Raw genomic sequence first — 57,162 nt, 5'->3', positions numbered from 1 at the left:
ACGAGGCGGCCTTTCTCGATCACCAGGAAGCGGTCGGCGATGTCGAGGGTGAAGGACAGCACCTGCTCGGACACCACGATGGTCAGGTCCCGCATACTGCGGATCTCCTTCAGGGTGCGGGCGATGTCCTTGATGATCGAGGGCTGGATACCCTCGGTCGGTTCGTCCAGCAGCAGCACCTTGGGGTTGGTGGCCAGGGCGCGGGCGATGGCCAGCTGTTGCTGCTGGCCACCGGAGAGGTTGCCGCCCTTGCGCTGGCGCATCTCGTGCAGCACCGGGAACAGTGCATAGAGGTCGTCTGGCACCCTGCCCTTCGCCGAGGCCGGCAGCCCGGTCTGGATATTCTCCAGCACCGTCATGTGGGAAAAGATCATCCGCCCCTGGGGCACGTAGGCGATGCCGCGCTCGACCCGCTGGTGGGTTTCCAGCCGGGAGACGTCCTGGCCGTCGACCGCCACGCTGCCACTCCAGCTCGGCAGGATGCCCATCAGGCTGCGGAAGAAGGTGCTCTTGCCCATGCCGTTACGGCCCATGACGGCGACGATTTCCTGTTTCGCCACGTCCAGGCTGAGTTCGTGGAGGATGCGGCTCTGGCCATAGCCGGAGACGAGGTTCTGGATGGTGAACATGGCCGGGATCTCCCGTGATCGGCTGGGTGAATGGTGATGGTCGGGGGCTCAAAACCTGTTCACGATCTTGCGAGCTAGAGACAAACAAGGCCTAGGTGGCCCCGCGAAAATACCTGAAAAAGCGGATCGGACTCGCGCTCGAGTTTACGACTGGTAAATGAGCATTCCGACGGGGCTGGCCTTCCAGGGCATTTTCAACGCCGTTTGGCCGACGCGCAGCAGATCGTGGACAGGTTTTCAGTGCCCCAGGTACACCTCGATAACCTTCGGATCGCGCTGCACCGCGTCCATGCTGCCCTCGGCGAGCACCTTGCCCTGGTGCAGCACCGTGACCTTGTGGGCGATGCTCTTGACGAACTCCATGTCGTGCTCGATGACCAGCACCGAGCGGCCCTGGCTGATGCGGTTGAGCAGCTCGGCGGTCTGGGCCCGCTCGGACACGCTCATGCCCGCCACCGGCTCGTCGAGCATCAGCAGTTCCGGGTCCTGCATCAGCAGCATGCCGATCTCCAGCCACTGCTTCTGGCCGTGGGAAAGCAGGTCCGCCTGCTGGTGCAGCAGCTCGGCGAGAAAGATCTGCTCGGCCACCTCCGCCACCCGGGCGACCACCGCCGCGCTGCGCTTGAAGAACAGCGCGCCGAACACCTTGCGGCCCTCGGGATAGGACATCTCCAGGTTCTCGAACACCGTGAGGTTTTCGTAGATGGACGGATTCTGGAACTTGCGGCCGACGCCGGCGCGGACGATGTCGAACTCCTTCATCCTGGTCAGCTCGCGACCGTTGAATTCGATGCTGCCGGCGGTGGCGCGGGTCTTGCCGCAGATCAGGTCGAGCACCGTGGTCTTGCCGGCGCCGTTGGGGCCGATCACCACGTGCACCTCGTTGCGGTCGACATAGAGATTGAGGTCATTCACCGCCTTGAAGCCATCGAAGGAGACGGTCAGGCCTTCGATGGCCAGCACCGGCTTGGCCAGCTGGAAACCGACGGGGCTGGTGTTCATCGGGTGGTCTCCAGAGCAGCGGGCTTGGTGGCGGTAGGCTGGGTCGGCGCGGCGACGGGGCGACTTGGCTGGCGACGTCTCAGCCGCGCCAGCAGCGGCAGGCCATGGCTCTTCCACAGGCCGGCGAGGCCATTGGGGAAATAGAGGACCACCACGATGAACAGCCCGCCCATCAGGTACAGCCAGAGTTCGGGGAAGGACTCGGAGAAGTAGGTCTTGCCGAAATTCACCAGCAGGGTCCCGTAGACCGCGCCGAGCAGCGACAGGCGCCCGCCCACGGCGGCGAAGATGACCATCTCGATGGAGGGCACGATGCCGACGAAGGACGGCGACATGAAGCCCACCTGCAGGGCGAACATGGCCCCGCCCACCGCCGAGAAGGCCGCGGCGACGCAGAACACGAAGATCTTGAAGCTGGCCACGTCGTAGCCGGAGAAGCGGACCCGCTCTTCCTTGTCGCGCATGGCCACCAGCAGCCGGCCGAGCTTGGAGGCCAGCACGAAGCGGGCGAGCAGGATGCAGGCGAACAGCAGGCCGGCGTTGATGAAATAGAGGGTGACCTTGGCACTGTCCGGGCGGATGTCCCAGCCCAGGACCGTCTTCAGGTCGGTGATGCCGTTGACCCCACCGGTCAGGCCCTGCTGACCGATGATGAGGATGCTCAGGATGGCGGCGATGGCCTGGGTGACGATGGAGAAATACACATCCCCGACCCGTCGCTTGAACATCGCCATGCCGATGATGAGGGCCAGCAGCGCCGGCACCGCGACCACCGCCACCAGGGTGAAGCCGAAACTGTGGAACGGCTGCCAGAGCCAGGGCAGTTCGGTGAGCTGGTTCCAGTCCATGAAGTCGGGAATGCCGGGGGTGGACTGGATCTTGGTGCTCAACGGGTCCGAGGCCTCCAGCTTGAGGAACATCGCCATGCAGTAGCCGCCGAGGCCGAAGAAGATCCCCTGGCCGAGGCTGAGGATGCCGCCATAGCCCCAGCACAGCACCAGGCCGACGGCGACGAAGGCGTAGGTCAGGTATTTGCCGACCAGGTTCAGGCGGAAGGTGTCCAGCGCCAGCGGAAAGACCACCAGGATCAGCGCGGCCAGCACCAGCAGGCCGAGGGCGCCCTGGCGACCGCCGAGCAGGTTGTGGATTGCCTTGTTCATCTCGCGCTCCCTACTTGCGGACTTTTGCCGAGAACAGCCCCTGGGGCCGCAGCATCAGGATGAGGATCACCGCCGACAGGGTCAGCACCTTGGCCATGGAGCCGGAGAGGAAGAACTCCAGCAGCGATTGCGCCTGGGCGATGCCGAAGGCCGAGGCGAGGGTACCGAGCAGGCTGGCCGCGCCGCCGAACACCACCACCAGGAAGGTATCGACGATGTACAGCGATCCGGCGGTGGGACCGATGGAGCCGATGGTGGTGAAGGCCGCGCCGGCCACCCCGGCCACGCCGCAGCCCAGGGCGAAGGTCATGCGGTCCACGCGGCGGGTGTTGATGCCCACGGCGCGGGCCATCAGCCGGTTCTGCATGGTGGCGCGGACCTGTAGGCCCCAGCGCGAGCGGTACAGCATGAGGAACAGGGTGATGGTCAGCAGCACCGTCACGGCCATGACGAAGAGGCCGTTCTTGGGGATGTCGATGCTGGCGGTCGGACTCCAGGAGCCCATCAGCCATTCCGGCATCTCGGCGCTCACCTCGCGGGCGCCGAACACCGAGCGAAACAGCTGCTGCAGGATCAGCGACAGGCCCCAGGTGGCCAGCAGGGTGTCCAGCGGCCGCTGATACAGCCGGCTGATCATCGCCCACTCCACCAGCCAGCCGATGGCGCCGGCGACGAAGAAGGCCAGCACGATGGCGAAGAAGAAGTAATAGGGCTGCAGGCCGGGGACATGATGCTGGATCAGCGTCGACACGACATAGGTGGTGTAGGCGCCGACGGCGAGGAATTCGCCATGGGCCATGTTGATCACCCCCATCTGCCCGAAGATGATCGCCAGGCCCAGCGCCATCAGCAGCAGCACGCAGAACACCGACAGGCCGTTGAAGCCCTGCATCACGGCGATCGCGCCTAAGTCCGATAAGCTTTCCATGAGACTCTCCCGCGGAGGTGGGCGGGACCGCCCTGTAGGCGGCCCCGGTCAGACACGGCTTGGAGCGGTTGGCAAACCGTAGCGAGCGGTTGTCAGGCGGGTGCAGGCGGCGCGCAGGAACCGCAGTGTACGAGCGGTACATGAGGATTCCGAGCACTGCACGCGCCCGCCTGGCGGACGCGCAGTAGGTTTGTCAGTCGCTCTACTGATAGCCCTTGGGGAAGGGGTTGGGCTCGATCAGCTCGGGCGACTCGTAGACCACCTTGAAGGTGCCGTCTGGCTGGATCTGGGCGATGCGCGAGCGGCTCCAGAGGTGATGGTTGTCATGCACCTTCACGTAGCCTTCCGGCGCGGTCTTGAGCTCCAGGCCGGGCGACGCCGCGACCACCTTGTCGACGTCGAAGCTGCCGGCCTTCTCCACCGCCATCTTCCACAGCCAGGGGCCGAGGTAGGCGGCCTGGGTCACGTCGCCGATGACCGCGTCCTTGCCGTACTTGGCCTTGAAGGCCTCGACGAAGGTCTTGTTGTTGGGGTTGTCCAGGGTCTGGAAGTACTTCATCGAGGAGTAGAAACCGGCCATGTTCTCGCCGCCGATGCCGAGCATCTCGTCCTCGGTCACCGAGAGGGTCAGCAGGTTCTGCTTGGCGGAGGTGATGCCGGCGGCCTTGAGCTGCTTGTAGAAGGCCACGTTGGAACCGCCCACCACCGCAGCGAAGACCACGTCGGGTTTCTTCAGCTTGATCTTGTTGGTCAGGGAGCCGAACTGGGTGCCGCCCAGCGGGTAGTACTCCTCCCCCACCACCTCACCGTGCAGCACGTTCTCGATGTGCTTGCGGGCGATCTTCATCGAGGTGCGCGGCCAGATGTAGTCCGAGCCCACCAGGTAGAAGGTCTTGGCGCCCTTCTCCTTGGCCAGCCAGTCCAGCGCCGAGAGGATCTGCTGGGTAGCCTCCTGGCCGGTGTAGAAGACGTTCTTCGACTGCTCCAGGCCTTCATAGAAGGTCGGGTAGTAGAGCAGGCCGTTGTCCTTCTCGAAGATCGGCAGCACCGCCTTGCGCGAAGCCGAGGTCCAGCAGCCGAACACCGCGGCGACCTTGTCGGCCTCCAGCAGCTTCTTGGCCTTCTCGGCGAAGGTCGGCCAGTCGGAGGCGCCGTCTTCCTGGACGATCTTGACCTGGCGGCCGAGCACCCCGCCCTGGGCGTTGATCTGCTCGATGGCCAGGCGCTCGGCCTGGATGGCGCCGGTCTCGGAGATGGCCATGGTGCCGGTGGCGGAGTGCAACTGGCCGACGGTGACCGTGCTATCGGTGACGGCGAGGCCGGTGGTGTTGGCGGCGTCCGCCAGGACGCCCTGGCTGAACACGCTGGCCGCCAGCAGGGACAAGGCCGCGGCGCCCAGCGCCAGGCGCCGGGGAAGGCTGGATTTCACGCCCGATGATCTGTGCATCTTCTCGCTCCTCTAGGTGATTGCCGTTCGTCCCTGGGGGCCAGGACTGCGGGTCTTCGCTGCGGAGCAAGGATGGGGCGCCGGTGGCGCCCGGGAACATACGCAGGATGACGTAAGGGCCTACGTCATCTGACGTACAGCCCGCTGCAACGCCCTGGGGCATGCTCTGTCTCGCGCGCGCCCGCGCGGAGCAGCATGGCCCGGGCGCGCCACGCCGAAGGGTGAGCCCCGGGCCCCCGGAGCGGGGCACGGAACTTGCCTCCCGAGCCTGTTCACCCGCGCGCGAGCCAGTGCCAGACCAGGCGTTTTCAACGCGGTCCGGTCGACGCGCCGCAGACGACGAACAGGCTCTGAGCCCATCGCCGAACCACCAGGAGCCGTGCCGTGCAGCAGACCGGGACGCAACGCATCGCCAAGATCCGCCGGGACTACAACAGCTGGGTCGCCGACGAGACGCTGGAGGACTACGCCCTGCGCTACACGCCCCGGTCGTTCCGCAAATGGTCGGAATTCCGGATCGCCAATACCGCCCTGGGCGCCCTCTCCTTCCTCGCCCTGGAAGCCATCGGCGGCGCCCTGGCGATCAGCTACGGCTTCACCAACACGCTCTGGGCGGTGCTGGCGGTGAGCCTGGTGATCTTCCTCACCGGCCTGCCGATCAGCTACTACGCGGCCCGCTACGGGGTCGACATGGACCTGCTGACCCGCGGCGCCGGCTTCGGCTACATCGGCTCTACCATCACCTCGCTGATCTACGCCAGCTTCACCTTCCTGTTCTTCGCCCTGGAAGCGGCGATCATGGCGCTGGCCCTGGAGCTGTACTTCCATATCCCGCTGGCGCTGGCGTACGTGATCTGCTCGATCATCGTCATCCCCCTGGTCACCTATGGCATCACCCTGATCAATCGCCTGCAGCTGTGGAGCCAACCGCTCTGGCTGGTCCTGCTGGCGTTGCCCTATGCCTTCGTCATCGCCAAGAACCCCGGCGCCCTGGCGGACTGGACCACCTTCGCCGGCCGCGAGGGCGAAGCCGGTGCCTTCAACCTGCTGTCCTTCGGCGCCGCCTGTACCGTCGGCCTGGCGCTGGTGACCCAGATTGGCGAGCAGGTCGATTACCTGCGCTTCCTGCCTGAGAAGACCGCCGCCAACCGCCGCCGCTGGTGGGCGGCGCTGCTGCTGGCCGGCCCCGGCTGGATCCTGCCCGGGGCACTGAAGATGCTCGCCGGCGCCTTCCTGGCCTTTCTCGCCCTGCAACATGAAATTCCCCTGGAGCGCGCCGCCGAGCCGACCCAGATGTACCTGGTGGCCTTCGGCTACGTCTTCTCTTCACCGGGCTGGGCCATGGGCGCCATGGTGCTGTTCGTCATCGTCAGCCAGATCAAGATCAACCTGACCAACGCCTATGCCGGCTCCCTGGCCTGGTCCAATTTCTTCGCTCGGGTCACCCATAGTCATCCCGGCCGCGTGGTCTGGCTGGTGTTCAACGTGCTGATCGCGCTGATGCTGATGGAGCTGGGGGTGTTCCAGGCCATCGAGGAGGTGCTCGGGCTCTATGCCAACATCGCCATCGCCTGGATCGGCGCGGTGGTCGCCGACCTGGTGATCAACAAGCCCCTGGGGCTGTCGCCCCGGCACATCGAATTCAAGCGGGCGCACCTCTACGACATCAACCCGGTGGGTGTCGGCGCCATGTTGCTGGCCTCGCTGCTCTCCGGCCTGGCCCACGCCGGCCTGTTCGGCGCCCTGGCCCAGGCCATCTCGCCGGCGGTGTCCCTGCTCGCCGCGCTGGTCTGCGCCCCGCTGCTGGCCTGGGTCACCCGGGGCCGCTACTACATCGCGCGCACCAGCGTGCTGAAGCTGATCCATCCCGCCCAGGTCCACCTGGAATGCGTGCTCTGCACCAATGCCTTCGAGCGCGAGGACATCGCCTTCTGCCCGGCGTACGGCGCGCCCATCTGCTCACTGTGCTGCGCCCTGGACGCGCGCTGCGGCGACCTGTGCAAGCCCGAGGCACGGCTGTCGGCGCAGTTCGATACCCTGCTGCGCTGGCTGCTGCCCAACACCTCGGTACCGCGCCTGCATACCCGCCTGGCGCATTACCTGGGCGTCCTGATCGTCATGGTCGGGCTGATGTTCTGCGCCCTGGCGCTGATCTACAGCCAGGTCTCCCAGGGCCTCCAGGGCGACGAGCGCCACCTGCTCTACCAGGGCTTCTTCAAGGCCTTCATGGTGCTCACCCTGTTCGCCGGGGCGCTGGCCTGGTGGGTGGTGCTGACCCGCGAGAGTCGCCACGTGGCGCTGGAGGAATCAACCCGGCAGACCGCCCTGCTGATGCAGGAAATCCAGGCCCACCGCAAGACCGACGAGGCCCTGCAGCGCGCCAAGGAAGCCTCGGAGGCCGCCAACGCCGCCAAGAGTCGCTACGTCACCGGCCTGTCCCACGAATTGCGCACGCCGCTGAACAGCATCCTCGGCTATACCCAGATCCTGCAGCGCGACCCGGCGAGCAGCAGTCGCCAGCAGGACGCCCTGGGCACCATCTTCCGCAGCGGCTCGCACCTGCTGTCCTTGATCGATGGCCTGCTCGACGTGGCCAAGATCGAGGCGGGCAAGCTCAACCTGGAGCCCTCGGAGATCCCTTTCCCGGAATTCATCGAGCAGCTGCAGCAGATGTTCGCCCCCCAGGCCCAGGACAAGGGCCTAAGCTTCCGCCTCGACGCCCAGGGACGCCTGCCGGCGGTGGTCCGCGGCGACGAGAAGCGGGTCCGCCAGATCCTCATCAACCTGCTCGGCAACGCCGTGCGCTACACCGACCGCGGCGGCGTGGTACTGGGGGTCACCTACGCCCGGGAAACCGCCACCTTCGAGATCAGCGACAGCGGCCTGGGGATCGCCCCGGAGCAGCTGGAGCGGCTGTTCCAGCCCTTCGAGCGTGGTGACCCGCTGCGCCAGGACAACGGCCTCGGCCTGGGCCTGACCATCACCCGCATGCTGGTGACCCTCATGGGCGGCGCCCTGGATGTCCAGAGTACGCCGGGCCAAGGCACCCGCTTCATCGTGCGGCTGTTCCTTTCCGAGGTACGGGTCCCCCAGGCGCTGGTCCACGTCGAGCACACCATCACCGGTTACCAGGGCCCGCACCGGCGGGTGCTGCTGGTGGATGACCACCTCGACCACCGCCGGGTGCTGGCCGGCATGCTCGAACCCCTGGGTTTCAAACTGGCCGAGGCCAGCAATGGCCAGGACGCCATCCGCCAGGTGGCCCTGTGGCAGCCCGACCTGATCCTCATGGACCTCGCCATGCCACTGTTGGACGGCCTGGAGACCAGCACCCTGATCCGCCGCAATGGCCTCTCCCGGGCGCCCATCATCGTCATCTCCGCCAATGCCTTCGCCGACGACCGCCAACGCAGCGCCGCCGCGGCCTGCGACGACTACCTGGCCAAGCCGGTGCACACGCCGCAGCTGCTGGAGAAGATCAAGAGGCACCTGGAACTGGAATGGCTGGAGCGCCCCGAGGAGCCGCCCCAGGCGCCGCCGCTGCCCCTGCAGGCGCCAAGTGCCGCCAGTCTGGCCGAACTGCAGGAGCTGGGCGCCCTGGGCTATGTCAAGGGTATCCTCGAATGCCTGGAGCGCATCGAGCGCGACGAGCCGCTCAGCGCCGCCTACGTCGCCACCCTGCGCGGGCTGGTCAAGCGCTTCCAGCTCAACGACTTCAACCGCCGCCTCAAGGACGCCCTGCAGCCGGCCGACCTGCCCCTGGAAGGAGAACACCCATGAATGCCGCCCTACAGCCCGCTCCCGCCGGCGTCGTGCTGATCGTCGATGACACCCCCGACAACCTCGCGCTGCTCTCCGATGCCCTGGACGCCACCGGCTACATGGTGCTGGTGGCCATGGACGGCGCCAGCGCCCTGGAACGCATGCAGCGCCGGCGTCCTGACGTCGTGCTACTCGATGCGGTGATGCCCGGCCTGGACGGCTTCGAGACCTGCCGGCGGATCAAGGCCCAGGCCGAACTGGCCGACATCCCGGTGCTGTTCATGACCGCCTTGACCGAGAGCGAGCACGTGGTGGAGGCCTTCGCCGCGGGCGGTATCGACTACGTCACCAAGCCCCTCAAGACCGACGAGGTACTGGCGCGGGTGGCCGCCCACCTGCGCACCGCCCGCGAACTCCAGGCGGCCAGGAGCCTACCGGCAAGCCGTCCGCAAACCAGGACCGCGCTTGACCTCGCCCCCCTCAGCAGCCGCTACCAGCTGACCGGCCGCGAAGTCGAGGTGCTGCACTGGGTGGCCTGCGGCAAGACCAACCGCGACATCGGCGACATCCTCGGCCTCTCGCCGCGCACGGTGAACAAGCACCTCGAGCACGTCTACGTGAAACTCGGCGTGGAGACCCGCACCGCGGCGGCCACATTGGCCATTGCGGCATGTCGCTAGCGCAGGCCCGCGCCGGCGCTAGGCACGCTGGTCCTTGGCGGTATCCATGACGATGTAGCTGACCACCGAGTTCACGTACGGCAGCACGCCCAAGACCTGGGTATGGAAGGCGCGATAGGCCTGCATGTCCGCCACTTCCACCCGCAGCAGGTATTCCACAGCCCCGGTGACGGTATGGCATTCCACCACGTCCGCCGACTCACTGATGGCTGCTTCGAAGGCGTTCAGTGCCTCGCGGCCGTGGCTGGCCATGCCGACGGCCACGTAGACGACGAACCCTATGCCTACCAAGGCACGGTCCACCACCGCCCGATAGCCCTTGATGACGCCGGAGCGCTCCAGCTCCTGAACCCGCCGCAGGCAGGCCGAGGGCGACAGGCCGACCCGCTCGGCCAGCTTGACGTTGGTCTGGCGCGCGTCTCTTTCCAGCTCACGCAATATCCGGCGGTCGAGGCGATCTAGTTCGATCATTCGTTGCGCTCCATCTTTCAAACTTCCCATTTATGCAATCTTATGCGGCTAGATGCACAATAAAATAGGCTTTCATCAGCCTGAACACGCAACCGCCTTGCCCATGACCGATCTCGCCGTCCTCCTGCCCTTCCTCCTCTTCGGCTTCATCATGACGGCTACACCCGGCCCCAATAACGCGTTGGTGCTGGCCAGCGGCGCCCACGTCGGAGTGCGCCGGACCGTGCCGCTGATTCTCGGCATCGCCACGGGCGTCGGGCTGCAATTGGCGGTTCTTGGGCTAGGGCTGGGAGCGATCTTCACTGCCGTGCCGAGCCTGCACCTGCTGCTGAGCGCCCTCGGACTGGCCTATTTGCTGCTGCTGGCCTGGCGTATCGCCCGCGGCGGTCCGCTCCGTCTCGACGCCGAGCCCGTACCGTCCATGGGATGGCTGGGTGGTGTTGCCTTCCAGTGGATCAATCCCAAGGCCTGGACGGTGTCGATCAGTGCGGCAGCGGCCTATATCCCGGTCGAGCAGCACGGGCTGAACGTGCTGCTGGCCGCGTTGTTGCTGGCCCTGCTGAGTATTCCCAGCGTCGGCCTCTGGGCCCTCGCCGGGAGCGCGCTGCGGGGTTGGCTCACCCATGAGCGCCGCGCCCGCTGCTTCAACCTGACCATGGCCATCCTGCTGCTGGCAGCGACCTTGCCACCCCTCTATCAGCTATTCACCGCCTGACTCCTCAGCCCCGTCAGCCAGGAATTCGCCACGTGTCCAACCGTGCCAAGATCGCGCTCGTCTGCGAAGCTCACCAAGGACTCGGCGCGCTCATCGCCGCGGCGCTGGCCCGGGAGGGCGTCCGGGTGATCCGGGCAGCCGCGGATCCCGCCCACGCCACCCAGCGCGATACCGTGCAGCTGGATTTCCTGGTGCCGGCCTCGGTGATCCGCTGTGCCGAGCACCTCCAGGCAACCGACCGCGAGCCGGATATCTTGGTGCTCAATGGCCCGCCCCTGGCGGACGGCTACAGCGCCGCGCTGGACGACATCGCCTGGGCCGACGCCTGCCAGCTGCTGTGGACCGGCCCCCTGGCGCTGGTGGGCCGGCTGCTGCCGGGCATGGTGCAACGAGGCAACGGTCGGCTGATCTGGCTGACTTCCGCCGCGGCGCATCGCTTCGTCGCGGGCCGGGCCATTGCCACCTCGCTGCAGAGCGGTATCCACGGGTTGGTGCGGACCCTGGCCGCCGAATACGGCGCCCAGGGCATCACGGTCAATGCGCTCATACCTAGTGTCAGGTCGCCACGTGCAGTACCGGCTGGCCAGTCCGCCGCGTCCCTTGCCTTTGCCCGCTACGCGGCCTTTCTCGCCTCCGATGCGGCTGGCTATGTCTCCGGCCAGCTGCTGGTCGCCGAGGTGGATGCCGTGCCGTGACGCCTCAGCCCCACTGTGCCTCTTCCGACCCAACGGCCGGACGGCTAAGGTGTGCCCCTTGCGTTCTCCAACCGTAGCCCCGTCCCGGAGCCTCAAGCCATGCTCAGCCAGGAGCTCAAGGCGTTCCACATGGTCGCGCGCCTGGGCAGCATCACCCAGGCCGCCAAGAAGCTCGGCCTGAGCCAGCCCACGGTGACCACCCAGATCCGCAACCTGGAGGCCCATTACGGCGTCGAGCTGTTCCATCGCGGTGGTCGGCGGCTGCTGCTCAGCGAGGTGGGGGTCCAGTTGTTGCCCAAGGTGCAAGAGCTCCTGCAACGCGAAGCCGACATCGACTTCCTGCTGCGCAACAGCGGCCAGCTCCAGGGCCGGCTGCGTCTCGCGGCCACGGCGCCCTACTACATGTTGGACCTGCTGCGCGATTTCCGCCTGCGCCATCCGCACATCGAGGTGACCCTGACCATCGGCAACTCCCAGCAGGTGGTGGAGGCCCTGGAAGACTATCGCGTCGATCTGGCCGCCTCTTCGCAATTGGAACAGGACCCGCGCTTCACGCGCCTGGTGCTGGGCGAGGACCCCTTGGTGCTGACCGTGCACCGCAGCCACCCCCTGGCCGGTCGCCAGCGCCTGCCACGTACCGCCCTGGCTGGCCAGTGCCTGTTGTGCAGGGAGGCAGGCTCGATCACCCGCCAGCTGACCGAGTACTGGCTGGCGGAGGCCGGCGTCCAGCTGGGCAGCCTGCTGGAGATTGGCAGCCGCGAGTCGATTCGCGAGGCGGTGCTGCGCGGCCTCGGCGTGGCCGTGATCGCACGGCACGAGGTGCCGGACCATCCTGCGTTGCGCGTAATCGAGTTGGAAGAGGCGCCGACCATCGTCGAGTACCTCTACTGCCTTAAGGAGCGGCGCCAGGCGCGACTGCCGGCCGCCTTCCTCGCTGTGGCGCGGAAAACCAGCTCGGGCTGATCACCCCTACGCAAATCTGCCGATACCACTATCGGTAGATTTGGCCCAACTGCCATCAAGACGTCGCGCCCGGCGCCCAGCATTGACTTCGTCCCCCCGAACGAGATCACTGCCATGGCTACCGTCCCTCTGCGTCTGAGCGGATTGCACAAGGGCTTCGAAGGCTTCGCGGCACTGGACGGCATCTCGCTGGACGTCGCCGCTGGCGAACTGGTCTGCCTGCTCGGCCCGTCCGGCTGCGGCAAGACCACCCTGCTGCGCTGCATCGCCGGCCTGGAGCGCCAGGACGCCGGACGCATCGAATTCGGCGATCGCGACGTGTCCCGGCTGCCGCCCCAGGCGCGTGATTACGGCATGCTGTTCCAGTCCTATGCGCTGTTCCCTCACCTCGACGTGGCCGCCAACGTCGCCTATGGGCTGCGCGGCTGGTCGCGAGCGGAGATGCGCGTCCGGGTGGCCGAGCTGCTGGCACTGGTCGGCCTGAGCGGTAGCGCGCGCAAGTATCCCGGCCAGTTGTCCGGCGGCCAGCAGCAACGTGTCGCCCTGGCCCGCGCCCTGGCGCCCCGCCCTTCGCTATTGCTGCTGGACGAGCCGCTGTCGGCGCTGGACGCCCAGGTTCGCGAGCGCCTGTGCGGCGAGTTGCGCGCACTGCAGCGCCAACTCGGCATCACCACCCTGATGGTCACCCATGACCAGGACGAAGCCCTGCTGATGGCCGACCGCGTCGCGGTGCTCAACCGGGGGCGGATCGAGCAATACGCCCCCCCGGAAATCCTCTATCGCCAGCCAGCGAGCCCCTTCGTCGCCGCCTTCATCGGCCAGGGCAACTGGCTGCCCTTCGAAGGACGCGCGGGCGTCGCCTGGATCGGCGACCGAGCGCTCAGTGTGTCGATGCGCCTGCCCACGGGACCCGGGCGGCTGTTCTGCCGCCCGGAGGCCATCCAGGTGAATCCGCCGACGCCACAGCCCAACCAGCTACCGGGTCGGGTCCGCGAGCGGGTGTTCCTCGGCAATCGCTGCCGCCTGGGCTTCGAATTGGAAGGCTTGCCCGGCGTGCCGCTGGTCGCCGAACTGGCACCCGAGGCCGCCACCCTCCCGCCCGGCGGCGCCCTGAGCGTCGTCCTGCCCCCGCATGCCCTGCAGGTGTTCGCCCCATGATCCTCGCCCAGCGTCTTTCCCTACCCCGTTTCGCGCGCCGCACCACTTGCGATCTCGCCGACCGGGTCTTCATCCTGGGTGGCCAGGGCCTGCTGCTGGTCCTGCTGCTACTCGCCGTGGTGCTGCCGCTGTTGGCCATCTTCTGGCGCGGCTTGGCCGGTGACCCGAGCCAGGGTGGGGGCCTGGCCAGCGCGCTGGACTTCTTCGCCAGCACGCATTTTCGCTGGTTGCTGGGCAACAGCCTGGCCACCGCCGGCACGGTGGTCGTCCTGGTGGTGCCGGTGGCCTATCTGTTCGCCTATGCCCTGCAGCGTGCCCGTCTGCCGGCCAAGGGACTCTGGCGGGGCCTGTCGCTGTTGCCGCTGCTGGCGCCGTCCATGCTGCCCGGCATCGCCCTGATCTATCTGTTCGGTAACCAGGGGCTGCTGCGCGGAGTGGTAGCCGACAACATCTATGGCTTCTGGGGCATCGTCCTGGGCCAGGCGCTTTACACCTTTCCCCACGCCCTCATGGTCTTGCTGGGTAGCCTGGCGCTGGCCGATGCGCGGCTGTTCGATGCCGCCGCCAGCCTCGGTGCCTCGCCCTGGCGGGCCTTCCGTACCCTGGTCTGGCCGGCGACCCGCCAGGGCGTCTTTGCCGCCAGTTGCCTGGTGCTGAGCCTCTGCATCACCGATTTCGGCGTACCGGTGGTGGTGGGCGGCAACTACCAGACCCTGGCGCTGGAAGCCTACAAGGTGGTCATGGGCCAGCAGCAATTCGGTCGCGGCGCCCTGATCGGCCTCTGCCTGTTACTGCCGGCGCTGCTCAGCTTCGCCGTGGATCTCTGGCTACGCCGCCAGCGCGGCGCCCTGGACGGCCGCGTACAGGTCTACCGTCCTCGCCCGGCGCCACTGCGCGACGGCAGCCTGCTCCTGCTGGTGGTGCTGGTCTGCGCCCTGCTGGTCGGCGTCTTCGGCACTGCGGTCTATTCATCGTTGGTGCGCTTCTGGCCCTACGACCTGTCCCTGTCGCTGCACAACTACGCCTTCTCCGACCTGCCCGGCGGTTGGCAGGCCTATGGCAACAGCCTGCTGATGGCCAGCGGCAGCGCCCTCGTGGGCGGACTGCTGATCTTCACCGGCACCTACCTGCTGGAAAAGACACCCCAGACCGCCCTGACCCGGCTGCTGCGCCTGCTCTGCTTCATCCCCATGGCGGTGCCCGGACTGGTGCTGGGGCTGGGGTACGTCTTCTTCTACAACCTGCCGGCCAATCCACTGCACGGCCTCTACGGCGGCCTGCCGCTACTGGCGGTCTGTACCGTGGCGCACTTCCTCACCACCGCCCAGCTCACCGCTGCCACCGCCCAGCGCCAGCTGGATGACGAATTCGAAGCCGCCGCCCGCTCGCTCAAGGTGCCCCTGGCCCTGCACTTCCTGCGGGTGACCCTGCCACTGTGCCTGCCGGCGCTGCTGGACAGCATCCGCTACCTGTTCGTCTCGGCCATGACCACGGTGTCGGCCGCCATCTTCCTCTATAGCCCCGACAGCCTGCTGGCCGCCATCGCCGTGCTCAACCTGGACGACGCCGGCAACGTCGGCGGCGCCGCGGCCATGGCCACCCTGATCCTGCTCACCAGCGCCGGCATCTCGCTGCTGCTCGCCGGGCTCTCCCGCGGACTGCTGCGCCGCACCCAGGCCTGGCGCAATCCCACCGCCTCCTGACCCAAGGACCTCGCCCCATGGACTATCAAGCCCCCACTCGCCTGCAGGCCGCCATCCTCGACTGGGCCGGCACCGTGATCGACTTCGGCTCCTTCGCCCCCACCCATATCTTCGTCGAGGCCTTCGCCGAATTCGACGTCGAACTCAGCCTCGCCGAGGCCCGGGTGCCCATGGGCCTGGGCAAGTGGGATCACATTCGCGCCCTCTGCGACCAGCCCGCCGTGGCCGAGCGCTTCGCCCGTCGCTTCGGCCGGCTGCCCAGCGATGCCGACGTGACGGCGATCTACCAGCGCTTCATGCCGCTGCAGATCGCCCGGGTCGCCGAGCATTCGGCGCTGATTCCGGGCGCCCTGGAAGCCATCGCCGCCCTGCGCGCCCGTGGGCTGAAGATCGGCAGTTGCTCCGGCTATCCGCGCACGGTGATGAACCGGGTCGGCGAACTGGCCGCCGCGGCGGGCTATCGACCCGATCATGTGGTGGCCGCCGACGAGGTGCCCAAGGCCCGTCCCGGACCGGCCCAGGCGCTGGCCAACGTCATCGCCCTGGGCATCGAGGACGTCGCCGCCTGCGTCAAGGTCGACGACACCGCGCCCGGCCTGCTCGAAGGCCGGCGCGCCGGCATGTGGACGGTCGCCCTGCGCTGCTCCGGCAACCACCTGGGCCTGTCCTGGGATGACTACCAGGCCCTGCCCGCCGAGCGCCTGGCCGCGGAACGCGCGCGGATCGACGCCCTGCTCGCCCCCAGCCGTCCGCACTACCGGATCGACACCCTTGCCGACCTGCCGGCGGTGGTGACCGACATCGACGCCCGCCTGGCCCGGGGCGACAGCCCCCAGGCGAGCTGATCAGCCCTTCCCGAGGAGACCCGCCCATGTTCCTGCGTACTCTGTTCCTGCGTACCCTGTTCCTGCGTACCGCCCTGGCCAGCACCCTGGCCCTGGCCTGGCTGCTGCCCGTCCAGGCCGCCACCGAAGTCACCGTCTATACCGCCCTGGAAGTGGAGCAACTCAAGGCCTACCAGGACGCCTTCGAAGCCCAAAATCCCGACATCCACCTCAAGTGGGTGCGGGATTCCACCGGCATCGTCACCGCCAAGCTGCTGGCCGAAAAGGACCGGCCCCAGGCCGACGTCATCTGGGGCCTGGCCGCTTCCAGTCTGGCGATCCTCGACAAGCAGGGCATGTTGCTGCCCTATGCGCCGCAGAACCTGGCGCAGATCGGTACGCGCTATCGCGACGCGGCCACTCTGCCGGCCTGGGTGGGCATGGATGTCTGGGCAGCGACCCTCTGCGTGAATCGCGTCGAGGCCGAGCGCCAGGGCCTGCCGCTGCCCAAGACCTGGGAAGACCTGACCCGTCCCGAGTACCAGGGCAAGATCGTGATGCCCAACCCGGCCTCCTCCGGTACCGGCTACCTGGACGTCAGCGCCTGGCTGCAGTTGTTCGGCGAGGCCAAGGGCTGGGATTACATGGACCGCCTGCACCGCAACATCGGCCAGTACACCCACTCCGGCTCCAAGCCCTGCAAGCTGGCGGCAGCCGGCGAGTTTCCCATCGGCATCTCCTTCGAGTACCCCGCGGTGCAACTCAAGCGCAAGGGCGCCCCGCTGGAGATCGTGCTGCCCGCCGAGGGCCTGGGTTGGGAGATCGAGGCGACCGCCATCGTCAAGGGCACCGAGCATCTGGAAGCGGCGCGCAAGCTGGCCGATTTCTCCGCCAGCCCCGCGGCCATGAATCTCTACAAGGCCAATTTCGCCGTGCTGGCGCAACCCGGTATCGCCACGCCCATGGCGGAGCTGCCCGCCGACTACGAACAGCACCTGGCACCCAACGACTTCGCCTGGGCGGCGACCCATCGCGACCGCATCCTCGCCGAATGGCGCCAGCGCTACGACGGCAAATCCGAACCGCGCATGCCCTGAGTCGGCCGTGCATTCTAGGAGAGACATCATGAGTCGACACTCTTGCGACCTGCTGGTGGTGGGCGCCGGCATCCTCGGCCTGGCCCATGCCTGGGCCGGCGTCCGCCGCGGCCTCAAGGTCCGCGTCTGCGAACGCAGCCATACCCCGCTCGGCGCCTCCATCCGCAACTTCGGCCAGGCCCTGGTCACCGGCCAGGCACCCGGCCCCATGCTGGAGTTGGCCCAGCGCTCACGGAAGCTCTGGGCGGAATTGGCCGGGGCGGCTGGGCTGTCCTTGCGCCAGCGCGGTTCCCTGCTGTTCGCCCGGACCCCGGCGGAAGAAGCCCTGCTCGACGCCTTCTGCGCCGGTCGGGCGCAGGAGTTGGGCTATCGCGTCGAGCTACTGCGCGGTGCAGCGCTCGACGGCCTCTACGCCGGCCGCTTCGCCCATCACCGCGCCGCTTTGCATGGCCTGGACGACCAGCAACTCTATTCGCGCGAGGCGCTGCCGCAGATCGTCGAGCATCTGCGCGGACTGGGGGTGGAGTTTCATTTCTCCACCCTGGTGCGCGACGTGACTCCGGGCGCCGCCCTCACCACGGCCGGCCGTTTCACGGCCGAGCAGATCCTGGTGTGCTCGGGGCACGACTACCAGACGCTGCTGGCCGAACCTCTGGCCGCGCTCAACCCCCAGGTCTGCCGCCTGCAGATGCTGCGGGCCCGCCCCGCTCGCCCGCTGGACCTGCAACACGCGCTGCTGACCGGCCTGAGTTGCGTCCACTATGGTGCCTTCGCCGACCTGCCCGAGGCCGCGGCGATCCGCGCCGAGATTCGCCAGCAGCAACCGCAGCTGGAAGCCCTGGGCATCCACCTGCTGATCAGCCCGACGCCCTCCGGCGAGCTCATCATCGGCGACTCCCACGACTACGGCAGCGACGCCTCGCCCTTCAATGCCGAGCACGTCGACCAGTTGCTGCTGGAGTTGGCGGAGCACACCCTGGGCGACCGTCTGCACGTCGTCGAGCGCTGGCAAGGCGTCTATGGCGCGCGCGGACCCGGGCCCTACAGCGTGCTGCAGGTCGATCCGCAGATCACCGCGGTGCTGATGCACACTGGCCTGGGCATGAGCATCGGCCTGGCGTTGGGGGAGCGGACCATCGCCAGGCTGTTCTAGCGGCGTTGGCCTGCGACACCTCTGGTGTGGCAGGCCTGCCGTCCAGCGAGCGGCCGGTCGCGACGGGTTGTGGGAAGATGCCTGTCTCGCTAGCCCCCACCGAGATCCCCGTGCCCTATACCGACCGCTACGGTCTGCCGCTGTCGACCTCTTCCGCCCAGGCCGCCGACGCCTACCAGGTGGGTGTGGACCTGCTGCTCTCGCTCTGGCCCGGTGCGCTGGAAGCCCTGGAGCGGGCCATCGCGCTGGACCCCGACTTCGCCCTCGCCCATGCCGCCCGGGCGCGGCTGCAGCTGATCGACAACCAGGCCGGCGCGGCGCGGGAGACCATCGTGCGGGCGCAGCGGCTGGTCGAGCGGCGTGGTACGGAGCGCGAGCGCAGCCATGTCGAGGTCGTGCGGCGGCTGATCGCCGGGGAAGCCGCCCAGGCGCTGCAGGGCGCTCTTGACCATGCCGAGCGCTGGCCGCGCGATATCCTCATCCTCGGCCTGCCGCTGGGTGCCTTTGGACTGCTGGCGTTTTCCGGGCGGGCCGATCACGACCAGGCGCGGGTCGATCTCTGCGAGCGCCATGCCCGCCATTTCGCGGCGGATGACTGGTGGTTCCTCACCTACCGCGGCTGGTCCCACGGCGAGAACGGCGACGTGGTCCGTGGCCGAGCGCTTGCCGAGCGTGCGCTCGACTTGCGTAGGCAAAACGTCAATGCGGCCCATGCCCTGACCCATGTCCTGCACGAATCCGGCGACAGCCCGGCGGCCGAGGCCCTGATCGCGGGCTGGCTACCCGAATATCCCCGCCACGGCACCCTGCATGGCCATATCGCCTGGCACGGCGCCCTGGTGGCCCTGGAACAGGGCGACAGCCAGGGTGCGCTGGGCTTCTACCACCGCTATGTGGCGCCTGCCACCTCCACGGCGGGCCCGCTCAATCGAGTCAGCGACAATGCTTCCTTGCTCTGGCGTCTGTCGCTCTACGGCCACGAGGTACCGCCAGGACTCTGGCAGGCCACGGCCGCCAGCGTCACCGGGCTGTTCGAGCAGCCGGGCCTGGCCTTCGTCGATGTGCATATGGCGCTGATCGCGGCAGCGACCGGGGACCGTGCCGCCATGGCGGCACGCGTGGCGGGCCTCGAAGCCCTCGTCCACGCCGGCAGGCTGGCGGCCGGAGCGGTCGTCGCCACCCTCTGCCGCGCCCTGCTGGCCTTCGCCGATGAGGATTACCTGGGCTGCGCGCGCCTGCTGGAGCCGGTGCGTACGGACGTCGCTCGCATCGGCGGCAGCGGTGCCCAGCGCGAGGTCATCGAAGACACCCTGCTCGTGGCCCTGCTGCGCGGGGGTGAACACGCCAAGGCCGCGGCGCTGCTGGACGAGCGACTGCACCGGCGGCCCTCGACCCGGGATCGGCGTTGGCAGGCCAGCCTGGCGCCCTGAAGCGCGAGGTCAGGCATGCACCAGATACCACCGCCAATCCTGCTCCCCCACCTCGGCCATGAATTGCCGGTATTCCGCGCGCTTGATCGCCAGGTACACCTCGACGAAGCGCTCGCCCAGTGCTTCCCGGATCCAGCTGGAGTCTTCCAGCGCCTGTAGCGCGGTGAGCCAGTCGGTGGGCAGGAAGTCGGTGGCCTGTTCGTAGCCATTGCCGACGATGGCGGGCCCGGGATCGCGCTGGTCGCGGATGCCTTCATGGATAGCGGCGAGGATGGCGGCAGCCGCCAGGTAGGGGTTGGCATCGGCGCCGCAGATACGATGCTCGATGTGCCGACTGCTGGCCGGTCCTCCGGGTACGCGCAGGGACACGCTGCGGTTATTGACCCCCCAGCTCTTGGCCAGGGGCGCATAGCTGTTGGCCTGGAAGCGCCGGTAGGAATTGGCATTGGGGCAGAAGATCGCCAGGGCATCCAGCATCCGGTGCTGCATACCGCCGATGGCGTGGCGCAGCAGCGGCGTGCCCTGCGGGTCCTCGCTGGCGAAGAGGTTGTTGCCCGCGGCGTCGGCGAGGCTGACATGCAGGTGCAGGCCGCTGCCGGCCTGGTCGCCGAAGGGCTTGGCCATGAAGCAGGCCTGCAGGCCATGACGGTTGGCCACGCCCTTGACCAGGCGCTTGTAGCGCACCCCTTCGTCGATAGCCTGCAAGGCATCGAGGCGATGCAACAGGGTCAATTCGAGCTGGCCGGGGGCGTATTCGGAGATGGCCGTGCGCACCGGCAAGCCTTGCACCTCGCAGGCGGCATAGAGGTCGTCAAGAAAGGGCTGCAGCTGTTCCAGCTCCTGGACGCCATAGACCTGGGGCGCGCCGGGGCGGGCGCCATTCATCTGCCGCGCGGGTTGCGGGCGGCCCTGGGCGTCGCGCTCCCGGTCGAGCAGGTAGAATTCCAGCTCCACCGCCATCACCGGCTGGTAGCCGTCGGCCTGCAGGCGCTCGATCACCCGCACCAGCGCGTGGCGCGGATCGGCGGGCGTCGCCGGCAGGCCCTGGGTCGGGTGCATGCTGACCTGCACCTGGCCGGTGGGGGTGCTGCGCCAGGGTTGCAGGGTCAGGCTGCCGGGCAGCGGATAGGTCCAGCAGTCGACATCCGCCACCTCCCAGACCAGGCCGGTGGCTTCCACGTCCTCGCCCTGCAGGGTCAGCGCCAGGATGGAGCTGGGCAGCGGCCGGCCCTGCTCGTAGATCGCCAGCAGCTCCTCGCGATGCAGCAGCTTGCCACGGGGTACGCCGTTGGCGTCGATCAGCAGCAATTCGATGCTGCGTACCTCGGGATGCGCGGCGAGGAAATCCCGGGCTTCCTGGGCATCGGCGAACCTCATGGCCGGTGCTCCCGGGCGCCCGGCAACGCCAGGAGCGCGCTGAGCGCCTCGTCGAGGGTGGCCAGCAAGCGGTCGACATCCGCCGGCTGGATGTCCGGGCAGCACAGGGTCATGTTGTGGAAGGGGGTGATGAGGATGCCGCGGTTGATCAGATAGAGGTGCAGCGCCTGTTGCAGGCTGTCATGAAAGGCCGCCTCCGCCTCGGCGCCGGTGGTGGGCGGCGTGGCACAGAACTGGAATTCGCAGCGGGCACCCAATTCGGTCACCGACCAGGCCAGCTCGTGGCGGGCGATCACCGTGCGCAGGCCGGCGGCCAGGCGCGCCGCCATCGCCAGCATCCGCTCGTAGGCGGCCGGCGTCGCCACTTCTTCCAGGTTGACCCTCAGGCAGCGCATGGCCAGGGCATTGGCCGAGAGCGTGGTGCCCATGCCGCTGTGCCCGTGGCCATGGCTGGTCTCGCTGGCGTGCTGCTGCGCCAGGCGCATCGCCTGGGCCATTTCCTGGGTGCAGCCATAGGCCGAACAGGGCACGCCACCGGCGATAGGCTTGCCGAAGGTGAGGAAGTCCGGTTGCAGGTTCCAGGCGCGGGTGCAGCCGCCCGGGCCGGTGGACAGGGTATGGGTTTCGTCGATGATCAGCAGGCTGCCGTACCGGCGACTCAGCGCCCGCACCTGCTCCAGGAAGCCGGGCGCCGGGAGCACCATGCCGATGTTGGTCATGGCCGGTTCGCAGAGGATGGCGGCGACGTCGCCCTGGGCCAGCGCCGCTTCCAGGGCCGCGACATCATTGAAGGGAATGGCCCGGCAGGTCTCGGCGAGGTTGCGCGGCTCGCCGATCAGGCCGCCCCGGTGCACGGTGCGCCCGTCCTGGTGGCGTACCATCACCTCGTCGACGGTGCCGTGGTAGCAGCCATCGAACACCAGCAGCATCTTGCGATTGGTGATGGCGCGAGCCCAGCGGATGACGGAGCGGTTGGCATCGGTGGCGGTGTTCGCCACCTGCCAGAACGGCAGGCCGAAGCGCTCGGCGAGCAATTCGCCAGCGACCACCGCGTCCTCGCCCGGCAGCATGGTGGTGAGACCCCGGACGCTCTGTTCGACCAGCGCCCAGGCGATCGGCGCCGGTGAATGACCGAACATGCTGCCGGTATCGCCCAGGCAGAAATCAACGTAGGCGTGCCCGTCGACATCCTGGAAGCGCGCGCCCTGGGCCTGGCTGACGAAGAGTGCGCTGGGCATCGACCAGTCGTTCATCCAGTGCATCGGCACGCCACCGAACAGCGACTGCCGGGCGCGCTCGGCCAGGGCGAGGGACTGGGGATTACGCGCCAGGAAGCGCGCGCGTTCGCGGGCGACGAACTGCTGCACGGCCGCTTCGCTGATGCCACTGGGGGTCATGTCGGAATCCTCTTGGGTGGTGGGCGGATCGCCGGGGCTCAGTGGCCGGCCGATACACCGCAATCGATGGCCAGGTCGGCCCCGGTGATGGAACGGGCAGCAGGCTGGCACAGGAACAGGGCCAGTTCGGCGACCTCTTCGGGCTGGATGAAGCGCGCCTGCGCACCCTGCGGGTATTTCCCCAGCAACTCCTGCAGGTAGCCGTCCGGATCGCCGTTGCCGTAGCGCTCGGCCTGGAAGCTCAGCATGGGTGTCGCCACGTCACCGGGCGAGATGCTGTTGCAGCGCACCCCACTGGGCGCCAGATCCAGCGCCAGAGCCTTGGTCATGAGAGTGACCGCGCCCTTGCTGGCGCAGTAGACGGCGGCGTTGCGATTGCCCTGGCGGCCGGCGTCGCTGCTCAGGTTGACGATGGCGCCGCGGGTTTCGCGCAAGGCCGGGATGGCCGCGGCGCAGAGAAAGAAGCTGGCCTTGAGATTGACGTCCAGCACCAGGTCGAAATCTTCCTCGCTGAAGCTCTCCGCCGGACCTTCGCGCCAGACGCCGGCGCAGTTGATCAGGGCGTCGAGCCGGCCGAGGCGATTCAGGGCGCTGGCGACCACCTCCCGGCTGGCACTCGCCTGGCGCAGGTCTGCCGCGTGGTGGCCGGCGAGCCCACCTGCGGCCTGCAGCGCCGCCAGGGCCGGGCCGTCGAGATCGCTACCGAAGACCCGCCAGCCCGCTTGCAGAAATTGCTTGCGGACGGCCTGGCCAATGCCACCCAGTACCCCGCTGATCAATACGACGGGCTGCATGTCAGGCTCCCTTGTTTTCGATGCGGCTGTTGCCGCCATCCACCACCAGGCATTCACCGGTGATGTAGCTCGCCTCGGGCGAGGCCAGGAAGGCCACCGCCGCGGCGACCTCGGCTGGCCGCCCGGCCCGCCCCACGGGAACCCGGGTCGCGGCCTGCAATTCTTCCGGCAGGCTGGAGGCGGTCTCGATCCAGCCAGGCGCCACCGCGTTGACCGTGATGCCCTGCCCAGCCACCTCCAGCGCCAGACTCAGGTTCATGCCAACCATCGCGGCCTTGGCCGCGCTGTAGGCCGCCGCCCCTGGATGCCGGCGCGGGTCCCCGTGGCGGAGCTGACATGGACGATGCGGCCATAGCCGCGTGCCTGCATGCCGGGTAGCAGGGCACGGGTGAGCAGGAAGGCGGTGGTCAGGTTGCGGGCCAGGGACAGGTTCCATTCGGCCAGGCTCAGGCGGGCCAGTTCGGCCAGGGGCTCGGGGCTGCCCTGCATCGTCATGCCGGCGTTGTTGACCAGGATATCGATCCGTCCCCAGCGCGCCTCGGCCCACTGGGCGAAGGCGCCGACCGCGGCCTCCTCGGTGAGATCGAGGACGCGGCCGTCGGCGTCGACACCGGCTTCGCGCAACTCCTCCACCCGCTCCAGGAGGCGGGCGCTGCTGGCGGTGACGATCACCCGCGCCCCCGCGTTACCCAGGCGCCGCGCGATGGCCATGCCGATGCCGGCCTCGCTCCCCGCGCCGCTTACCACCGCCACCTGCCCCGCCAGCGTCTCGCCCATTTCCCTGCCCGCCCTGGTGGTTTGGCTGGACTCTAGGCCTAACGCACTGATACAAGAAGACGATCGTTATCAGCAAAAGTGACAACCATGGCCTTCAGCAGCGAAACACTCAGGGTCTTCCTCGCGGTGATCGACGAAGGCTCCTTTTCCGCCGCGGCGCGGGCCCTGGGGCGCGTGCCCTCCGCCGTCAACATGACCATCTCCCAGCTGGAGGCCGAGCTGGACCTGGTGCTGTTCGACCGCGCCACCCGCAAGGCCCTGCCGACCGCGGCGGCCCGTGCCCTCGAACCCCAGGCCCGCCAGGTCGCCAGCCAGCTCAATCTGCTCGATGCCCACGCCCTGCAGTTGCATGCGGGATTGGAGCGGCGCTTCGTGCTGGTCATGGCGCCGGAGCTGCAGACCGGTGCCTGGAGCCGGCCGCTGGCTACCCTCGCCAAGGAATTTCCAGCACTGGAAATCGAGATCCGTTCGGCGGCGCGGGCCGAGGCGATCCGCCTGCTGCACGAGGGCAGCGTCGACATGGCGCTGATCTTCGAACGGCCGGGGATCGACGAACACGAGGGGTTCGCCGAAGCCGGGAGCCAGCTGCTGACCGCGGTAGCCGCCCCTGGTTATCCCTTCAGCCATGACGGTCGGCCGCTGGGCGAGACCCTGATGGCCGATACCCGCCAGATCGTCGCGGCGGGCGGCGATCGCAATGCCTCGGATCCGCAGATCGTGCTCTCGCAACGGATCTGGCTGACCGACAGCTACCTGGCCACCCTCGACCTGGTGCAGGCCGGCCTGGGCTGGGCCTATCTGCCCCATCCCCTGGTCCGCCCGCTGATCGCCGCAGGTCTCCTGGAACAGGTGCAATTCGACAACATGGCCAGCCAGATCCGCCGCTGGATCGACGTCATCTGGATCAAGAACCGCCCCCAGGGGCTGGGCGCCCGGCGCTATCTGCAACTGCTTCGCGAGCAGATCGGGAGCAAGCCGGAGTAAGACCGTCAGTGACCCGGCGTCAAGAGCTCCAGCAAGTGCGCCCGTCGCTCACGGTCCGCCGCCTCCTTGGCCAGCGCCCCGGGCAGCAACTGGCTGGCCAGCGCCGGCGGCAGAATGAACAGGCCATCGTCGTCCCCCAGGGCCAGGTCACCCGGGCGTATCCTGGTGCCGCCCAGCAGCAGCTCGACGTTCAGCTCACCCCGGACTTCCCCGCCACGCGTGGTCAGGGCGCTGATACCGCGATGAAAGACCGGCAGGCCGAGCTGGCGAATCGCCTGGACGTCGGTGATGGCGCCATTCACCACGACCCCCGCCAGGCCCTTGACCAGGGCCGCCAGGGTGCGCAATTCGCCCCAGCAGGCACAGTGGGGATCCCCTACCGCGTCGATCACCAGGACATCGCCCGGCTGGCTGCCGATCAACGCCTCGCGCAACAAGGCCCCCTGCGGCAGGAGGATGCGGGCGGTCACCACGCGGCCGAGCAGCCGACTGCCGGCGACGGCAGCCTTGAGGTCAGGCAGGTAACCCGTCGCGGTGAGATGTCCCAGGGTGGAGGCGGCGATCGTGTCGTAGCCAGCCAGCAGCTCGGCCGGCAAATGGGCGGGCGTGGCCAAGGTCATGAGGCCTCCCGCGGTCTAACCAGCGGGCAGTTCGAGCAGTATTCCGCCGGCGCCGTGGCCTGGTAGTAGAAGCAGCAGGTGCGACGGAAGCGGATGTCGCGGCCGGCGGCGTTGCGGGTTGCGGACCGCCGGAACTGGGCCAGCGGATTGGTCTCCAGCCCTAGCTCAGCCGGCGTGGCGGCCAGCAGCCAGGCGAAGTCCTCGGCACAACGCGTACGGACCACAGGATCGGCGAGCTCGACCAGGCGCCGGTCATACAGCGAATACAGCCGCACCGCGGCATTTTCCCAAAGGATGCGCGGGGAGACGCGGCCGGCCCGGGCCAGGGTTTCCCACAGTGGTCGCAGCAGGTCACCGAACAGGCTGCGGGCCGCCAGGGCCCGGATGGTAGCGTGATCCTCGACGCCGGACAGCGGCCGGGTATCGGTCAACGGCAACGCCGATTGCCAGCGGCCCTGGGCATGACCATCCTCGATCCAGACATTGCCAGGGCTCAGGTCCAGCCGCAGGCCATAGGCCGACAGGGCGTGAAAGGCTACCCCGGTGGTGAGGAAGCCCAGGCGTTTGGTCAGCAGCGAAGCCGCGACGCGTCGAGAAGGCGCGCCCAGCCGGGCGGCCAGGTCGTCGAGCCGCTCGGCGCACTGGGCGGCATCCAGCCAGGCGGTGACCGGCTGGCTATGACAGGGGTCGCGCTCGCTGGCCTCGCGCAGTCCGAAGGTGTCACGCAGGACGCCCACCTGGTCGCAGGCCAGGCTCGGCCTCAGGCACATGGCGGTACCTCGCGGCCGAAGGGAATGCATAACGGCGTGCCGAAATAGGGATCGGCGATGATTCGGCATTCCAGGGCGAACACCTCGCGCACCAGGGCCTCGGTCAACACCTCGGCGGGCGCGCCCTGCGCGTAGGCGGTGCGCTGGTGGACCGCCACCAGGTGATCGGCGTAGCGGCAGGCGAGGTTCAGGTCGTGCAGCACCATGACCACCGTCTTGCCCTCCTCCCGGTTCAGCGCCCGCAGCAGGTCCAGCACCTCGATCTGGTGCGCGAGGTCGAGATAGGTGGTGGGCTCGTCCAGCAGCAGGCAGTCGGTGTCCTGGGCCAGGGTCAGGGCGATCCAGGCGCGCTGCCGCTGGCCGCCGGAGAGATCGTCCACCGGTCGCTCCGCGAGCTCCAGCAGATCGGTGAGGCGCAGCGCCTTGTCGACCGCCGCCGCATCCTCCGCCGACCATTGGCGCATCCAGTTCTGGTACGGATAGCGGCCCAGGCTGACCAGCTGCCGCACGCTGATGCCCTCGGGCGCTACCGGGGTCTGCGGCAGTACCGCCAGCTGGCGCGCCAGGGCGGCGGTGGACTGCCGATGGATGTCCTGGCCGTCGAGCAGTACCTGGCCATGGCGAGGTTCGAGCAGACGGGCACAGGCCCTGAGCAAGGTACTCTTGCCGGAGCCATTGCTGCCGATCAGCACCGAGACCTGGCCCGGCGGTAGGTCGAGGTCGAGCGCCGCGATGATGGTCTGGGTGCCATAGCCGAGCGTCAGGCCGCGGCTGGCCAGGGTTGCCATGAAGACTCCTTCAGGAAGGCTGCCGGATCAGCAGGTAGAGAAAGAACGGTGCGCCCAGGGCCGCGACGAAGATGCCCGCCGGCAGGTCCAGAGGCAAAAACAGGGTACGCCCGATGAGGTCGGCGAGCATCAACAGCATGGCCCCCACCAGCGCCGCCATCCACGCCTGGCCGGCGAAACCTCCCGCGACCAGCCGCCGGGCGAGATGGGGCGCGATGAGGCCGACGAAGGCGATGGCGCCCCCCCATGCGATGGCCACCCCCGCCAGGGCGACGGCCAGCGTCAGCAAGGCCGCGCGCTGCACCTGCAGGCGGACGCCGAGGCCAAGCGCCAGGTCGTCGTCGAGCGACTGCATGACGGCGTGGCGCGCCAGGGCCGCCAGCGGCAGCAGCAGCGCCAGCCACCAGAGCGCCAGGGCCCGTACCTCCGGCCAACTGGCGCCATAGACGCTCCCGGTTAGCCAGACGTAGGCCGAGAGCGTGGTGGTCAGGGGGCTGAATACCAGCAGGAAGGTGGTGGCCGCGGCGAGCATGGTCGAGACCCCGACCCCCACCAGCACCAACCGCAACGGCGAAGCGCCCTGGTTCCAGGCCAGGCCATAGACCAGCAGCGCCGCCAGGCCCGCGCCGAGCATGGCGGCCAGCGGCAAGCCGCCAGGCCCCAGGCTTCCCGCCAGCAGCGCGAGATAGGCCACCGCGCCGGCACTGGCCCCGCTGGTGATGCCCAGCAGGTCCGGCGAGGCCAGCGGATTGCGTACCTGCCCTTGCAGCAACAGGCCGGAGACCGCCAGGGCGGCACCGACCAGGCCCGCCAGTAGCGCCCTTGGCAGGCGCAGTTGGGTGACGATGAAGTCCAGGCCTGGCTCCTGCCGCCCGACCAGGGTGCCGACCACCTGCGCGGGGGTCAGCCAGACCTTGCCGAGGCACAGGCAGCCCAGGAGTACCGCCAGGGCCACCAGCGCTACCCCGGCCACTAGAGCCAGGGCGGCCGGCGCCAGCCGCCGGGAAAAGCGGCCGAGCCGCCAGGCGATTTCAGCGGCCATGACGACCTCCGCGGCGGGCCAGATGGATGAAGAAGGGTCCACCGAACAGGGCCGTCATGATGCCCACCGGCACTTCCTGGGGCAGGATCACCACCCGCGCCAGGCTGTCGGCCAGCACCAGCAGCAAGGCGCCCCCCAGGGCGCAGCCCGGGATCAGCCAGCGATGCTCGTGGCGCGCCCGGGCCAGCAACCCTCGCACCAGGTGCGGCACCAGCAGGCCGATGAAGCCGATATTGCCGGCCAGCGCCACGGCGCTGCCGGCCAGGCCGATCACCAGAGTCCCGGCCAGCAGCCGGATCAGCCCGATGGGCTGGCCCAGGCCACGGGCCAGGTCGTCACCGGCGACCAGCACATCCAGCTGCGCCGCCAGCACCCCGGCGGCGCCCAGGGCCAGCAGGCTGAATACCAGTAGCGGCGTGACGGTGGCGAGGTTGCGTTCACCGACCGAACCGGCCAGCCAGAACAGCACGCTGTCCAGGCCCTCCTGATTGACCACCAGCAGCGCCTGGCTGAAGGCGGTGAACAGTGCCGCCAGGGCAGCGCCGGCCAGTACGATGCGCAGCGGCGTGAGGCGCGCCTGGCCCTGGTTGCCCAGGATCCAGACCAGCGTACCGGCCACCGCCGCCCCCAACAGCGCGCAGAGCATCCAGCTTGCGGCGCTGGACAGCCCCAGCAGCGTGATGCCCAGCACCAGGGCGAAGGTGGCGCCGGCGTTGATGCCGAACAGCCCCGGCGAGGCCAGGGGATTGCGGGTCATGGCCTGCATCAGGGCACCGGCCACCGCCAGGTTGGCGCCTACCACCAGGGCGACCAGCAGGCGCGTCAGGCGCGTGGTGTTGACCAGGGTGGCGTCCAGCGCCAGCGAGGGCTCCTGCAGCAGGGCCGCCACCACCGTAGTAGGCGCGATCCAGCGGGCGCCGACCGAAAGGCTCAGCACGGCAGTCAGCGCCAGGGCCAGCGCGAGCAGCAGCAGTCTGAGGGGCACGGTCATGCGACCCCCTCGGCGGCCAGCATGCGCTCGATGTCGTCCAGCAGCAGATTCGCCGCCAGGATACCGCCGGCGAGACTCCAGGCCACGCCGTCGACCCGCCAGACTTGCCCGTGGCGCGGCGCGCTCAGCCGTTGCCAGAGCGGATGCTCGACCAGGCTCGCGTAGTTGCGCTGCACCGCCGCCTGGTCGGCGCGGAGGAAGACGAAGAAGACCTCGGCGTCCACCACCGGCAAGCTTTCCCGATTGGTCAGCTTGAGCGAGGGCGCCTGGCTGCCCTGGCTGGCGGCCGGCCAGGCGAAGCCCAGCTCGCTGAGTACTCGCCCGGCGAAGCTGTCGGGCAGGTAGCTGCGCAGGTGGTCGGCGCGCACGTCGAGCACCGCCACCGTGGGCGGCCACTGGGCTGCATAGTGATGCTGCAGCGCAGCGCGCAAACGGGCGATGCGCGCCTGCCAGGCCTGCAGCAACGCGGTGGCCCGGGCTTCGCGTCCCACTGCCAGGCCCAGGGCGCGCAGGGTCTGCTGGAATTCGAAGACCTCCTCCAGCATCACCACCGGGCAGAGCTGTTCCAGCAAGGCGGCGATGCGGCCATGGCGAAAGCGCGAGGCGACTATCAGCTCCGGCGCCAGCAGTGCCAGGTCCTCCAGGCTGGGCTGCGTCTCGAGGCCCAGCGAGGGGACGCCCGCCAGCGCCGGACGCAGGTACCGATAGACCGGCTTCTCGCTCCAGGACTCGACCACGCCGCACGGTGTGAGACCCAGCGCCACGGCGCTGTCGGTAGCTCCCTGGAACAGGGTGGCGACCCGTGTCGGCTGAGCCCGGGCCACGCCCGGCCCCAGGAGCAGGCCGCTCGCCAGAGCGCCGCCGAACCCGAGCAGGCGGCGGCGGCTCAGCGCCGACGAACCCCTAGCGGGCATGCGTCACCTGGTGAAAGGGGTTGGCCACCCTGCCCTTGCCGAACGGCATGCTACCCGGCCCGCCGGCCCGCTCGATCATCGGGCGCAGCAGCCACTTCTGTGGCCAGTCCGGCGCCTCGAACAGCGTTTCCCGGAGTAGCGACCGGGCCTCGGTATCGAAGTCCAGGGCGGCGATGCGCTCCTCCAGCACCTCCCGCAGCAGGGTCCAGGCGGTGGTCAGCGGCAGCTCGTAGCAGTCGGCGAGGGTCTCGAAGATGGCCCTGAGGTTGACCTGGATGCCTAGGGTCTGGAACCAGAACAGCAGGTCGCGCGGATGCTCGTGGTAGAGCGTCTGGGCGTGGCCGGGCTTGATCCGGTACTGCGGATCGGCCAGCCCCTGGCGCTCCAGCCAGGGGACGTACAGGCGCAGGGAGTCGTGATCGCGCAGCAAGAGGCCCTGGATGTGCCCGGCGCGCCAGACCAGTACCGCATTCTGCCCGTGCACCTCGCCCAGCAGGCCGAGGCGGAACAGGCGCAGGTTGAGGTCGATGAAGCGATGGCATAGCTCGCCGAGCAACCGCGCGACGTTGGCCGGGGTCGGCGCCAAGGCCCGCGCGGCCAGCCAGTCGTCGAAGAAATGCCGGCGACTGCCCGGCAACGGCGTGCCGAGGGCGGCCATGGGTAGCAGGCGGCAATCCGGATCGGCCAGCAATGCCGCGGGATAGCCACGCACCATGGCCGACAGGTGCCGCGGCGCTTCATCGAACAGCGTCGCCGCCGGTGGCATGAAGGCCCACCAGCGACGCTCGTCGCACAGGTGCAAGCCCTCGGCGAGTAGCGGGTCCAGGGTGCGCGCCTGGCGCAGCAGGGCCTCGCTACGCTCTCCGTTGATCATCTTCACGGCGGGCAGGTAGCGCGACGCACCCAGGGAATACACCGCCATCGGCAGCTTGAGCTGGTCCACCCCGGGTCCCTCTTCCATGATCATGGAGCGCAGTGACGAGGTGGCGTGGCAACGCGCCGCCGCAAAATCCAGATGCTGGCAGACACCGCTGGCGAAGGCCTCGTCCAGGCGGCCCGGCAAGCCTTCCGTGCGTTGCCAGGGATGCAGCGGCAACGCCACGTGGGTCTGCGCCAGGCCACGCTGGCGCAACTCGGCGCGCAAGGCGTCGAGGTCGGCCGGCGCAAGCAAGGCCTCGGCCGGTCCCTCGGCGTCCGGCGCCACGCCCTCCCCGCACAGCACCTGGTCGCGCCGCACCGCCACCCAGGCCAGGCGTACGGGCTGCGCGAATTCGGCCTGGTAGGCCTGGTAGTCGGCGTCATTCAGTCCCAGCTTGGCCTTGGCCAACGGGTGGTACGGGCGGTCGCGCAGCGCGGCCCAGCGTTCCAGTTGCAGGAAGGCGTCGCGGCCGCGGCCCTCCAGCAGCGGCCCGGGAACGAGCGGCTGGCCCAGGGACAGGGTGGTCTGCCGCAGGCTCGTGGCGAGGGTCTCACGCAACAGGGCGATGCCCCTGGCCTGCTCGGGCTCCGCTGCTGCCCGGGCGAACACCAAGGCGACGAAGGCATCGGGCGACAGCGTGCTCCAGGCGTCGCCCTGGCGTGCCATCACCGGGGTGCCCGGTACCTTCTCCCAGGCCTGGGTGATGCCTGGGCGCACCAGCGCGGCGAGGAAACGCTGCTCGCTGGGGTCGCCGCACCATTCCCACAGGCGGACCTCCGGCGTGGCTCCTTGCATGGCAAGGGGATGCTCCGCGACGACCGGTTCCAGGGTCACCGCCTCGCCCGCGAAGACGTCTTCGGCGAGCAGGCAGTCGAACAGGTCCTGCAGGACCAGGTCAGTGGCGAGGGTGTGGGCGATCATGAGGGTTCTCCACGGGAATGGGCGGCCAAGCAGGCCTGCAAGGCGCGAAAGGCAATACCGCGCTCGTCGCCGAGCACGAAGGTGGTGACGCCCCGGCCGCGCCAGAGGTCCAGTTCCTCCGGTCGCCGGGGGATGGCGCAATAGGGAACGCCCTGGGCATGGGCGGCGGCCCAGGTCCGGCGCAGCGCCTCCTGTACCTCAGGATCGGCGATCTGCCAGGGTCGCCCCAGGGATTGCGACAGGTCCGCCGCCCCTTCGAGCAGCAGATCCAGCCCTGGCACGGCGGCGATCTCCGCTGCGCGCGCGACGCCGACGGCGCTTTCGATCATGGCGACCACCATGATCTGCCGGTTGGCCCGGGTGACGTAGTCGGCCAGGCTGGATTTGCCGAAGGCCCCCGGGCGCCCGGCGTTGAGACTACGCTCGCCCACCGGGTGGTACTTGCAGGCGCGCACGGCCGCGGCCAATACCGCGGGATCTTCGACGCAGGGCAGCACGATGCCCTGGGCGCCAGCGTCCAGCAGCCGCAACATCCGCTTGGGCTCGGCATCCGGTACCCGCACCAGCGGCGTGAGGTCATAGCCCTCGGCGGTGCGGATCATGTTCTCCAGGGTTTCCGGATTGATCAACACGTGTTCGGTATCGATGATCACGAAGTCGTAACCTGCTTCGGCGATCAACTCGATGCTGGCCGGCGTCGGCAACGACGCGAACAGCCCCTGACTGGGCGCGCCGGCGGCCAGGGCGGCCTTGAGTCGATTGCGCCTCAGCATGGGGTGGGCCGGAAGGCGTACAACGGGTTGGCCACCGCCTTGAAGCGCCGCTCGCCATCGCCCAGCAGGCGTCGCTTGGTCAGCTCCTCCACCTCGAAGGTTGGGGCGAAGACATCGAACAACGCATAGCGCTCGCGGTGCTGCGGATGAGCACGCTGGTAGTCGAGGATGACCCTGGCGGTCGTCCGCCAGAAGTCGGCCTCGGGCAACGCGAAGTGCTGCCGTAGAAAGACCGCCAGTTCGCCCAGGGCGATGAAGAAGAAGGCATCGCAGGTGAAGTCGCGTACCGCCTCCACGTCCTCGGTGAGGATGAAGGAGTTGCGATTGATCCGCGCATGGCTCGCCGGCAAGGGCTCCAGAGTCGGGCGTAGTTCCGGACGTGCCAGGTGGCGCTCGGCGTAGCGTACGCCGTCGTGGAAGTCCTTGAGGGCGATGCGCAGCGGCCAGCCGTCACGGTGGATCAGCACGATGTTCTGGCCATGGGACTCCATGCCGATGCCTTCGGCGTGGAGCATATGCATGAGCGGCGTCACCGTCACCTTGAGCAACTGCTGCAGCCAGGCGTCCAGGCCGTGGCGCTCGATCCACGCGGCGACGAAGGGCTGCGGCGCGCCCTGGCCATAGCGATTCTCCACCTGGGTCAGGCCATTGAAGGGCACGCCCTGCTCGCCGGGGCGCAGGTAGGTATGGAGGCTTTCACGCCAGACCGCGCCCAGGGTGCCGTAGACCTGCCCGGCCCGGCTCGCCGGCAGGTCGCGACTGTCGAACGCCACCCCGGCAACCTCGCCGAGTACCACGAAATCCAGGTCGCGGGCGGTGGCGTCGGTTTCGATCAGTCGCTGCAGCCAGTCGGTGATGAGCGGGCCGTTGAGCACCGTGTGGCGCGCCAGGATACGGGTGCTGGAGGTGTTGGTCAGACACATCGCCAACTTGACGTAGGGGCGCTGCGGCGCGCTGCGGTTGGCCAGGGTGCGGATGGACTGCTGGGCCGCGTACCGGTCGCTGGAGGTGCCCAGGTAGAGCAATTCGCCGCTCACCAGTTCGGGCTGGAACAGCGCCGCCAAGTGCTGCTCCCATTGCCAGGGATGCACCGGGATCAGTTGGTAGTCGCCCAGGTCCCGCCCCTGTTCGCGCCACTCGGCGGCCAGGACCGCCCAGCGCTCCGCGCCGAATTCCTCGGTGAGGAAGGCCGGGAAATCCAGGCGCCTGGAATGCCCCACCGAGGCCCGCTTACGCGCCAGAGCCAGCCAGACCAGCTGGATCGGCTCGCCGAACTCGGGGCCGTAGCGACGGTTTTCCTCGAGCGAGAAGCCGATCCGCGACTTGTAGCAGGGATGATAGCCATGGGCGTCCATGAAATGCCGCTCCAGGTCGTCCACGTCCAGTTGCTCGGGTGGGCATGCCGGCCGATACGGCTGGCGACGCGCCTGCAGATCCTTGAGCAGCGTCTGCTCCAGCTCCTGGACGAAGCGTGGCCAGAGCGGCGATTCGCCTTGCTCGGCGAGCAGCTCGGCCAGGGTCTCGTGCAGGGTCGGGGCGCGGCTGCCCTGGGCGTCCTCGCGCACCAGGCGCTGCGGATCCAGACGGATCAGCCCGAAGCTCGCGTGCGCCGGGCCTATCCCCCGATACGCTACCGGGCTGCCGTCGGCGGCGGCTCCGGCCAGGCAATAGCGCGCCTGGCCATCGGCCTGGGGCTCTACCTGGGCCGCGAGTACCCCTTCGTAGATCAGGGTCTGCAGCAGTTGCGCCACGACGCGCTGCTCGACCTGACGGTAGAGGTCGGCATCGGCCGGCGACGGCCAGGGCTGGATCGGGAGCGGAAGAAGAGCGTTCATGGATACCTCCGAGCGGGAGCGGATTGAGCGATGGGGAAACGCCAGGCCCAAGGCAAAGCGAGCAGGATGAGGATGCCGGTGGCGATGAAGGCATCCTGGATGGCGACGCTGGTGGCGGCCTGGCGCGGCCCCCAGCCGGCAGCGCCACCGAGGCGCAGCTCCAGCCACAGCGAGGCCGCGACCACGGCCACCGAGGACAGCAGCCGCCGGGCGATGTTGTTCATCGCCGCGCCCTCGGTGACCTGGCTGTCCGGCAGGGTATTGAGCCCGGCGGTGGTGGCCGGCATATAGGAAAGACCCAGACCAACGCCGCGCAGGACCATCAGCGCGCAGATCCAGGCCAGGCCGGCATGGGCGCCGACCACCCCGAGCGCCAGGGTGGCAACGCCACTGAGTAGCAGCCCACCGGCGATCACCTCGCGGGGTCCGCGCCGGTCCAGGAGGCGACCGCCGACCTGGCCGAACAGGGCTGCCGCCAGGGCCGTGCAGAGCAGTGCCAGCCCGGTCCAGAGAGCACCGTGTCCCAGTACCAGCTGGATCAGCAGGGGCAGCAGCAGCAGGCACTCGAACATGCCCACCGCCTGGACCACGGCGATGACGACGCTGGCCCGGTAGCCGCGCTGGCCGAACAGCCGCAACGGCAGCAGCGGATGGGTTCGCCGCAGTTGCAGGCGGACGAAGCCGAGCAGGCACAGCGTACCGGCCACCAGTGCCAGCAGATTCAGCGGCTCGGCCAGGGCTGCCAACCCGCGCAACCGGCCAAGGGTCACCAGCAGCAGCCCCAGGCCGCTGGCGACCAGCAGGTAGCCGGCCAGATCGAAGGGTTTGCGCTCGGTGGGGCCATCCGCCGGCAATACCACCTGCCCCATGGCCAGGGCCAGCAGGCCCACCGGGACGTTGAGCAGGAACAGGGCGCGCCAGTCCCACAGCTGCAGCAGCAGACTGCCGCACAGGGGCCCCACCGCCGGCGCCAGCATCACCGCCCCACCCCACCAGCCGGTCACCCGGCCCCGTTCCGCCTTGGGGTAGACGGAGAAAATGAGGCCCAGCGCCAGGGGAATCATCAGGCCGCTGGCCACGCCCTGGATGACCCGCGCCACCAGCACGCCGGTGATGGAATCCGCCAGGGCACCGACCGCGGAGCCGCCGATGAAGGCCAGCAGGCCAACGCGGTAGAGCCGCCGCCGCCCGACCCGGCCAGCGAGGAAACCGGTCAGCGGCATGGTGATGCCCATGGCGACCATGAAGCCCGCGACGATCCAGCTGGCCGGCAGCGGGCCCAGGTCGAAGGCGGCGATGAATGCCGGCAAGGCCGGGTTGAGCGCGGTATTGGCCAGGCTGACGGTGACGGTTCCCAGCAACACGTTCACCGCCACCCAGCGCCGCGGTACCGTTCCCCTCACGGTGTGGCGCCCTCGGTCGCCGGGAGGAACAGCTGGCGCGGTCGCGGATGGCAAAGGAAGTCCACGTGGGAGATGTTGTAGCCATAGGCGCCGGCCAACGGCAGCACCAGCAGGTCCCCGACCCGCACGTCACCCAGCGGCCGGGCGCGACTGAGGATGTCCTTGGGGGTGCAGAGTTGCCCTACCACCGTCCAGGCGGTAGTGGCCCCGTCGGTGCCACGAGGTTCGCGCGGCAGGTGCAGGACCGGATGATCGTGCCCCTGGGCCACCGGCAGGCGGAACTGATGGGTCCCGCCGCGACAGACCAGGAAATGCTGCCCATGGCTGGTCTTGGTATCCAGCACCTCGATGGCGTAGTAGCCACAGAAGGCCGCCAGGAAGCGCCCCGGCTCGAAGCGGATCAGCGGTGGCGCCACCTGTTCGGCCAGGCGCGCGCCCAGGTGGCGACACAGCCGTGCCCAGTCGAACAGGCGCCCTTCGCGATAATCCACCCCGATTCCGCCACCGACGTTGAGCCTTACCAGCTCATCCGGGCGCTGGGCCAGGCTTCGCCAGTGCGACCAGCGCTCAAGATAGAAATCCAGCAGCTGCAGGTGCCGCTCCACGGAGTGCTGGTGCGACAGGGCATGCACGTGGAAGCCGCGGAGTTGCAGATGGCTCGCCGCCTCCACCGCCGCCACGGCGGCCGGCAGGTCCGCTTCGTCGAAACCGAAGGGCGTGGCGGTACCGGCCATGGCAAGGGTGCTGGAGAGCCCCGCGGGCAACTGCGGGTTGATGCGGATGTAGACCGGCTGCCTGCGCTCCAGCGAGCAGGCCAAGCGTTGCAGGCGCTCGATCTCGCCCAGGCTTTCCAGGTGGATGGCCTCGACCCCGGCGCTCAGGGCGGTGCGCAGGTCGGAATCCAGCTTACCAGGCCCCGAGAAGACGAAGGGCTTGGCCAGCGAGCAGGCAGCCAGCCGGTCGATCTCGCCGCCCGAGGAGATCTCGAAGCCATGTACCAACGGGGCGAGGGTCGCCAGGATCGGTGCCTCGCTATTGGCCTTGATGGCGTAGAACAACTCGACACCCGGCGGCAATTCCGCCCTCACCGCAGCGACGTGTCGCTGCAGCGCGTCCAGGTCGTAGACGAACGCGGCCAGCGGATCGCTCGATTGAGCCTGGGCCTCGATCACGGCCTCGCGTACCACGGCGGGCAACTTACCCATGGCGCACCTCCGCGCCCCAGGGACAGGCCAGCTGCACGTAGCCGGCCTGGCGATCGGCCTGGGCCGCCAGGCGGACCTTGAGATTGGTCTTGCAGGGAATCGGTTGCCCGGCGATCAGCGCATCCAGCTCAGGCGCGGCGTGGCGCAGGTCCTGGCGAATGGCGATCAGCTCGGCCTCCACGTGCCGCCATAGCTGCGGCGCCAGGTGCGGACGCTCCCAGCTCAGGGCCAGTACCGCCTCGGCGAGGTGGTTGACGAACAGGCAGTAGGCGATTCGCCGCCAGCCCTGGTTGCGGCTATAGAGCAGCGACTGGCGCACCCGCGGATGGACAGTGGCGTCCAGGGCTTCGGCGCCCAGGGTATCGGTCAGCTTGATGCCTTCGAAGTCACGCAGCAGCAGCCGCAACGGGCGACCGTTGTCATGCACCAGCACGCAATTCTGCAGATGAGGCTCCAGGACCACGCCGTGGTCGAAGAACAATCGCAGCACCGGTCCCAGCAGCAGGCGCTGGTACTCCTGGAACCAGGCCAGACGGACCGCATCGCTGGGTTGCGGTCCGCTACCCTGCACCAGGAAGCCTTCCAGCAGGGGTTGCAGGCGGGTATCGCGGGCGAACAGGGTACCGGCGAGCAGGCAGCAGTCGGCGCCGTGCTCCAGGCAGAAATTCTCGCGCAGGATGGCGCCGGTCTGCTCGCGGAACCAGCGTTCGTCCTCGGCGCTGGCGGTGGCCGGGGCCCAGCTCAGGGCACCCGGTTCGCGCACCAGGTCCAGTCCCGCTACCCGCCCTTGCAGCCGCTGCATGAGGCGGTCGATGATCAGGGTGCTTTCCAGCTCGTACCAGGCGTTCTTGCGCACGCAATTGGTGATGCGCACAGTGAGCGAACCCTTGATGAAGAAGGCGTGGCCTTCGCGGTACCAGGTGCGCATGGACGCAGTCGGGCTGGCCAGTGCGCCGCTGGTGCCAAGATCGTGGACGAGGCCTGCCGCGCGCAGCGCCTGGACCCGCGGGTCGGCGAGGAAGAGCTGCGCCTGTACCGGATGCAGGACGATGCGGGCCCGCTCCGGCCCGGTGTTGGCCTGGTCGACGAAGCCTTGCAGCACCTCGGCGTCGCTCAAGCCGTTACCGGCCACCCGGAGCCCCGCCAGGGGCACTTCCAGCACATGCAGACGGGTACTGGTGTGCAACTCAGGGGCGTAGGCCTCAGCAGGGAGTGGCTCCGGCCAGCGCCGCGCCTTGGGCGCCGGATGGTTGGGATGGCCGAACCACAGGCCCTGCTCGCTGGACAGATAGTCGCTGAGGGGCGCTGGATGCCGCGAGACCTGGGCGTGATCGACGATGGCCGCGGTCAGTCGTTGACTCTGCAAGACCTGTTGCAACAACTCGCCATTGTGCGAACCGGCCAGTTCGCGGCAAGCCTCCAGCAGAAAGTCGATGAAGGCCGGAAAGTCCGGGCAATACCAGGCTTCTTCACCACGGCGCACATAGATATCGGATAGATAACGCTGACTGCCGAGTTCATCGCGGCGATCAACTACCAGGAAGAATTGGCGCTGGCCGGGAAAGTTGATGAAGAGCGGTACACCGCCCGTCTGCAGCCAGTTGAGATAGTTGACCGAGTCGATGCCACGCCGCTCTTCGGGCCACTTATAAGCGAGGCATCTTTCCGGCAAGGCGAATTCCTTGATAAGACAATTCATCAGGGCATGGGAAGACGCCAGCTCGCTGACGATTCGGGACAGTAAGGTGGATTGGGCGGTAGTCATGGCAGTTTCCAAGAGGTTGCGCGTCCCTGCGGGCAATCCGGTGTCACGGCACTCTCGCGGTGCATCGCACTCAGTCATCGCGCTCGGCCCGCGCCGCAGCCAGGGCCGCCTCCAGGCGCTCGAGCACCAGCAGGCAGTGGTCTTCCTGCAGGATCAGTGGCGGCAGCAGCCGCACCACGTTGCCGTCTCGCCCACCGCGCTCGAGCAGCAGGCCCTGGGCGAAGCAGTGACGCTGGATGGCCGCTGCCAGCGCCGGGTCGCCGGGCAGGCTGCCGAGCAGATCGGCCTCGCCGTGTTCGTCGACGATCTCCAGGCCTAGCATCAGGCCTAGTCCACGAACGTTGCCGATCATGGGGAAACGCGCCTGCAGCCGTTCCAGGTGGCGCCTGAGCCAGCCGCCAAGCTGGGCGGCGTGGGCAACCAGCCCTTCGCGCTCGATCACCTCCAGGGTGGCGAGGCCAGTGGCCATGGCCAGCTGATTGCCGCGGAAGGTGCCGGTATGGCCACCGGGCTCCCAGGCATCGAACTCACGACGGATTGCCAGTACCGCCAGGGGCAGACCGCCACCCACCGCCTTGGACAGCACCAGGATGTCCGGCTCGATACCGGCATGCTGGCAGGCGAACAGGGCACCGGTTCGGCCGAAGCCGGTCTGGACTTCATCGACGACCAGCAGGATGCCGAACTCGCGGGTAATCCGGCGCAGGGTGCGCAGCCATTCCACCGGCGCCGGATTGACGCCGCCCTCGCCCTGCACGGCTTCGACGATGACGGCGGCGGGCCGACAGACCCCGCTCTCCGCGTCATCGAAGAATCGTTCCAGGTAGCGACCGAGCGCGCGGCTGCCCAGTTCGCCACCCAGCCCCAACGGGCACCGATACTCGTGGGGAAAGGGCAGGAACTGCACGCCGGGCATCAGATTGGCCACGCCCTGCTTGGGGCCGAGGTTGCCCGTTACCGCCAGGGCGCCGTGGGTCATGCCGTGGTAGCCACCGGAGAAGGCCACCACGTTGCTGCGCCCGGTCACGGTCTTGGCCAGTTTCAGCGCTGCCTCCACCGCGTCGGCCCCGGACGGCCCGCAGAACTGCAGGCAGTAGTCGTCGGCCTGGCCCGGCAGCAACCCCAGCAGCCGCTCGCTGAAGGCGTCTTTCAACGGGGTGGTCAGGTCCAGGCTGTGCATCGGCAGCCCGGTAGCGAGGAAACGGGTGATGGCCTCGGTGACCGCGGGGTGGTTGTGCCCCAGGGCGAGAGTACCCGCTCCCGCCAGGCAATCCAGGTAGGTCTTGCCTTCGACGTCGGTCACCCAGACGCCGGCGGCTTGGGCGATGGCCAGCGGCAGCTTGCGTGGATAGCTGCGCACCCTGGATTCGAAGCGTTCCTGGCGAGCGAGAAAGAAGCTGTTATCGGGCGCTGTGGTTGTACGGCTGAAAGATGATTGAAGCATGGCGTCAAACCTCAGAACGTTTATCGAATTTAACGATAATAAGTTTCATTCTCGCTCCGCAACCGTCGTTCTCGAAAATATCCAGGTCTTTGAACCCGTCCAACTTTCTACAATTAACGGGCGCTACTCATCGCGGACACCGGCGTGTCCGTTATTGAACTTATTGAGCGCTGCCTTATATAAAAGCCACGCTAAGCGTCCTATCGGCAGGGAATTAAAAACGCTCGAAAAACACCGGTAACCTCATCATGTTTCGCTTATTCCGATGAACTATCGAGCGCCCATTCGCTGGCGTATCGGTGCCGTGCGAACAGGCGCTGACCAGGGTCGTCAGAACGCCAAGGTGGTCGAGAGCACCAAGGTGCGCGGGGTGGAGATCGTCAGGCCGGGTTCGCTGTCGTCCGAGGCGCCGGCGGAGGCCCAGTAGCGCTCGTTCATCACGTTCTCCACCGAAGCCCGCAAGGTGACCCGGGTGGCGTCGACCTTGAAGGCGTAGCGCGCCCCCACGTCGAAGCGATGCCAGGCGTCGATTTCCTTGCTGTTGGCCTGGTCCAGGTACTGGGAGCTGGTATAGATCCCGCGGCCGGTCAGGGTTAGCCCGGGGACCGCCGGGATATCCAACTCGGCGCCGAGGTTGGCATTGAGCTTGGGCGTGGCCGGGGCGCGATTGCCGTCGAAGGTGCCACCGACCGTGTCCTTCAGCTCGCTGTCGATGTACATCAGGCCGCCGAGTACCCGGAAGCCCTGCAGGGGTTCACCGAAGACGCTCAGCTCCACCCCGTCGTTGATGCGCTTGCCATTGGGGCCGAAGGTGCGGCTGGTGGCATTGGTTTCGTAGGCGGGCTGCTTGATGCGAAAGGCGCTGGCGGTGACGGCCACGGCGCCGAAGTCATATTTGGCGCCTACTTCCGCCTGGCGGCTGATGAAGGGCGGGAAGATCTGATCTTCGTTGATCGCCGTGGACGGCGCGATCTTGCCCTGGCTCAGGCCTTCCATGTAGTTGGCATAGAGCGACAGTTTCTCGGTGGCCTTGAACAGCACGCCTGCCGAGGGCGAGACCTTTTCCTCGTCATAGGCGGTAGGCTGCTTCACGCCATCGGACCAGTCGTCCACCTTGACCCGCTGCCAGCGCGCCCCGAGGGTGACCAGCAGGCGGTCGTCGAAGAAGCCCAGGGTGTCGGCCAGGGCCACGCCGCTGAAGCGGTTCTCGGTGTAGTCCTTGCCGTCGGAGCGGGTCTGGACACCCGGCGCGGGCAGCTCCCGAGGGCTGTAGAGGTTGCTCGCTCCGCTGGCATAGCGCCCCCCGCCGTTCTCGAAGTCCATGTAGAAATAGTCGGCGCTGACGTTGATCTCGTGGCTGACCGGCCCGGTCTGCAGCCACTTGCGCGCACCGACGTTGGCGGTGTGCACGTTCTCGTCACGGGTGAAGTCCCGCGGCTGGACGGTGAAGTCACCGGCGTCGTTGGTAATGGAGACGTTGTGGCGCAGGAAGTCATGGTCACTGCGCCGGGCGCCCACGGCGCCGTAAACCATCAGGGACTCGTCGACGTCGAACTCGCCGCGCAGGGCGCCGAAGGTGTCCTCGGTCTGCGCCCGGCTCCAGCGCTGGGCATAGTTGTGGCGCACGTCGCTTGCGTCCGGTACCCGGGCGTTGGCGCCCACCAGGACCCGCTCCTGGGGCGCATCGGTATCCCGCTCGGTATGCCCCAGGTCCAGGCCGAGGCGCAGGCGCTCGGCCCGGTAGTCGAGCCCCAGCACGCCCATCTGGCGGTCGACGTGCTGGTGGTCCCAGGTGGTGTCGCCCGCTTGCTTGACGCCGTTGAAGCGTACGCCGAAGCGATTGTCCTCGCCGAAGCGCCGGCCGATGTCCACGGCCCCGCCGACCTGGCTATCGGAGGCGTAGCTGCCGGTGAATTCGGTGATCGGCTGGTCGGTGGCACGCTTGGGTACCACGTTGATGCCGCCGCCGACGCTGCCGCGCGGGGAGATGCCGTTGAGCAGTTGACTAGGGCCTTTGAGGATGTCGACTCGCTCGGCCATTTCCATGTCGATGGAATAGGTCGGCAGGACGCCATAGAGGCCGTTGTAGGCCACATCGCTGTTGAACAGGCTGAAACCGCGGATGGTGAACTGCTCGAAGCGACCACCAGACGGATTGGTGGAGCGTACCGAGGGATCGCTGGCGATGAGATCGCTGAGGGTGCGCGCCTGCAGATTCTGGACGGTCTGGGCGGTGTAGGACGTCTGGCTGAAGGGGGTATCCATGAAATCGCGATTGCCCAGCAGGCCTTGCGAGCCCTGGCGCGCCACCTGGCCACCGGCATAGGGGGCGTCGGCCACCTGCAGGCTGGAGGCGACGATGGAGGTGGTGGCCAGTTGCTGGACGCCGCCATCCTCCGGCGCGGGTGCCAGGGTGAAGTCGCGCTCGCCCAGCGGCTGCAGCTTGAGGCCCGAGCCGGCCAGCAGACGGGTGAAGCCCTCCTCCACGCCATAGTCGCCGGTCAGGCCACCGCTGTCGCGGCTGCCCACCAGCCCGGGATCCACCGCGAGATTGACTCCTGATTCCGCAGCGAAGCGCGTCAGCGCCTGGGCGAGGCTGCCCGCCGGAATTTCATAGTGCCGCCGGGCCGCCTCCTGGGCCCAGGCCGCACCGGCCCACCAGGGGGTACCGCTCAACGCCACCAGCAAGCCCGTGCGCAGCAACGGACGCAACACCAACGCCACCATCGAGTACCCCTCCTGTTGAATGTCCTGTACCGGTAATGACCGACCAGGTCGGAAAAGGGGACAGGCTTTTTTTCAGGCGGTGGTAGCGCGCGGCACCAGCGTGACCCAGAAGCGGGTCCGCCAGTGCACGTCCAGCGGCAGGGTGGCGGCCAGCAGCGCCAGGACCCGGTCGGTGTCGGCGAGCTGGAAGCTGCCGGTGACGCGCAGGGTGGCCACCGCCGGATCCCAGCGCAGCAGGCCGAGGCGGTAGCGACTGAATTCATGCAGGAAGTCACCCAGGGGCTGGTCCTGGGCGATCAGCACGCCCTGGCGCCAACTCAGCAGAGTCGCGGCGAAGGGCCCGATGGCGCCTGCGCCGTGGCCATCCAGCCGTACCTGCTGGCCGCCATGCAGGTCCAGGGTGCTTCCTGCCAGCGGGCGTATACCCACGGTGCCGCTGACCACGCGGACATCGCAGCCTGAGTCGTGCTGATACACGCAGACCTCGGCCTCGCGCACCTTCAGGTCACCGAAATCGGTCGTCAGGGTCAGGGCAGCGCTGCCGGGTACCCGTAGCGAGATTTCGCCGCGGATCAGCCGCAGGCGCCGGCCTGCCTCGTCCAGGTCCACGGCGGTCGCGGTGTTGAGTTGCAGCAGGCTGCCATCGGCCAGCGTCAGGCTACGGTGTTCGCCGGTACCGGTACTGAGATCGGCGGTCCAGGCGCCCAGGGGCAGCTCCCGTGCCAGCCACCAGCCGGTCGGTACCACCACGGCCAGGCCGAGCAATTGCCGCAAGGCGGTGCGCCGCCCACGATCGGCCGGTTGCAGGCTGGCCATCGCCAGGCGCGCGGGGACGGCGGCGAAGCGTTGCTGCAGATGCAGTGCCGCCTGCCAGGCGCGCTCGTGCTCGGGATCGGCCGCGCGCCACGACTGCAGCTGACGCTGCTCAGGCTCACCCGCCTCGCCCGACTCGAGCAGGGCCAACCAGCCGGCCGCCTCGCGGAGGGCCGTCCGCCGGCGGTCCTGGGCCTCGCTCAACACAGGTCGGCCAGCAGGCAATGCTCGTAGGCCTGTGCCATGTACCTCTTGATGGTGCGCTCGGAGACCTGCAGGCGCTCGCCGATCTCGCGGTAGGTCAGGCCTTCGAGCTGGCTGAGCAGGAAGGCGAGGCGCACGGCCGGCGGTAGACCGTCGAGCAGCTCGTCGAGGGCCTGCAGGGTCTCCAGCAGCACCCAGCGTTGCTCCGGTGACGGCGCGCAGGCCTCGGGCAATTCGGCCAGGGCGTCGAGATAGGCCTGTTCCAGGCTGCGCTTGCGCTGGAGGTTGATCAGCAGGCGCTTGCCGATGGTCAGCAGATAGGCGCGGGGTTCCTGCAACTCGCCCAGCACCTGGGGATTGCGCACCAACCGCAGGAAAGTCTCCTGGCTGAGATCGGCCGCGTCCCACTCGCTACCCAACCGGCGACGTAGCCAGGCCTGTAGCCAACCGCTGTGGTCACGATAGAGGGTCTGGAGGGTACGCGAGGACTCGAGAGCCATATCACTCATGCCGCTAGCCACCTGGTCAATGATGCCTGAATGATATTGATTCTACTTTACGAAAAACCTCGACGACCAGCGCGAACGCTCTATTCCGTGCCCTGGCTCGCGCTATCACCAGCTCCGCGCGACTCTGGGTCCGCCGCCAGCGGCGAGAGATCGACGCTACGGCAATAATCCATGAACAAGCGCGTCGCCTTGGTCGGTTCGTTGTTGCGCAGGTAGGCCATGATGAAGGTCGAGGCCGGCATGTCGTCGTGGATGTTGACCTGGGCCAGGCGCTTGCCGTCGTAGGTGATGTCGGTGGTCGGGCGGGTGACCAGCACGGAAAAGCCCAGCCCCTGCCCCACCATGCAGCGCACCATCTCGATGGAAGGCGAGCTGTAGGCCACCGTGGGGTGGTAGCCCTTCTCCTTGAAGATATCGATGAAGTAGTTACGGCTGGGCACCACGTCCAGCAGGATCATGGGTTCGCGACTCAGCTCCTTGAGCGTCACCGCCTTCTTGCGCGCCAGGGGGTGGGCGATGGGCAGCAAGGCATAGGGCTTGTGCGGGGCGTTGAGCTTTTCCTTGGTGATGGAATCGCCCAGCTCCAGGTCGTAGAGGAACACCAGGTCGAAGCGCCCACGGTGCACCCCGTGCATCAATTCATGCTGTTCGCCGTCGTGCAGCTGGATGGTGATCTCCGGGTAGAGCCGCTTGAAGCCGGCGACCAGCTTGGGCAGGTAGAGCGGCGCCGCCGACTCGAAACAACCCACGGCCACCGTCCCCGAGACCATTTCGCTTTCCGCGCGGGCGTTCTGCTCCAGCTCATGGGAAAGCCGGAGCAATTCCTTGGCCTTTTCATAGAGTCGGCGGCCACTCGCGGTCAGGGAGACACCCTGGGCGTGATGGCGAACGAACAACTTCTGCTCGAAACTTTCTTCGAGATTCTTGATGGCGACGGATATCGACGGCTGGGATATATGCAGTTGCCGCGCCGCCTCGACGATGCTGTCTTCCTCTACTACCGCCACGAAATAACGAAGTTGCCTGAGCGTAAAATGCGTCACGAATCGCCTATAGGAAAAAACTTTTCAGCCAGGACTTTTGCATAGCCTTATTCATCGAAGCGAAAGCTGTGCCAAGCCTACTTACGCTATCGCACCGGCGTGCTAAGCCGCTGAAATGAGCGCCCTTTCACCTCGTCCGAGGGATCGCACGCCGGTGCAAAATGCACCAAAATCCTGCGCTCTCGATAGCAATGGCGGCACATTGCCCTGTATTGGGGCGCCGCGAAAAGTCCCGGCCTCACTCGAACTTCCTGTATAGGATCGAACTATACAGAGGCCCGTAATTTGTTAATTGACGATAAGTCGGCCGATTGCCAATTCTGTAATTAGAGCGACAGGCGTGCTTCCTCGATCACGCACTCTTCAATGAATGGCAACGGGTCCTGCAGCGATGACTTTCGACTGGAACTACATGTTCAGCCTGATCGGCGACACTCAATTCTGGCTGGCAACCTGGACGGTCATCAAACTCAGTACCCTCACCTGGATCATCAGCATCGCGCTCGGCTTCTTCATCGCCCTGGCCAAGCAGTCACGCCATCCGGCGCTCAGTCTCCCGGCGCGCGGCTACATCTGGTTCTTTCGCAGCGTACCGCTGCTGGTCCTGCTGATCTTCATCTACAACCTGCCACAGGCGGTACCGGCCACCTCCGTGGTGCTGGCGGACCCCTTCTGGGCCGGCTTGATCGGCCTGGTCATCAGCGAGACGGCCTATGTCGCCGAGATCCACCGCGGCGGCCTGCTGTCGATCCCCAAGGGCCAGGGCGAAGCGGCGCGGGCGCTCGGCCTGCGCTTTCTCGGCACCCAATGGCGCATCGTCATTCCCCAGGCGCTGCGGGTGGCCCTGCCCTCGCTGGCCAACGAATACATCTCCATCGTCAAGCTCAGCTCGCTGGTCTCGGTGATCTCCCTGACCGAGATCCTGATGGTCGGCCAGCGCCTCTATTCGCAGAATTTCCTGGTCATGGAGACCATGGTGGCGGTGGCCTTCTACTACGTGCTGATCGTCACTCTGTTCGACTTCCTGCTCAAACGCCTGGAGCGCTTCCTCGACGTCACCCAGCGCAAGGTGGTGCGCACGCCCGACGCCGAGGTGCTGGCGCTGGCCACCCAGGCCTCGACGGCCGCTGCCCGCCCGCAATGGGACGCCGCCATCCCGGCCCTGCAGGCCGCCCGCCTGCACAAGGCCTACAACGACGTCGAGGTGCTGGGCTCGGTCAACCTGCAGGTACAGCCGGGTGAAGTGGTGTCGGTGATTGGTCCCTCGGGTTCGGGCAAGACCACCCTGATCCGCCTGCTCAACGGCCTGGAGCAACTGGACAACGGCGAGATCCGCATCAACGGCCAGCCCTTCATCCACCTGCACAAGGACGGCGCCCAGAAGTCGCGTTTCATCGAGCACAGCGAGCATCGCCTGGACATCGGCATGGTGTTCCAGAGCTTCAACCTCTTCCCTCACCTGACGGTGCTGGACAACCTGCTGCTCGCCCCGCGCTACCACCGGCTCGACCACCCCGAGGCGCTCAGGCAGCAGGCCTACGCCCTGCTGCACAAGGTCGGGATGCTCGACCACACCTGGAAGTATCCGCACCAGCTCTCCGGCGGCCAGCAGCAACGCGTGGCCATCGCCCGGGCGCTGATGATGCGGCCGCAGATCATGCTGTTCGACGAGCCCACCTCGGCCCTGGACCCGGAAAAGGTCAACGAGGTGCTGCAGGTGATCGAGGCCCTGGCCCAGGAGGGCATCACCATGGTGATCGTCACCCACGAGATGAACTTCGCCTTCAAGGTCTCGGACCGCATCGTGTTCATGGAAAAGGGCCGCGTGGTCTGCGACGACGCGCCCCAGGTACTGCGTAACGGCCAGCATCCACGCGTCGAGGCCTTCCTCAAGGACGTGTCCCTGGCTTGACCCCCACCCTTGGCTTTCGGAGAACAAAAGATGATCGAGCAAGCGCAACTGGAGCGTTTCCACAGAGACGGCTACCTGGTGGTCGAGAACCTGCTGTCGGCCGACCAGATCGCCGCCCTGCAGGCCGATTTCGACCTTTGGGTGGCAGACAGCCGTAGCCACGCCGAGGCCTGGGGCGAAACCCAGGATGGCCGCGCCCGCTTCGACGTGGAGCTGGACCACCGGCCCGACCACCCCTCCCTGCGGCGGGTCAGCTCGCCCACCGAGATCTCCGCGGCCTACCGCCAGGTCGCCCTGTCCTCGCGGATGGCCCAGGTGGCCGCCCAATTGATCGGGGGCAACGGCACCCGCTTCCACCACAGCAAGATCAATTCGAAGCTGCCGCACACCGCCACTCAGGTGAAGTGGCACCAGGACTTCCTGTTCACTCCGCACAGCAACGATGACGTGGTCACCGCGCTGCTGATGGTGAGCGAGGTGACCCCGGAGAACGGCCCCCTCACGGTCATCCCCGGCAGTCACAAAGGCCCGCTGTGGTCGCACTGGCAGAACGGCCGCTTCAGCGGCGCCGTCGATGACGAGGTGGTCGCCGAGCACTGCGGCCAGCCCACCGCCTGCTTCGGCCCGGCCGGCTCGGTGTGCTTCATGCACACCCGCCTGCTGCATGCCTCCAGCCCCAACCAGACCGAGCTGCCGCGCACCCTGTTCATCAGCGTCTATGCCGCCGAGGATGCCTTGCCCTTTGGCGAGAACCCGCTGCCCAGCGAGCACGCTGGGGTGCTGGTGGCCGGCCAGGAAAGTGGCCTGGTGCGCAGCGTGGCCAACAGCGTGCGGTTGCCGCAGAAGCCGCGCGGCGCCTCCTTCTTCGTCCAACAGGCCGGGCTCGACCAGGCCGCCAGCTGAGTTTCCCACCCTCAAGGAGCATCGCCATGCACAGCTTCAGCAGCGTCTCGATCCGGACCTTCACCACCACCGTGCTGGGCGCGGCCATCGCCTTGGCCTCGGCGACCGCAGGCGCCTTCCAGCAGCCGGGCAAGCTCATCGCCGGCTCGGACCTGACCTTCTTCCCCTACGAATACGTGCAGGACAACAAGCCGGCCGGCTTCGACATCGAGTTCGTCGACGGGCTGGCGAAGATCATGGGTCGTTCCGTGGAAACCCTCGACACCCGTTTCCCCAACCTCATCACCGGCCTGAAGGGCGGGCGCTTCGACATCACCAATTCGTCGATGTACATCACCGCGGACCGCCTCAAGGTGATCGACATGATCCCCTACCTCAAGAGCGGCGAGGCGATCATCGCGCTCAAGGGCAGCGACTACCAGCCCAAGAAACCGGAAGACTTCTGCGGCCACAAGATCGGCTCCATGGGCGCCACCTCCTGGCTGCAGCAACTGCACAAGCTGTCGGACGAGTACTGCGTGAAGAACGGCCTCAAGCCCATCGCCGTGAGCGAATACGGCACCGACCCCCAGACCACCCAGGCCCTGCTGTCCAAGGCGGTGGAGGCGCAGATCACCGACGCCGCCGTGGCTCGCGGACTGGTGGAGAAGCTCGGTAATCGCGTGGTGATCTCCTCCGACACCCTGATCTACCCGGTGCTCAATGGCTTCGGCGTGAAGAAGGGTAACGACGAGGTGAAGACCGCCCTGGTCGAGGCGCTCAAGCAGTACAGCGCCACCCCCGAGTACGCCGCCCTGCTGAAGAAGTACAACTTCCAGGCGCCCACCGAGGCGGACATCGCCGCCCTGATGCCCAAGCCCTAAGTTCTCACCGGCCGTCCCCGCGGCCGGGGACGACCCCTTTGGAGTCACGACCATGGCCCTTTCCCACGAAGAACGGCTGCGCATCGATCTGGCGGCGACCTTTCGCGTCATCGCCCACCTGGGCATGCACGAGGCGGTCGCCAACCACTTCAGCGCGGCGGTCTCCACCGACGGCAAGCGCTTCCTGATCAACCCCAAGTGGAAGCACTTCTCGCGCATCCGCGCCAGCGACCTGCTGCTGCTCGATGCGGACGATCCGCGCGGGGCCGAGCGGCCCGACGTGGATGCCACGGCCTGGTCGATCCATGGGCAGATCCATCGCCGCCTGCCGGAGGCGCGGGTAGTGCTGCATTTGCACCCGGTGCATACCACGGCGGTGGCCTGCCTGGCCGAGCCGCAGGTCCCGCCCATCGACCAGAACACCGCGCGCTACTTCAACCGTATCGCCGTGGACGAGCTCTACGGCGGCATGGCCGACACCGAGGCCGAGGGCGCGCGCCTGGCCGGGCTGCTCGACGGCAAGCAGCGGCTGTTGATGGGCAACCACGGCGTCATGGTCATCGCCCCCACCATCGGCCAGGCCTTCGACGACATCTGGACCCTGGAGCGGGCCTGCCAGATTTTGGTCACCGCCTGGTCCACCGGCCAGCCGCTCAAGGTGCTCTCCGACGAGGTCGCCGAAAAGACCGCGCGGGCCTGGGAAGGCATCACCGACTTTTCCGAGCAGCACTTCGCCGAGATGAAAGAACTGATGATCCAGCAGGACCCGTCCGTGCTGGATTGATCGCCGCGGGGCCTCCGCGCTCCGCCCTCCTACTGCTTAGATGACGGCCGCGCCCCTGCGGAGCGGCCGAAGGGTACCGTCATGACCGCATTACCGACCGCTATCGACACCCTGGTGATAGGCGCCGGCCAAGCCGGGGTCGCCATGAGCGAGCACCTGGGCCGCCTGGGCATCGAACACCTGGTGCTGGAAAAGAGCCGCATCGCCGAAGCCTGGCGCACCGGCCGCTGGGATTCCCTGGTGGCCAACGGCCCCGCCTGGCACGATCGCTTCCCCGGCCTGGAATTCCAGACGCCACCGGACGGCTTCCCGGGCAAGGACGAGATCGCCGCCTACTTCGAGGCCTATGCGCGGCAGATCGACGCCCCCATCCGTACCGGTGTCGCGGTCACCCGAGTGACCCGTCACGAGGGCCGCAGCGGCTTCCTGGTCGAGACCTCGGCGGGCAGCCTCAGCGCCCAGCGGGTAGTGGTGGCCACCGGTCCCTTCCAGAAACCGGTCATCCCGGCCATCGCGCCCCAGGACGAGGCCCTCTACCAGATCCACTCCGCCCAGTACTTCAATCCCCAGCAACTGCCCGAGGGGGCGGTGCTGGTGGTGGGCGCCGGCTCCTCGGGGGTGCAGATCGCCGAGGAACTCTTGCGCGCCGGCAAGCGCGTCTATCTCTCGGTGGGCCCCCACGACCGGCCGCCGCGCGCCTATCGCGGGCGCGACTTCTGCTGGTGGCTGGGCGTGCTCGGTCTCTGGGACACCGAGACCATGCAGCCGGGGCGTGAACACGTGACCATCGCCGTCAGCGGGGCGCGGGGCGGTCATACCGTGGACTTCCGCCGCCTGGCCCAGGCCGGCATGACCCTGGTCGGCCTCACCGAGTCCTTCGCCGAGGGCAGCGTGCGCTTCCGTCCGGACCTCAACCAGAATCTCGATGCTGGCGACGCCAACTACCTGGCCCTGCTGGACGCCGCCGACGCCTATGCCGCCCGCCATGGCCTCGACCTGCCCGAGGAGCCCGAAGCCCGCGAGCGGGTGGCGGACGCCGCCTGCATCCGTGAACCGCTCAAGGAGCTGGACCTCAAGGCCGCCGGCGTGACCTCGGTGATCTGGGCCACCGGCTACGCCACCGATTTCAGCTGGCTGCAGGTGGATACCTTCGGCGACAACGGCAAGCCCAAGCATCAGCGCGGGGTCGGCGCCGAGCCGGGCATCTATTTCGTCGGCCTGCCCTGGCTGAGTCGCCGCGGCTCGGCCTTCATCTGGGGTTGCTGGCACGACGCCCGCCATGTGGCCGACCAGATCGCCATCCAGCGTCGCTACCAGGAATACCGACCCAGTGGCGATACGACCGCCCAACCCCTGCAATCGCGCAGCGCCTGACACCCAACCCTACCGGGCACGTAGGTTGGGTTGAGCGCCAGCGAAGCCCAACATAATCAAGATCAACACCGCCGTGTCGGGCTTCGACGAGGGAGCCCTCTCAGCCCAACCTACTTCGACCCCAGGAGAGCCCCCATGGCCACCCCGACCCATACCCGTATCCGCATGTTCAACACCAAGGACACCTACCCCAACCAGACCCTCGACAACGACCTCTGCCAGGCGGTGCGCGCCGGCAACACCGTCTATGTGCGCGGCCAGGTGGGTACCGACTTCGAGGGCAATCTGGTCGGGCTGGGCGATCCCCGCGCCCAGGCCGAGCAGGCGATGAAGAACGTCAAGCAACTGCTGGAAGAAGCCGGCAGCGACCTCAGCCATATCGTCAAGACCACCACCTACCTGATCGACCCGCGCTACCGCGAGCCGGTGTACCAGGAGGTCGGCAAATGGCTCAAGGGCGTCTTCCCCATCTCCACCGGGCTGGTGGTGTCGGCCCTGGGCCAGCCCCAGTGGCTAATGGAGATCGACGTCATCGCCGTGATTCCCGACTGAGGCCCGCCCATGACCTTTTCCCTCACCGCCCGCTGCGCCGCGACCGGTCAATTCGGCATCGCCATCAGTTCCTCGAGCATCGCCGTGGGCGCGCGCTGCCCCTGGCTGCGGCCCGGGGTCGGCGCCGTCAGCTCACAGAACATCACCCTGCCCGCCCTGGGGCCGCGCACCCTGGATGGACTGGCCCAGGGCCTGGCGCCGGATGCGGCCCTGGCCCAGAGCCTGGCTGGTGACGCCTACGCCGGCTATCGCCAGGTCACGGTGATCGATGGCCAGGGGCGTAGCGCCCATCACAGCGGCGCCCAGACCCTTGGTGTGCATCACGCCCGCAGTGGCCGCGACTGCGTAGGCGCCGGCAACATGCTGGCCAGCCCCGCGGTGGTGGACGCGCTGGTGGAGAAGTTCGAAAGCACCCAGGGTGCCCTGGCCGAGCGCTTGCTGCTGGCCATGCAGGCGGCCATGGCCGCCGGTGGCGAAGCCGGTCCGGTGCATTCGGCGGCGCTGCTGGTGGTGGGCGAGCCGAGCTGGCCCATCGTCAACCTGCGCGTCGACTGGGCCGAGACGGACCCCATCGGTCAGTTGGCCGCTCTCTGGCACGCCTACGAGCCGCAGCTGCAGGACTATCTCGACCGCGCGGTGCGCCCGGATCTCGCCCCCGGCTACGGCGTCCCGGGAGACGATCGATGAGCAGCAGTCGCGACCTGCTGGCGCGCCTGGTGGCCTTCGACACCACCAGTCGCGAATCCAACCTGGCGCTGATCGACTTCGTGGCGCGCTACCTGGATGGCTTCGGCGTGCCCTATGAGCTGATCCACAATGCCGCAGGCACCAAGGCCAATCTGTTCGCCACCCTGGGGCCGGCCGACGTGCCGGGCATCGTGCTCTCCGGGCATACCGACGTGGTGCCGGTGGATGGCCAGGCCTGGACGCGGCCGCCCTTCGCGCTCAGCGAAGCGGAAGGCAAGCTCTATGGCCGCGGCACCGCCGACATGAAGGGCTACCTGGCCTGCCTGCTGGCGCTGGTGCCCAGGGCCGTGGGCGCGCCGCTGCGCCGGCCGCTGCACCTGGCGCTATCCTACGACGAAGAGGTGGGCTGCCTGGGCGTGCGCAGCCTGCTCGACCAGCTGGCGCAGCGCCCGGTCAAGCCGCTGCTGTGCCTCATTGGCGAACCCACCGAACTCAAGCCCGTGCTCGGCCACAAGGGCAAGGTGGCCATGCGCTGCCAGGTGCACGGCGCGGCCTGTCATTCGGCCTATGCGCCCCAGGGCGTCAACGCCATCGAATATGCCGCGCGCCTGGTCGTCGAACTCGGGCGCCTGGGCGAGGCGCTCAAGGCGCCCGACCGGCAGGACGCCCGCTTCGATCCGCCCTTCTCCACCGTCCAGACCGGGCTGATCGGCGGTGGCCAGGCGCTGAATATCGTGCCCCAGGACTGCGCCTTCGATTTCGAGATCCGCGCCCTGCCCGCCCAGGATCCCTACCAGTTGATCCGCCAGCTGCAGGCCCATGCCGAAGAGGCGCTGCTGCCGGCCATGCGCGCCATCAGCGAGGAGAGTTCGGTGAGCTTCACCGAGTTGTCAAGCTATCCCGGCCTGGATACCGCCGTGGAAAGCGAGGCCGCCGACTGGGTCGCGCAGTTCTGTGGCTCCCGCGAGTTCGGCACCGTGGCCTTCGGCACCGAAGGCGGCCTGTTCGCCGCCGCGGGCATTCCCACGGTGGTGTGCGGCCCGGGTAGCATGGCCCAGGGGCACAAGCCGGACGAGTTCATCACCCAGGCGCAGGTGGATGGCTGCGATGCCCTGCTGGGGCGGGTATTGGCCTTCGCCTGTGGCTAGGCCGATCATTCCACTGCGCGGAATAATGAACTGACCAGAACGCTCATTCCCTCCAGATCCAATCACTCCCAAGCTGGTAGCACGAATCGGGACCACCCTCGGCCCGATGCCAGCCAGGAGTTGGATCATGAAGTTCTATCACCTTCCGTTGTCCGGTCATGCCCATCGCGCCGTGCTGTTCGCCTCCCTGTTGGGCCTCGCGCCGGAACTCGTCGAGGTCGACCTCGCGGCCGGCGAGCATCGCGCCCCGGAATTCCTCGCCCTCAACCCCTTCGGCCAGGTGCCGGTGCTGGAGGACGACGGCGTGGTCATCGCCGATTCCAATGCGATCCTCGTCTACCTGGCGAAGAAAGGCGGTCGCACCGACTGGCTGCCGGAAGACCCCGCCGGTGCTGCTGCCGTCCAGCGCTGGCTGTCGGTGGCAGCCGGTGAACTGGCCTACGGCCCGGCGGCGGCGCGGCTGATCACGGTATTCGGCGCCCGCCTGAATCCCGAGGAAGTCATCGCCCGCGCCCATGTCCTGTTGCAGCGCCTGGAAGCCCATCTGGCCACGCGGGACTGGCTGGCCGCCGCCCATCCCACCGTCGCCGACGTCGCGCTCTACAGTTACCTCGCCGGCGCTCCGGAAGGCAATGTGGACCTGGCGCCCTACGCCGCCGTGCGCGCCTTCCTGCAACGGGTGGAAGCCCTGCCGGGCTTCGTCGCCTTCCCCCAGACCGCCGCCGGCCTCAGGGCCTGAGCGCACCCGTCCCGATTGGAGGTCACGGTCATGAACGAGCCCCTGCCCACCTGGCACGCCGGCGAAACCCTCATCCAGGAGCGGCTCGGCGTCCGCGAACGCATGGCAGCCCTGGGCCCGCGCGTGATCCGGCCCTTCATGCCCGACCAGCACCGGGATTTCTTCGCGCAACTGCCCTTCCTGGTGCTGGGCAGCGTCGATGCCGAGGGCGCGGCCTGGGCGACCCTGCTGGAAGGCCGCCCGGGCTTTCTCAGCTCGCCCACCCCCACCCTGCTGGACATCGCCGCCGAGCCGGCCACCGAGGATCCGGCGGCCGCCGGGCTCGGCGAAGGGGCAGCGGTCGGCCTGCTTGGTATCGAACTGCACACGCGCCGGCGCAATCGGTTGAACGGCACCCTCACCCGCACGCCCCAGGGTCTGCGGGTGGCAGTCGACCAGAGCTTCGGCAACTGCCCGCGCTACATCCAATTGCGTGACCCCGCCTTCGCCCGAGCGCCGGGCACCGGCCCCCTGGCCAGCGCGGAGCGCCTCACCGGCCTGGACGCCGCCGCCCGCGCTCTCATCACCGGCGCCGACGCCTTTTTCGTCGCCTCCTACGCGGAGCAGGAGGGCCAGCGGCGGGTCGACGTGTCCCACCGCGGGGGCAAGCCCGGCTTCGTCCGGGTGGACGCCGAGGGCGTGCTGACGATTCCCGACTTCAACGGCAATCTGTTCTTCAACACCCTGGGCAACCTCGTCGCCACCGGCAGGGCCGGGCTGCTGTTCGTGGATTACGAGAACGGCGAGCTGCTGCACCTGAGCGGGACGGCCGAGGTGCTGTTCGACTCGCCGGAGATCGCCGCCTTCGACGGCGCGGAACGCCTCTGGACCTTTCGCCCGCACCTGGTCGTCCGCCGCCGCGCCGCCCTGGCCCTGCGCTGGACGGCGCGCGCCGATGGCGAGTCGGACAGCAGCCGGCTGACCGGCAGCTGGCCCCAAGCCGAGCAGCGCCTGCAGACCGCAGCCCACGCCCGGCACTGGCGCCCCTTGCGCATTGCCCGGATCGTCCAGGAAAGCACCACGATCCGCTCCTTCCACCTCGAAGCCCTGGACGGCGCCGGCCTGCCACCCTACCAGGCGGGTCAGTTCCTCACCCTGCGGGTGACGCCGGACGCCGACCAGCCGCCGCTGGTGAGGAGCTACAGCCTGTCGAGCGCGCCAGCGGACGGTAGCTACCGCATCAGCGTCAAGCGCGAAGGCGCGGTCTCCCGCCTGTTGCATGACCAGTTGCGCGTCGGCGACCTGCTCGACACCCGGGCACCGGCCGGCGACTTCACCCTGGCGACGGCTGAAACACGCTCCCTGGTGCTGCTCGCCGCGGGGATCGGTATCACCCCGCTGCTGGCCATGCTGCGCCAAGCCCTGGATGAAGGACGGCGCACCCAACGCCCGCGTCCGATCACGCTGTTCTACGCCGCGCGCAACCTGGCCGAACGCGCCTTCACCAGGGAGCTCACCGAGCTGGCGGCCACGGCCTCTGGCTCGGTGCGGGTGATCAAGGTGCTGAGCGACACCACGAACGCGCTGCCCGAGGTGGACTATGACGAGGCCGGCCGCATCGACCTGGGATTGCTGGGTCGCTACCTGCCCTTCGGCGACCACGCTTTCTACCTGTGCGGTCCGGCGGCCTTCACTCAAGGGCTCTATGACGGCCTGCGCGGCTACGGCATCGAAGACGCCCGGATCCATGCTGAGGCCTTCGGTCCGGCAGGCCTGGTACGCACCCGCGCCGCGGCCGCGGAGCGACGCCCGCCAGCGGCGACGACGGCCGTTCCGGTACGCTTCGCCGCTGCGCGCCAGGAGGCGCAGTGGACACCCGCCGCCGGCAGTCTGCTCGAATTGGCCGAGGCCCAGGGCCTCTCCCCTGCCTTCAGCTGCCGCGCGGGTCACTGTGGCAGCTGTCGCACACGGGTGCTCGCCGGCGCGGTCACCTACGAGCAGGAGCCCGCCGCCAGGGTCGGCGCCGGGGAGGCCCTGCTGTGCTGCGCGCGGCCCGCCGAGGGGACCGCGCGCCTCGAACTCGAGCTCTAGGCTGGCCAGCGTTCGCGAGTCGATTACCATGGAGGCCTTGCCGGAGCACTCCGGCCCCGCGAGGAAGACCCGGCAGATGGATCGTTGGCAGGCGATGCGCGTGTTCGTGAAGGTGGCGGAAACCGAGAGTTTCGCCCGCACCGCCCGGGAGCTGCACCTGAGCGCACCGGCGGTGACGCGGATGATCGCCGGCCTGGAGGAGCTGATCGGCGCCCGGCTGCTGGTGCGCACCACCCGCTCGGTCAAGCCCACCGAAGCCGGCGCCCGTTACCTGCAGGACTGCCGGCGCATCCTCGGG

49 protein-coding genes, 1 other RNA gene and 1 pseudogene (2 of these 51 only partly in view) are annotated in these 57,162 nt (G+C 68.1%); 23 read left to right on the top strand and 28 right to left on the bottom strand.

The genetic code is table 11. The features are described from left to right. The 6 genes from urtE to urtA all read right to left on the bottom strand — a co-directional run. Window positions 1-629: the 5' portion of an urea ABC transporter ATP-binding subunit UrtE gene (urtE, locus tag FSV73_RS00760; protein ID WP_145002439.1), read on the bottom strand. The gene continues 61 nt to the left of window position 1, outside the view; 629 of the gene's 690 nt are visible here — the first part of the coding sequence; it begins with the start codon at window positions 627-629; its stop codon lies off the left edge, out of view. Between the two features lie 237 nt (window positions 630-866). Beyond that, window positions 867-1,631 (bottom strand): urea ABC transporter ATP-binding protein UrtD, encoded by a 765-nt coding sequence (urtD, locus tag FSV73_RS00755; protein ID WP_145002436.1) that lies wholly within the window; start codon window positions 1,629-1,631, stop codon window positions 867-869. Next, entirely contained in the window at window positions 1,628-2,791 is a 1,164-nt protein-coding gene (urtC, locus tag FSV73_RS00750) for an urea ABC transporter permease subunit UrtC (RefSeq protein ID WP_145002433.1), read from the bottom strand. Before urtC ends, urtD begins: the two co-directional genes overlap by 4 nt. Before the next feature lie 10 nt (window positions 2,792-2,801). Next, on the bottom strand, window positions 2,802-3,719 hold the full coding sequence (urtB, locus tag FSV73_RS00745; RefSeq protein ID WP_186309130.1) for an urea ABC transporter permease subunit UrtB: 918 nt from the start codon (window positions 3,717-3,719) through the stop codon (window positions 2,802-2,804). Window positions 3,720-3,785: 66 nt separating this feature from the next. Continuing rightward, window positions 3,786-3,861, bottom strand: a non-coding RNA gene (locus FSV73_RS00740) — sX9 sRNA. A 60-nt stretch (window positions 3,862-3,921) separates the two neighbouring features. Beyond that, entirely contained in the window at window positions 3,922-5,166 is a 1,245-nt protein-coding gene (gene urtA, locus FSV73_RS00735; protein ID WP_145002430.1) for an urea ABC transporter substrate-binding protein, read from the bottom strand. A 384-nt stretch (window positions 5,167-5,550) separates the two neighbouring features. On the opposite strand from urtA, the gene FSV73_RS00730 reads away from it, so the two are divergent. Together FSV73_RS00730 and FSV73_RS00725 are read left to right on the top strand one after the other, a co-directional pair. Further along, window positions 5,551-8,946: a hybrid sensor histidine kinase/response regulator gene (locus tag FSV73_RS00730; RefSeq protein ID WP_145002427.1), complete on the top strand. Its 3,396-nt coding sequence runs from the start codon at window positions 5,551-5,553 to the stop codon at window positions 8,944-8,946. Next, on the top strand, window positions 8,943-9,608 hold the full coding sequence (locus tag FSV73_RS00725) for a response regulator (RefSeq protein WP_145002424.1): 666 nt from the start codon (window positions 8,943-8,945) through the stop codon (window positions 9,606-9,608). Before FSV73_RS00730 ends, FSV73_RS00725 begins: the two co-directional genes overlap by 4 nt. Before the next feature lie 18 nt (window positions 9,609-9,626). On the opposite strand, the gene FSV73_RS00720 is transcribed toward FSV73_RS00725, so the two are convergent. Then, on the bottom strand, window positions 9,627-10,079 hold the full coding sequence (locus tag FSV73_RS00720) for an Lrp/AsnC family transcriptional regulator (protein WP_145002422.1): 453 nt from the start codon (window positions 10,077-10,079) through the stop codon (window positions 9,627-9,629). A gap of 103 nt (window positions 10,080-10,182) precedes the next feature. On the opposite strand from FSV73_RS00720, the gene FSV73_RS00715 reads away from it, so the two are divergent. The 9 genes from FSV73_RS00715 (at window position 10,183) to FSV73_RS00675 (ending at window position 19,817) form a co-directional block, all read left to right on the top strand. After that, entirely contained in the window at window positions 10,183-10,794 is a 612-nt protein-coding gene (locus tag FSV73_RS00715) for a LysE family translocator (protein WP_145002420.1), read from the top strand. 32 nt (window positions 10,795-10,826) lie between these two features. Continuing rightward, on the top strand, window positions 10,827-11,489 hold the full coding sequence (locus FSV73_RS00710; RefSeq protein WP_186309129.1) for an SDR family oxidoreductase: 663 nt from the start codon (window positions 10,827-10,829) through the stop codon (window positions 11,487-11,489). 99 nt (window positions 11,490-11,588) lie between these two features. After that, window positions 11,589-12,452: a LysR substrate-binding domain-containing protein gene (locus tag FSV73_RS00705; RefSeq protein ID WP_145002416.1), complete on the top strand. Its 864-nt coding sequence runs from the start codon at window positions 11,589-11,591 to the stop codon at window positions 12,450-12,452. A gap of 114 nt (window positions 12,453-12,566) precedes the next feature. Beyond that, window positions 12,567-13,610, top strand: a complete 1,044-nt coding sequence (locus tag FSV73_RS00700; protein WP_145002414.1) for an ATP-binding cassette domain-containing protein — start codon at window positions 12,567-12,569, stop codon at window positions 13,608-13,610. Then, window positions 13,607-15,313, top strand: coding sequence for a putative 2-aminoethylphosphonate ABC transporter permease subunit (locus FSV73_RS00695; RefSeq protein ID WP_145002412.1), 1,707 nt, complete (start codon window positions 13,607-13,609; stop codon window positions 15,311-15,313). The genes FSV73_RS00700 and FSV73_RS00695 overlap by 4 nt, the downstream gene beginning before the upstream one ends. A 17-nt stretch (window positions 15,314-15,330) precedes the next feature. Then, window positions 15,331-16,158, top strand: a complete 828-nt coding sequence (gene phnX, locus FSV73_RS00690) for a phosphonoacetaldehyde hydrolase (protein WP_145002410.1) — start codon at window positions 15,331-15,333, stop codon at window positions 16,156-16,158. A 56-nt stretch (window positions 16,159-16,214) separates the two neighbouring features. Then, the gene (locus tag FSV73_RS00685; protein ID WP_145004133.1) at window positions 16,215-17,234 is read left to right on the top strand and encodes a putative 2-aminoethylphosphonate ABC transporter substrate-binding protein; all 1,020 of its coding nucleotides are present in this window, start codon (window positions 16,215-16,217) and stop codon (window positions 17,232-17,234) included. A 28-nt stretch (window positions 17,235-17,262) separates the two neighbouring features. Then, entirely contained in the window at window positions 17,263-18,387 is a 1,125-nt protein-coding gene (locus FSV73_RS00680; protein WP_145002408.1) for a TIGR03364 family FAD-dependent oxidoreductase, read from the top strand. A 77-nt stretch (window positions 18,388-18,464) separates the two neighbouring features. After that, the gene (locus FSV73_RS00675) at window positions 18,465-19,817 is read left to right on the top strand and encodes a tetratricopeptide repeat protein (protein WP_186309127.1); all 1,353 of its coding nucleotides are present in this window, start codon (window positions 18,465-18,467) and stop codon (window positions 19,815-19,817) included. A 9-nt stretch (window positions 19,818-19,826) separates the two neighbouring features. Here the strand turns inward: FSV73_RS00675 and FSV73_RS00670 are convergent, their stop codons facing one another. The 4 genes and pseudogenes from FSV73_RS00670 to FSV73_RS00655 form a co-directional block, all read right to left on the bottom strand. Then, window positions 19,827-21,194: a glutamine synthetase family protein gene (locus FSV73_RS00670; protein ID WP_145002406.1), complete on the bottom strand. Its 1,368-nt coding sequence runs from the start codon at window positions 21,192-21,194 to the stop codon at window positions 19,827-19,829. Next, on the bottom strand, window positions 21,191-22,591 hold the full coding sequence (locus FSV73_RS00665) for an aspartate aminotransferase family protein (RefSeq protein ID WP_145002404.1): 1,401 nt from the start codon (window positions 22,589-22,591) through the stop codon (window positions 21,191-21,193). Before FSV73_RS00665 ends, FSV73_RS00670 begins: the two co-directional genes overlap by 4 nt. A gap of 38 nt (window positions 22,592-22,629) precedes the next feature. Continuing rightward, window positions 22,630-23,385, bottom strand: a complete 756-nt coding sequence (locus tag FSV73_RS00660) for an SDR family NAD(P)-dependent oxidoreductase (RefSeq protein ID WP_145002402.1) — start codon at window positions 23,383-23,385, stop codon at window positions 22,630-22,632. A gap of 1 nt (window position 23,386) precedes the next feature. Next, a pseudogene (locus FSV73_RS00655) lies at window positions 23,387-24,162 on the bottom strand (SDR family NAD(P)-dependent oxidoreductase). An 87-nt stretch (window positions 24,163-24,249) separates the two neighbouring features. Between FSV73_RS00655 and FSV73_RS00650 the strand changes: the two are divergent. Beyond that, window positions 24,250-25,146 carry a LysR family transcriptional regulator gene (locus FSV73_RS00650; RefSeq protein ID WP_145002400.1) on the top strand — a complete coding sequence of 299 codons (897 nt, stop codon included), beginning with the start codon at window positions 24,250-24,252 and terminating at the stop codon, window positions 25,144-25,146. Between the two features lie 5 nt (window positions 25,147-25,151). On the opposite strand, the gene FSV73_RS00645 is transcribed toward FSV73_RS00650, so the two are convergent. The 17 genes from FSV73_RS00645 to FSV73_RS00565 all read right to left on the bottom strand — a co-directional run bounded on the left by FSV73_RS00645 (window position 25,152) and on the right by FSV73_RS00565 (window position 45,832). Then, window positions 25,152-25,766, bottom strand: coding sequence for an RraA family protein (locus tag FSV73_RS00645; RefSeq protein WP_145002398.1), 615 nt, complete (start codon window positions 25,764-25,766; stop codon window positions 25,152-25,154). Next, window positions 25,763-26,536 (bottom strand): IucA/IucC family C-terminal-domain containing protein, encoded by a 774-nt coding sequence (locus tag FSV73_RS00640; RefSeq protein ID WP_145002396.1) that lies wholly within the window; start codon window positions 26,534-26,536, stop codon window positions 25,763-25,765. Before FSV73_RS00640 ends, FSV73_RS00645 begins: the two co-directional genes overlap by 4 nt. Then, entirely contained in the window at window positions 26,527-27,324 is a 798-nt protein-coding gene (locus FSV73_RS00635) for an ABC transporter ATP-binding protein (RefSeq protein WP_145002394.1), read from the bottom strand. The genes FSV73_RS00640 and FSV73_RS00635 overlap by 10 nt, the downstream gene beginning before the upstream one ends. Window positions 27,325-27,334: 10 nt before the next feature. Then, entirely contained in the window at window positions 27,335-28,366 is a 1,032-nt protein-coding gene (locus FSV73_RS00630) for a FecCD family ABC transporter permease (RefSeq protein ID WP_145002392.1), read from the bottom strand. After that, entirely contained in the window at window positions 28,356-29,357 is a 1,002-nt protein-coding gene (locus tag FSV73_RS00625) for a FecCD family ABC transporter permease (RefSeq protein ID WP_145002390.1), read from the bottom strand. The genes FSV73_RS00630 and FSV73_RS00625 overlap by 11 nt, the downstream gene beginning before the upstream one ends. Continuing rightward, window positions 29,354-30,271: an ABC transporter substrate-binding protein gene (locus tag FSV73_RS00620; protein ID WP_145002388.1), complete on the bottom strand. Its 918-nt coding sequence runs from the start codon at window positions 30,269-30,271 to the stop codon at window positions 29,354-29,356. The genes FSV73_RS00625 and FSV73_RS00620 overlap by 4 nt, the downstream gene beginning before the upstream one ends. After that, the gene (locus tag FSV73_RS00615; protein ID WP_145002386.1) at window positions 30,261-32,111 is read right to left on the bottom strand and encodes an IucA/IucC family protein; all 1,851 of its coding nucleotides are present in this window, start codon (window positions 32,109-32,111) and stop codon (window positions 30,261-30,263) included. The genes FSV73_RS00620 and FSV73_RS00615 overlap by 11 nt, the downstream gene beginning before the upstream one ends. Next, window positions 32,108-32,884, bottom strand: a complete 777-nt coding sequence (locus tag FSV73_RS00610) for an HpcH/HpaI aldolase family protein (RefSeq protein WP_145002384.1) — start codon at window positions 32,882-32,884, stop codon at window positions 32,108-32,110. The genes FSV73_RS00615 and FSV73_RS00610 overlap by 4 nt, the downstream gene beginning before the upstream one ends. Then, entirely contained in the window at window positions 32,878-34,719 is a 1,842-nt protein-coding gene (locus FSV73_RS00605) for an IucA/IucC family protein (protein ID WP_145002382.1), read from the bottom strand. Before FSV73_RS00605 ends, FSV73_RS00610 begins: the two co-directional genes overlap by 7 nt. Then, window positions 34,716-36,122 carry a DHA2 family efflux MFS transporter permease subunit gene (locus FSV73_RS00600; protein WP_145002380.1) on the bottom strand — a complete coding sequence of 469 codons (1,407 nt, stop codon included), beginning with the start codon at window positions 36,120-36,122 and terminating at the stop codon, window positions 34,716-34,718. Before FSV73_RS00600 ends, FSV73_RS00605 begins: the two co-directional genes overlap by 4 nt. Continuing rightward, window positions 36,119-37,327 (bottom strand): type III PLP-dependent enzyme, encoded by a 1,209-nt coding sequence (locus FSV73_RS00595; RefSeq protein ID WP_145002378.1) that lies wholly within the window; start codon window positions 37,325-37,327, stop codon window positions 36,119-36,121. The genes FSV73_RS00600 and FSV73_RS00595 overlap by 4 nt, the downstream gene beginning before the upstream one ends. Continuing rightward, on the bottom strand, window positions 37,320-39,092 hold the full coding sequence (locus FSV73_RS00590) for an IucA/IucC family protein (RefSeq protein WP_145002376.1): 1,773 nt from the start codon (window positions 39,090-39,092) through the stop codon (window positions 37,320-37,322). Before FSV73_RS00590 ends, FSV73_RS00595 begins: the two co-directional genes overlap by 8 nt. A 70-nt stretch (window positions 39,093-39,162) precedes the next feature. Continuing rightward, the gene (locus FSV73_RS00585; protein WP_145002374.1) at window positions 39,163-40,536 is read right to left on the bottom strand and encodes a diaminobutyrate--2-oxoglutarate transaminase; all 1,374 of its coding nucleotides are present in this window, start codon (window positions 40,534-40,536) and stop codon (window positions 39,163-39,165) included. Window positions 40,537-40,866: 330 nt separating this feature from the next. Next, window positions 40,867-43,263, bottom strand: coding sequence for a TonB-dependent receptor (locus tag FSV73_RS00580; RefSeq protein WP_145002372.1), 2,397 nt, complete (start codon window positions 43,261-43,263; stop codon window positions 40,867-40,869). Between the two features lie 72 nt (window positions 43,264-43,335). Next, window positions 43,336-44,283 carry a FecR domain-containing protein gene (locus tag FSV73_RS00575; RefSeq protein ID WP_145002370.1) on the bottom strand — a complete coding sequence of 316 codons (948 nt, stop codon included), beginning with the start codon at window positions 44,281-44,283 and terminating at the stop codon, window positions 43,336-43,338. Beyond that, on the bottom strand, window positions 44,277-44,810 hold the full coding sequence (locus FSV73_RS00570) for a sigma-70 family RNA polymerase sigma factor (RefSeq protein ID WP_367575533.1): 534 nt from the start codon (window positions 44,808-44,810) through the stop codon (window positions 44,277-44,279). Before FSV73_RS00570 ends, FSV73_RS00575 begins: the two co-directional genes overlap by 7 nt. 59 nt (window positions 44,811-44,869) lie before the next feature. Next, entirely contained in the window at window positions 44,870-45,832 is a 963-nt protein-coding gene (locus tag FSV73_RS00565; RefSeq protein WP_145002366.1) for a LysR family transcriptional regulator, read from the bottom strand. A gap of 391 nt (window positions 45,833-46,223) precedes the next feature. On the opposite strand from FSV73_RS00565, the gene FSV73_RS00560 reads away from it, so the two are divergent. The 11 genes from FSV73_RS00560 to FSV73_RS00510 form a co-directional block, all read left to right on the top strand. After that, window positions 46,224-47,744, top strand: a complete 1,521-nt coding sequence (locus tag FSV73_RS00560; protein ID WP_145002364.1) for an amino acid ABC transporter permease/ATP-binding protein — start codon at window positions 46,224-46,226, stop codon at window positions 47,742-47,744. Between the two features lie 30 nt (window positions 47,745-47,774). Further along, window positions 47,775-48,647: a phytanoyl-CoA dioxygenase family protein gene (locus FSV73_RS00555; protein WP_145002362.1), complete on the top strand. Its 873-nt coding sequence runs from the start codon at window positions 47,775-47,777 to the stop codon at window positions 48,645-48,647. 26 nt (window positions 48,648-48,673) lie between these two features. Beyond that, the gene (locus FSV73_RS00550) at window positions 48,674-49,510 is read left to right on the top strand and encodes an ABC transporter substrate-binding protein (protein WP_145002360.1); all 837 of its coding nucleotides are present in this window, start codon (window positions 48,674-48,676) and stop codon (window positions 49,508-49,510) included. A gap of 52 nt (window positions 49,511-49,562) precedes the next feature. Then, window positions 49,563-50,294, top strand: coding sequence for a class II aldolase and adducin N-terminal domain-containing protein (locus tag FSV73_RS00545; RefSeq protein ID WP_145002358.1), 732 nt, complete (start codon window positions 49,563-49,565; stop codon window positions 50,292-50,294). Between the two features lie 81 nt (window positions 50,295-50,375). Further along, window positions 50,376-51,668: a flavin-containing monooxygenase gene (locus FSV73_RS00540; RefSeq protein WP_145002356.1), complete on the top strand. Its 1,293-nt coding sequence runs from the start codon at window positions 50,376-50,378 to the stop codon at window positions 51,666-51,668. A gap of 135 nt (window positions 51,669-51,803) precedes the next feature. After that, entirely contained in the window at window positions 51,804-52,220 is a 417-nt protein-coding gene (locus FSV73_RS00535) for a RidA family protein (protein ID WP_058763000.1), read from the top strand. 9 nt (window positions 52,221-52,229) lie between these two features. Beyond that, window positions 52,230-52,907 (top strand): DUF1028 domain-containing protein, encoded by a 678-nt coding sequence (locus FSV73_RS00530; protein ID WP_145002354.1) that lies wholly within the window; start codon window positions 52,230-52,232, stop codon window positions 52,905-52,907. Next, window positions 52,904-54,055, top strand: a complete 1,152-nt coding sequence (gene argE, locus FSV73_RS00525; protein WP_145002352.1) for an acetylornithine deacetylase — start codon at window positions 52,904-52,906, stop codon at window positions 54,053-54,055. Before FSV73_RS00530 ends, argE begins: the two co-directional genes overlap by 4 nt. Before the next feature lie 127 nt (window positions 54,056-54,182). Continuing rightward, window positions 54,183-54,794, top strand: a complete 612-nt coding sequence (locus FSV73_RS00520) for a glutathione S-transferase family protein (protein WP_145002350.1) — start codon at window positions 54,183-54,185, stop codon at window positions 54,792-54,794. Window positions 54,795-54,824: 30 nt separating this feature from the next. Next, the gene (locus FSV73_RS00515; RefSeq protein ID WP_145002348.1) at window positions 54,825-56,864 is read left to right on the top strand and encodes a 2Fe-2S iron-sulfur cluster-binding protein; all 2,040 of its coding nucleotides are present in this window, start codon (window positions 54,825-54,827) and stop codon (window positions 56,862-56,864) included. Window positions 56,865-56,940: 76 nt separating this feature from the next. Continuing rightward, a protein-coding gene (locus FSV73_RS00510; RefSeq protein WP_145002346.1) for a LysR family transcriptional regulator crosses the window boundary here: on the top strand, window positions 56,941-57,162 show its beginning. 675 nt of this gene lie beyond the right edge of the window; 222 of the gene's 897 nt are visible here — the first part of the coding sequence; the start codon lies at window positions 56,941-56,943; the stop codon falls past the right edge of the window.

It is taken from the genome of Pseudomonas oryzihabitans (assembly GCF_007665395.1).
GTDB classification, from domain to species: Bacteria; Pseudomonadota; Gammaproteobacteria; order Pseudomonadales; family Pseudomonadaceae; genus Chryseomonas; species Chryseomonas psychrotolerans_C.
The sequence above is the reverse complement of the archived record's forward strand: the minus strand, read 5'-3'. Positions and strand labels throughout refer to the sequence as shown.

Bases quoted from the DNA above. Each gene is read 5' to 3' on its own strand.
- urtD (WP_145002436.1), bottom strand. From the start codon at position 1,631: ATGAACACCAGCCCCGTCGGTTTCCAGCTGGCCAAGCCGGTGCTGGCC.
- urtC (WP_145002433.1), bottom strand. From the start codon at position 2,791: ATGAACAAGGCAATCCACAACCTGCTCGGCGGTCGCCAGGGCGCCCTC.
- urtB (WP_186309130.1), bottom strand. From the start codon at position 3,719: ATGGAAAGCTTATCGGACTTAGGCGCGATCGCCGTGATGCAGGGCTTC.
- urtA (WP_145002430.1), bottom strand. From the start codon at position 5,166: ATGCACAGATCATCGGGCGTGAAATCCAGCCTTCCCCGGCGCCTGGCG.
- FSV73_RS00725 (WP_145002424.1), top strand. From the start codon at position 8,943: ATGAATGCCGCCCTACAGCCCGCTCCCGCCGGCGTCGTGCTGATCGTC.
- FSV73_RS00720 (WP_145002422.1), bottom strand. From the start codon at position 10,079: ATGATCGAACTAGATCGCCTCGACCGCCGGATATTGCGTGAGCTGGAA.
- FSV73_RS00715 (WP_145002420.1), top strand. From the start codon at position 10,183: ATGACCGATCTCGCCGTCCTCCTGCCCTTCCTCCTCTTCGGCTTCATC.
- FSV73_RS00705 (WP_145002416.1), top strand. From the start codon at position 11,589: ATGCTCAGCCAGGAGCTCAAGGCGTTCCACATGGTCGCGCGCCTGGGC.
- FSV73_RS00700 (WP_145002414.1), top strand. From the start codon at position 12,567: ATGGCTACCGTCCCTCTGCGTCTGAGCGGATTGCACAAGGGCTTCGAA.
- FSV73_RS00695 (WP_145002412.1), top strand. From the start codon at position 13,607: ATGATCCTCGCCCAGCGTCTTTCCCTACCCCGTTTCGCGCGCCGCACC.
- phnX (WP_145002410.1), top strand. From the start codon at position 15,331: ATGGACTATCAAGCCCCCACTCGCCTGCAGGCCGCCATCCTCGACTGG.
- FSV73_RS00680 (WP_145002408.1), top strand. From the start codon at position 17,263: ATGAGTCGACACTCTTGCGACCTGCTGGTGGTGGGCGCCGGCATCCTC.
- FSV73_RS00675 (WP_186309127.1), top strand. From the start codon at position 18,465: ATGCCTGTCTCGCTAGCCCCCACCGAGATCCCCGTGCCCTATACCGAC.
- FSV73_RS00670 (WP_145002406.1), bottom strand. From the start codon at position 21,194: ATGAGGTTCGCCGATGCCCAGGAAGCCCGGGATTTCCTCGCCGCGCAT.
- FSV73_RS00665 (WP_145002404.1), bottom strand. From the start codon at position 22,591: ATGACCCCCAGTGGCATCAGCGAAGCGGCCGTGCAGCAGTTCGTCGCC.
- FSV73_RS00660 (WP_145002402.1), bottom strand. From the start codon at position 23,385: ATGCAGCCCGTCGTATTGATCAGCGGGGTACTGGGTGGCATTGGCCAG.
- FSV73_RS00650 (WP_145002400.1), top strand. From the start codon at position 24,250: ATGGCCTTCAGCAGCGAAACACTCAGGGTCTTCCTCGCGGTGATCGAC.
- FSV73_RS00645 (WP_145002398.1), bottom strand. From the start codon at position 25,766: ATGACCTTGGCCACGCCCGCCCATTTGCCGGCCGAGCTGCTGGCTGGC.
- FSV73_RS00640 (WP_145002396.1), bottom strand. From the start codon at position 26,536: ATGTGCCTGAGGCCGAGCCTGGCCTGCGACCAGGTGGGCGTCCTGCGT.
- FSV73_RS00635 (WP_145002394.1), bottom strand. From the start codon at position 27,324: ATGGCAACCCTGGCCAGCCGCGGCCTGACGCTCGGCTATGGCACCCAG.
- FSV73_RS00630 (WP_145002392.1), bottom strand. From the start codon at position 28,366: ATGGCCGCTGAAATCGCCTGGCGGCTCGGCCGCTTTTCCCGGCGGCTG.
- FSV73_RS00625 (WP_145002390.1), bottom strand. From the start codon at position 29,357: ATGACCGTGCCCCTCAGACTGCTGCTGCTCGCGCTGGCCCTGGCGCTG.
- FSV73_RS00620 (WP_145002388.1), bottom strand. From the start codon at position 30,271: ATGCCCGCTAGGGGTTCGTCGGCGCTGAGCCGCCGCCGCCTGCTCGGG.
- FSV73_RS00615 (WP_145002386.1), bottom strand. From the start codon at position 32,111: ATGATCGCCCACACCCTCGCCACTGACCTGGTCCTGCAGGACCTGTTC.
- FSV73_RS00610 (WP_145002384.1), bottom strand. From the start codon at position 32,884: ATGCTGAGGCGCAATCGACTCAAGGCCGCCCTGGCCGCCGGCGCGCCC.
- FSV73_RS00605 (WP_145002382.1), bottom strand. From the start codon at position 34,719: ATGAACGCTCTTCTTCCGCTCCCGATCCAGCCCTGGCCGTCGCCGGCC.
- FSV73_RS00595 (WP_145002378.1), bottom strand. From the start codon at position 37,327: ATGGGTAAGTTGCCCGCCGTGGTACGCGAGGCCGTGATCGAGGCCCAG.
- FSV73_RS00590 (WP_145002376.1), bottom strand. From the start codon at position 39,092: ATGACTACCGCCCAATCCACCTTACTGTCCCGAATCGTCAGCGAGCTG.
- FSV73_RS00585 (WP_145002374.1), bottom strand. From the start codon at position 40,536: ATGCTTCAATCATCTTTCAGCCGTACAACCACAGCGCCCGATAACAGC.
- FSV73_RS00580 (WP_145002372.1), bottom strand. From the start codon at position 43,263: ATGGTGGCGTTGGTGTTGCGTCCGTTGCTGCGCACGGGCTTGCTGGTG.
- FSV73_RS00560 (WP_145002364.1), top strand. From the start codon at position 46,224: ATGACTTTCGACTGGAACTACATGTTCAGCCTGATCGGCGACACTCAA.
- FSV73_RS00555 (WP_145002362.1), top strand. From the start codon at position 47,775: ATGATCGAGCAAGCGCAACTGGAGCGTTTCCACAGAGACGGCTACCTG.
- FSV73_RS00550 (WP_145002360.1), top strand. From the start codon at position 48,674: ATGCACAGCTTCAGCAGCGTCTCGATCCGGACCTTCACCACCACCGTG.
- FSV73_RS00545 (WP_145002358.1), top strand. From the start codon at position 49,563: ATGGCCCTTTCCCACGAAGAACGGCTGCGCATCGATCTGGCGGCGACC.
- FSV73_RS00540 (WP_145002356.1), top strand. From the start codon at position 50,376: ATGACCGCATTACCGACCGCTATCGACACCCTGGTGATAGGCGCCGGC.
- FSV73_RS00535 (WP_058763000.1), top strand. From the start codon at position 51,804: ATGGCCACCCCGACCCATACCCGTATCCGCATGTTCAACACCAAGGAC.
- FSV73_RS00530 (WP_145002354.1), top strand. From the start codon at position 52,230: ATGACCTTTTCCCTCACCGCCCGCTGCGCCGCGACCGGTCAATTCGGC.
- argE (WP_145002352.1), top strand. From the start codon at position 52,904: ATGAGCAGCAGTCGCGACCTGCTGGCGCGCCTGGTGGCCTTCGACACC.
- FSV73_RS00520 (WP_145002350.1), top strand. From the start codon at position 54,183: ATGAAGTTCTATCACCTTCCGTTGTCCGGTCATGCCCATCGCGCCGTG.
- FSV73_RS00515 (WP_145002348.1), top strand. From the start codon at position 54,825: ATGAACGAGCCCCTGCCCACCTGGCACGCCGGCGAAACCCTCATCCAG.